Below are 57,671 nucleotides of genomic sequence, written 5' to 3'. Positions count from 1 at the left end.
GTAATCCCGTGGGGAGTAAATCGAAGGGCCTTTCGCAATCGCCGTAATGACGGCCGATTCCTCAAGCGTCAAATCCTTCGCAGACTTCGCGAAATAATACCTGCTTGCAGCCTCGACGCCATACATCCCATGCCCAAAATAGACCGTATTCAAATAGCCTTCCAAAATAACATCTTTCTCGTAAAAAGTCTCCATCCGGTACGCATACAATGCCTCTTTTATTTTCCGGGTCCAAGACTTTTCAAATGTTAAAAATAAATTACGGGCATACTGTTGGGTAATGGAGCTCGCGCCTTCCGCTTTTCGCATCGTTTTAATATCTTTCAAAAGCGCTCCGGCAATCCGTTTATAATCAAATCCGTTATGGCTATAAAAATTCCTGTCTTCAGTTGCGATTACCGCATCGATCAAAAACGGGGAAATCTCATCAAGGTCGACCCAATATCGACGTTCTTCAGAAAATTTATCGCCAATCTGATGTCCGTTCTTATCAAGGAACACACTTGCCTTCGGGACGCTTAAAGAAGGAGCGCCTGTAATTTGAGCATATAGACGAAGGCATAGAAACATAGTGAAAAACGCCGTCACCGCTGTAATTATGAGCATGGTAAAACGTCGTAAAAAAACGCGTCTCTTTCTCTTTTTAATATAGTCTACTCGTTTCATGCAATCCCTTCTCCCGCCGTTCTTTCCAGTCAGTATGCAACAGGAGGAAGAAGATTAAACTGAAAAAACGAGGGAAAATGATTAAATCATCATCTATTGGAATAATAGACAAAAAAACGATATAATGGATTGATATTTTGAACCTTAAGGGCGGTGCACGTGTGAAATCAAATAAAGAAGGACGAACTGTGGATGTCTTGCTCCAATCTTCCATCAGGCACGATGGCCAAACTACGGATAACCATGAATTGACAGCTTCAGGGGTATTGATTGAAAAAGCAGGGAAAACTTATTTGCAATTTGAAGAGAAGTTGAACGGCCAACAGGTAAGGACGACTGTCAAATTGGATGAACCGGATGCTTTGATCATGAGAACAGGCGCTGTTCAAATGCGTCTGCCTTTCACTGCTTGCGAAATACGGCCGGGTACATATGGCGCGGGTCCAGCGACGTTTGACTTGTTAGTGAAAACGACGAAACTCGAAGTGACGGAAAATAGATTCACGGCACATTACGAATTGCATACGGAAGACGCACTTCTTGGCATACATGAAATGACGATTTACTACACGGAGGGAAACAAATGAACGCAGTTGAAAAGATCCAACATGAAATCAAAGAAGCATTTCGCGAGGCAGTAATTACTTCAGGCATGGCAGAAAGCACTGAAATGCCGGACATTATCCTCGAAACACCTAAGAATAAGGAGAACGGGGACTACGCAACAAACATCGCGATGCAATTGACGAAAATCGCGAAAAAGCCGCCACGTGCCATTGCAGAAGCGCTTCTTGAGAAACTGGACGTGTCTAAAACGGCTATCGAATCGATAGAAATAGCTGGACCAGGATTCATCAACATTAAATTGAAAAGCGATACGTTGGGAGAGGTCATTACAGCAGTCCTTTCCCAAGCGGAAAACTACGGCCGATCCACTTACGGAAATAACGAGAAAGTGCAAGTAGAATTCGTCTCAGCAAATCCAACGGGTGACTTACATCTTGGACATGCACGCGGTGCATCAATCGGCGATTCATTGTGCAATATCCTTGATTTTGCAGGCTTCGATGTATCAAGGGAATACTACATCAATGACGCGGGCAATCAAGTGAATAATTTGGCCCTTTCAGTCGAGGCGCGATACTTCGAGGCTTTAGGTCTTGAAAAAGAAATGCCGGAAGACGGCTACCACGGCCAAGACATCATCGAAATCGGTAAGCAGCTTGCTGAGGAATTCGGAGATAAATACGTAAATATGTCCGAAAAGGAACGCCAGGAATTCTTCAGAGAGTACGGTCTTAATTTCGAATTGGCGAAATTGAAGCAGGACCTCGAGAATTTCCGCGTCCGATTCGATAACTGGTTCTCTGAAACATCCCTCTATACGGATGGGAAAATCGGCATCGCGCTCGATAAACTTCGTGCAAACGGACATGTATATGAAGAAGAAGGTGCAACATGGTTCCGTTCGACTGCGTTCGGAGATGATAAAGACCGCGTACTCATCAAAAACGACGGCTCATACACATACTTGACGCCGGATATCGCGTATCACGAAGACAAGCTTCGCCGCGGTTTCGATAAGCTCATCAACATCTGGGGCGCCGACCACCATGGCTATATCCCGCGTATGAAGGCGGCAATCGAGGCGTTGGGCTATGACCGCGACACACTTGAAGTGGAAGTTGCGCAAATGGTCCAGCTCTATAAGGACGGCGAAAAGTTCAAAATGAGCAAACGGACAGGAAAAGCTGTCACATTGCGCGAACTGGTCGAAGATGTCGGTTTGGACGCAGTCCGCTATTTCTTCGCGATGCGTTCAGGCGATTCACAAATGGATTTCGATCTCGACTTAGCCATTTCACAGTCAAATGAAAACCCTGTATACTACGCGCAATACGCGCATGCACGGATTTCATCGATCCTGCGCCAAGCGGATGAATCGAATCTTTCGGCTTCAACAGATCATTTGAATTTATTGCAATCCGAAAAGGAATCGTCATTATTAAAGAAAATCGGCGACTTCCCACGTGTAGTAAGCGACGCAGCAAGAATGCGCGCACCACACCGGATCACAATCTACATCCAAGAGTTAGCTGCGGAATTCCACAGCTTCTACAACGCAGAAAAAGTGCTTGATCCGGAAAACCGCGATCTATCCGAAGCACGTCTATCTCTAATAACAGCAACACGCACAACAATCGCAAATGCGCTGAAACTGATCGGCGTTTCCGCACCAGAAAGAATGTAACATCGAAAAAACTCCTCCGCAGAACATCCGCGGAGGAGTTTTTTTCCTAAACACGCATAAATCTCATCAAAAACGCATAAATCCCTCAAAATATGCATAAACCCTCAAATTCGCGCATAAATCCGTACAGATACGCATAAATGCAGAAATTCACGCATAAACGCCCGCATGCATTCAAAAGGCTCATAGCTTAGAAATCCCCATCCCTCGACAACCGAAAAATCTATAGTATAATAATCTCGTACACAATTACATAACCAAACATGAAGGTGCCCCGCCGTCAACGCCGGGGTTAAAAGGGAAGCCGGTTCAATGCCGGCGCGGTCCCGCCACTGTATGTGTTGAGCTTGCCGCAACAACGCCACTGGAAAAATTTCTGGGAAGGCGCGGCGAAGCGATTAAAACACGAGCCAGGAGACCTGCCTTCATGAGTCACCCGTACCCTACGAGGATAGGTTTGGTGGAAATCAGCGCGTTCGGTTTATCTACACGCCCGTATTTTTACTAAGCACATTCCTCCGTCCACAAAACGGGGGATTTTTATTTGGAACAAACAGGAGGAAATCAGAATGAAAAAGTTTTGGCAACTATGTCTAACAGCAATTTTAGCGACATTCCTGCTTGCAGCATGCGGCACGGACGACGCGAAGAAAGACGATAACCCAACAAATGGCTCGCAAACTGAACAAGCGGCTGACGCAACTTTCCCACTCAAATTGACCGACTCAGTCGGCAATGAAATCACACTTGATAAAGCACCTGAAACAATCGTATCCATGATGCCAAGCAACACTGAAATCCTATTCGCACTTGGCCTGAATGAAGAAATCGTTGGAGTTAGCGATTACGACGATTACCCTGCTGAAGCCCTTGAAAAAGAGAAAATCGGCGGAATGGAGTTCAACGTCGAGAAAATCGTGGCACTGAACCCGGACATTGTTTTTGCACATGAATCCGGCCTCGGCATGGGAGACGAAGGACTTCAACAAATCCGTGACGCAGGCATCAACGTATTCGTCGTGAAAAACGCAACCAACTTCGACGAAACATACGAAACGATCCAAACAATCGGAGAAGCGACGGGCAAGGCAGATGAAGCAGAAAAAATCATCGAAAATATGAAGGCAAAAGTGGCAGAAGTAATCGCGAAAACAGACAAAGTCAAAGCTAAGAACATGAAACGCGTATTCATTGAAACTTCCGATGCACCTGAAATCTACGCGCCAGGTAAAAACACATTCATGCAAGAAATCCTTGAAATGCTCAGTGCCGAAAACGTCATCACAGAGGAAGGCTGGGTCATGATCAGCCCTGAAGAAATCGTCAGCCAAAACCCTGACGTCATCCTTGTCATGTACAGCTATGTGCCGGATATCGTTGAAAGCGTGAAAAACCGTGCCGGATTCGCTAGTATCACGGCAGTCAAAGAAGACGCTGTCGTCCAAGTCGACGAAAACAAAACGAGCCGTACAGGCCCACGCCTCGCGGAAGGACTGGAAGAAATAGCGAAAGCGATCTATCCAGAGCTTTTCGGTGAATAAAGCAACAATAGCCTACATCGTGTCCGCCGCCACACTCATAGTGGCGGTTTGGCTCGGTGTCTCGATTGGAACCGTTAAAATTCCGATCCAAACGTTTTGGGACTCGACGGACACAACAGCTTCGAATATCCTTTGGAAAATCCGCATGCCCCGCGTCATCTTGGCCGGGCTCGTCGGCGCGTCGCTCGCAATCGCAGGAGCCGCCTTCCAAGGATTACTGAAAAATCCGCTTGCTGACCCATACACCCTCGGAGTGTCGTCCGGCGCCTCTGTCGGTGCCGTCATGACACTCTTTTTCGGTTTATCGATCCCAATCTTAGGCCCATACACACTTCCGGTATTCAGCATGGCAGGCGCCGCCTTGACAATGTTCCTCGTCATCGGCTTCGCAAAACTTGTCGACCGCTCAATGAAAATGGAAACGATCATTCTAACCGGAATCATCTTCGGTTCATTTTTAGGCTCCGTCCTGTCGCTCATGATCGCGCTCACAGGTGAAGAACTCCGTCAAATCATCGGTTGGCTCCTTGGCAGCGTATCGATGCGAAGCTGGAATTACATTCTCATGGTGTTGCCGTTCGTCGTTATCGGCTCCTTCATTCTTTGGCTCAACCGCAGGGAATTGAACGCAATGCTATTCGGGGAAGAACGCGCCCATCACTTAGGCGTCAACGTCAAACGCCGGAAATTCATGATCCTGATTGGCGGCTCCGTACTCACAGGCTCAGCGGTCGCCGTTTCCGGAACGATCGGCTTCGTCGGCCTCGTCGTACCACATATGACACGACTCATGTGGGGCTCCGATCACCGGCACTTGCTAACATTATCGTTCATGAACGGTGCTTCACTATTAATCATCTGCGACCTGATTGCACGAACGATCATCTCGCCAACGGAACTGCCGGTCGGCGTCATCACTGCATTCATCGGCGCGCCGGTGTTCGCATACATCTTCTACAGACAGAGAAGGAAAGGGGCCATGTAACATGCTGAAAGTCGACAACCTCTCAGGAGGCTACGGCAAAGAGCCAATCGTCAAAAACATCTCATTCTCTGTGGAAAAAGGGGAAGTTTTAGGGATCCTTGGACCGAACGGCAGCGGGAAATCGACACTTCTTAAAATCATTTCAGGCATCTTGCCGAAACTTGAAGGCACAGTCGAGATTGATGGGAAGGATTCCGCAGTTTATTCCCAAAAACAATTCGCAAGAAAGGTCGCGGTCCTTCCGCAACTCCATGCGCATGCGTTTTCCCATTCAGTGAAAGACACCGTCGCACTTGGCAGATACCCGCACCAATCCGGGCTTTTCTCATCTTGGTCGAATGAGGACGAGCGTGCCGTAAACGAAGCGCTTGCCTATACAGGCGTCACCCGTTACAGTGACACGCCGATCGAACTTCTTTCAGGTGGCGAGCAGCAACGCGTTTTCGTTGCGCAGGCACTCGCGCAGGAAGCACCGATCCTTCTGTTGGATGAACCGACGAACCACCTTGATATCGCGCATCAGCAACAATTATTGGACACAATCCGCAAGCAGAAAAACGAAAAAGGCGTCACCGTCGTCTCCGTCTTCCACGACATCAACCTTGCCTCGCTCTATTGCGACCGGTTGCTCCTCATGGAAAATGGCCGGATTGCGACAATCGGCGACCCGAAGGATGTCATCCAAGAAACGACAATCGGCACTGTATATAACGCTCGCGTAAAAACACAGCCACACCCTGAACTGCCAAAGCCACAGATGACACTCCTCCCTGATACAAAGGAGGAAGAAAAACCGTTCACTGTCAATAAACAGCAATTCACCGTCTCAGCGGATCATGTTTCATTCAAAGTCGATCAACCGTTGAAAACGATCTCATCCGCCGTCACGAACCCAGGAATGGGCTGGTACCGCGCATTCGTCAACCGCCACGTCGACGCCAACTACAACGCCGATGACGTCAAAGCGGAAATGGCGGACTATCTTGGAAAACGCGGCTACCACCTCACCGACACCGTCGGCATGATGACCGCCGTCACGACCGAACACGCAGAAATCGGCGAATACAAAGGCGAATTTGGATCCGTCCTTATCATGGTCACTGCCGGTGTAGGCAACGCCGTCGATGTCTCGGAATCCCTAACGCGAGACCGGGAACAGCGCATCGGCACCATCAACACATGGGTCATCGTCAACGGGCATCTGCCCGACGAAGCGTTCATCCAAGCGATGATCACCGCAACCGAGGCGAAAACGAAAGCCCTTCAAACCGAAGACATAAAAGACCCGCTCACAGGCACAATCGCGACAGGCACGTCGACCGACAGCCTGCTCATCGCAGCGACCCAGGAAGGAGAACACCTGCCGTACGCGGGACCGATCACTCCACTCGGCAAACTGATTGGCCACGGCGTTTATGACAGTACTGTACGCGCGGTTCAGGCCTATAAAAAAGCGAAAGTATGGCCCTCATAATGCAAGCTCATTTTGTTGCAATCGCGTTAGGGTTCGTCCTTGACCGCTTAATCGGAGATCCCCCGAACTGGCCACATCCTGTCCGATGGATCGGCACATTCATCTCGAAGCTCACCGCGGCCCTCAACAAAGGACGCGCCCGCGTACTAAAAGGCGCGGGAATGCTGTTCATTATAATTTTCATCGTAACAGCGATCGTGATTGCCGTAATTGGCATCGCCTACCAATTACATATCGTATTCGGAATAATCGTCGAAGCCATCTTGATCGCTATCGGCCTAGCCCAAAAAAGTTTGAAGGATGCCGCACTTGAAGTGTACGCGCCGCTTGAAGCAGGGGACATGGATGAAGCAAGGAAGAAGCTTTCGTGGATTGTCGGCCGCGACACCGATAAATTAAAAGAGCCCGGCATCGCCCGCGGTGCAATCGAAACCGTATCCGAAAACACTTCTGACGGCGTGACGGCGCCATTATTTTGGGCGTTTTTATTTGGTGCCCCTGGCTTATGGATGTATAAAGCCGTCAACACGCTCGATTCGATGATCGGCTACAAAGATGAGCGTTACCGTGATTTCGGCAAGTTTTCCGCGCTCACGGATGACGTCTTGAACTTCATTCCCGCAAGGATCACCGGATTGCTCATCTTGTTAGTGTCGCCGAACGAAGGTGGAATCCCGCTTAGAAAACGATTGGTCGGTTGGAGCAAAGACGCTCGATGTCATCCAAGCCCGAACAGCGGATTTTTGGAAGCGGCAACCGCATGGCAGTTAGGTGTCAAATTAGGCGGAAAAAGTACATACCGTGGAGTTGTCTCCGAACGCCCGGAAATCGGGCCTGGACAAAACCCATTGAAAGCTGCACATATCAAATCCGCAATAAGGCAGATGCACGCAGCATCGTTCGCATTTTGGATAATCTTTACCATCATTGGAGTGATCTTCTATGCAATTGCCTGAAAAAGGGACGAATCGTGAACCGGAATCCGGCGTGGTTACGAGCCATTTGCCTGAACACGGGGCAAACCCCCGCCGCGTCTATGAAAAGTTAGGGATGGAAGCCCCTGCCGAACTAATCGATTTCAGCGAAAACTGCAATCCCTCGGGACCTCCAGCGGCTGTCCTTGAACTCTGGCCGAAACTCATTTCACGACTAAATGGATACCCCGACCCATCCGGCGAACCGTTCCTGTCGGTAGCCGCGAATTACCACGGCATCGAGGTTTCATCAGTAATCGCAGGCAACGGTGCAGCCGAATTATTATCGCTCATCGCAGAACGCTATCGCGGCAAGCGGGCAATTGTCGTCCATCCAACATTTTCGGAATATGAAACGACATTGCAAGCGAAAGGAGTGGAAATCGTTCGGCTTATTGCTTCCGAAGAAGACGGTTTCAAGTTGCCACAGGAAGCAATTTTGGACTCACTCCCGTCCGCATCCGCCATATATTTATGCACCCCAAATAATCCAACAGGAATCCTACCCGAGCGCGCGGATTTGCTCTCGATCATACATAAGGCGGGCGAAGTAGGTTGTGAAGTCGTCCTTGATGAAGCCTTCATTGACTTCATCGATGAAGGCAAGTCGTTCATCCCTCAGGTAAAGGAATTTCCACACGTCATCGTTGTCCGCTCGATGACGAAAATGTATGCGATTCCAGGAATCCGGCTCGGTTACGCAGTGGCACATCCAGACGTGATCGCATCACTGAAATCGCAAGTGCCACATTGGAATGTCAACGGAATGGCAGCCGCAATCGGTGCAGTCTGCCTCGAACAAGAAGCCTATCGCGAAGCGGCAATTCGCCATGCCAAGGAAGAACGGGAGAAAATGACAGTATTCCTAAAACAGCATGGCTGCATAGTGATTGATTCAGTAGCCAATTTCCTTTCATTCAAGCCGCTGAACGCTGGAAAGCTATACACCGACATGCTCAAGCAAGGCATCGTCCTCCGCCACTCTGAAAACTTCCACGGAATGGACGGCCACTATCTTCGAATCGGCATGAAAAGCAGTGAGGAAATGGAAAAGCTACGTGGCAAACTTGTAGAGTGGTTTGAAAACGAACTGGATCGCGCATAAACAACTTACCAGCGCCTAAAATTGTCCTCTCGCGCTCAAGAAACCGCCCAGCGCGCTCAAGAAAGGGAATCCGCGCTCAAGAACCCGTCCCGCGCGCTCAAGAATGAGGATTCGCGCTCAAGAAACCGCCCAGCGCGCTCAAGAAAGGGAATCCGCGCTCAAGAAATCACCTTGCGCGCTCAACGAAGTCGAACGTGATAAATCAAACAGAATGGTGGTCCAAAAAACGTGTGCGGAAAACTAACATTTATCAGTGGCGGTGTCCGCAGCGGAAAAAGCGCATACGCGGAAGCCATGCTCGTCAAAGGGGCAACCACTGCGAAAGGCAGACTCATCTACATCGCATCCGGCCGACCGGTCGATGACGAGATGCAGCACCGAATAGAAAAGCATAAACAGGATCGCGCAGAACAAGCATGGATAACAATCGAGCAACCGACAAACCTGTACGAGGTTCTGCCATTCATTCAACAAAACGATTTTGTCCTATGGGATTGTCTCACGACTTGGCTTGCGAATGAATTGTACACCGAACACGACGGCCGGTTTTGTATCCAACTTGACGGATGCATGGAAAAAAAGGCAAAGCAAATGCTTGGAACAGTGGACCTAATCCGCAGTAAATCAGCTCATCTCGTCATCGTTTCGAACGAGGTACTTGACGAATTCCCATCCACTTACGATGAAACAAGGAAATACAGCGAATGGATCGGAAGGCTGCACCAAAAGCTTGTCGCCTTGAGCGATAACGCCGTCGAGATGGACTACGGTCTGCCGCAGTACTGGAAACGGGAAGGGGAAGTGGTTGTGCGATGAAAGGAATCATGGTGATGGGAACAGCGTCGGACGTAGGGAAAACGATGATCTGCACAGCATTATGCAGGCTGCTTTCAGACGAGGGAATGCGGGTGGCCCCATTCAAATCGCAAAACATGTCGCGATTCTCCGCAATAGCACTAAGTGGCGAAGAGATGAGCCGAGCGCAATACTTGCAGGCTGAAGCAGCACGTACCACGCCAATCATTGAGATGAACCCGATCCTGATCAAGCCGGTTGGAAGCATGAAATCGGACGTCCTGTTTTTCGGCGAGACATTCAACGCAGTCGACGGATTCGCCTATCGCGAACAATTTTTCTCGAAAGCAATTGAAGCAATCCGCACATCGCTCGACCGGATCTCAAAGAAATTCGAAGTTGTCGTAATTGAAGGGGCGGGAAGTCCCGCCGAAGTGAATTTGAACGACCGAGAAATCGTCAATATGCGGGTCGCCGATATGGCGGACGTGCCGGTTTTACTCGTTGCAGATATCGACCGCGGCGGCGCAATCGCTTCGATTGTCGGTACGCTTCAGTTGTTGACGACGGAGCATCGATCACGGGTGAAAGGAATTCTGATTAATAAATTCCATGGTGACGTCTCGCTGTTCCAGGAAGGCATCGATTTTATTGAAACTTACACCGGCATTCGTGTCGTCGGGGTCATTCCGCATATGATGAACCATGGGATTGAAGAGGAAGATGCAGATCGCCCGCTTCCGAACGCACCTACCGGAGTCGATATTTACGACGAGTGGGTGAAGCATGTGAAGGCGCATCTCGATTGGCCGTTTCTGCTATCGGTCATCAAGGAGTCCGACCGATGAACGGGCTCTTACTCGGGCTCCAATTTTTCACGTCAATTCCCGTACGCAAAGAGCTGCCGATGGAGACGAAAGACGTAACGAGAATGTATATCGCGCTGCCGTTCATCGGAGGGCTCATTGGCCTCGCGATGTTTGCCGTTGCGGTTTTATTCACAGATGCAATCGGGACGGGACCGTTACTTGCTGCGGTATTTGTCGTCCTGACTGGCATTGCGCTAACAGGCGGTCTCCACCTCGATGGATTCGCGGATGTGGGCGATGCGTTTTTTTCGTATCGCGACCGGGAAAAGCGACTGGAAATACTGGACGATCCGCGTATCGGCGCGTTTGGGACAATGGCAATCGTGTTGCTGATACTCGTGAAAATTGCATTATTCCATGAGCTTTTGCTACGTCATACGGAATGGCTGCCATTATTCCTTGCTGTTCCAATCCTATCGCGGGTGGGCATGAATAGTTACTTTATTACGACGCGCCCGGCGAAGGAGAAGGGAATTGCGCATTTTTTCATAGGGAAACTGTTGAAGGGAAAACTGATCGGCTGGTCGATTTTTTTAGGGACAGCAGCTTTAACGGGACTTGGATTATGGCTTGATTCAATCACCTTGCCTGTAACACTTGGCCTCGTTTTGGTAGCTGGACTGTTTTTATTCAGAAGGTGGTCATTAAATAATTTCGGTGGCGTTTCGGGTGATCTATGCGGGGCGTTCATCGAAGGGATGGAGGCGCTGTTATGGCTCGCAATCATCATTTGTATTTGATTCGCCATTTAGCGACCGCCGGGAATCGGGAGCGAAAATATATAGGATGGACGGATGAACCGATTGAAAAGGGTTCAGATGTGTTTTGGAATTTATCAAAAACCGAAATTGTGCACGGGAGCGATCTGCTCCGGGCGAAGGAAACAGCTGCATTGCTCTTTCCTGCCGCAGTCTACCAGGCAGATGAAAGATTTCGTGAATGCAATTTTGGTGATTTTGAAGGGAAAACATACGCCGACCTTGAAATGGATAGGGACTACCGCAATTGGTTGGATGATATGGAAACACGCGCACCACGCGGCGGGGAAAGCATGTCGGATGTTGAGCGGCGCGTACTTGAAGCGCTTATTGAATTGCCAAATGGCGCCGTTGTCGTCACTCACGGAGGTCCAATCCGAATTGCGATGGCAAGGTATTCGCCAATTCCATCTGATTTCTGGTCATGGCAAATTCCCCATGGATCTGCTTGGAAATTCGAGTGGGTAACGTATGACAAGATGAAGGAGGGTGGACGATGCGTGTCATTATCGGGGGTGCCCATAACGGGAAAAGGGACTACGTGAAAAGGATACTTGTGGATGTCCCGCATCATTGGGTCGATTGTTCCGTTGGTGAGTTGGAAATTCCGTCAGATGGGAAGGTGGTCGTCGATCGAATCGAGCAGTGGCTTGCGCAGACAGAACTGCCCGAAGCGGACGCGGTGGAATTCATTTTGAAATCTATCGAAGACAGGGATGTCATTTTCATCTTAACCGATGTCGGACGAGGAATCGTACCGATGGATGCTAAACAAAGGGCGCTTCGGGATGCATGCGGGCGGCTCTATCAGCAGTTGATCGCGCAAGCGGATGAAGTGACGAGGATTTGGTACGGATTGCCACAAACATTGAAGAAAATTAAAGAATAGGGGAGAAATCAGATGAAAATCTACACGAAAACGGGAGATAAAGGGAAAACGAGCCTGATCGGAGGGCGTGTCGACAAGGATAGCCTTCGCGTTGAAGCATATGGAACGATAGACGAACTGAACTCATTCATCGGCAAGGCGATGACGGAACTTGATGGTGAAAAGTTCGCAGATCTGCTTGAGGATTTGGAGGCAATCCAGAATGAATTATTCGATGGCGGCGGGGATTTGGCGAACGTCATGAAAGAGCGTCACTATAAGTTATCCGACGAGCCGATCGAGGTATTGGAAAAGCGGATCGATGCGTTGATGGAAGAAGCACCGCCGCTTGAGAAATTCATCCTCCCTGGCGGATCGCCTGCAGCTGCGACGCTACATATCGCTCGCACAGTGACACGCCGAGCAGAGCGGGTGACGGTGACATTGATGAAAGCAGAGGAGGATGTGCCGGGTACAGTCCAACGGTATTTGAACCGCTTGTCCGACTATCTATTCGTAGCTGCCCGAATCGTCAATTCGCGCCTTGGCGTTCCCGATAATGAATACGTACGCAGTGCGAAAGTGTTCCGTACAGGTAAAAAGAAAGAGGATTGAAAATGAAAGTAAGAAAGTTGACAGTAACCGCTTTATTCGCGGCGCTTTGCGCGGTAGGCGGATTCATCAAAATCCCGTCCGGCGTCGGCTCCCTGGCGCTTGATACGGTTCCGGCGCTGCTCTCAGCATCCTTTTTGCCTCCGGTTTTCGTCGGGTTCGCATCAATGACGGGGCATATCGCGTCCGCGATGTACGCGGGTTTTCCGCTCGGCCCATTCCATATCCTGATTGCACTTGAGATGTTCGTCATCCTTTATGTTTTTGCGCGCCTTCATAAAGCGGGTAGACATTCATGGAAGTGGATTTTCTTCACAATTGCGAACGGGTTGCTTGCGCCGCTGCCATTTTATTTCCTTGTATCGCCTGCGTTCTTCGTCGGCGCAGTTCCTGCGATTTTAGTAGCGACTGTTTTGAACGCAGTCGTGGCGGCGGTCGTCATGCCGGCGTTGTCGAAAGCGGCTGACGGTAGATTGGGACTCGTCCGATGAGGAATGCAATCGAGCTTGGCGATGGCTTTGTCGTGACAACCGACAACTCGGGCGGCATCGGGGAGAAAACCCATGATATAGTGGCGGTTCCGGATCGGGTGACCGCGTACTTTGCTGCCCGTGTCGTTTTGCTTGAGCAATGGGCGGTGCAGGCGAATCCAGTCTCTGTCCTCATTCATAATTTTACTGGTTCGGACAGCTGGGGCGCTTATGTAGCAGGAGTGGAGGATGTTTTCCGGGAAGCGAACATGGAAATCCCCGTCATCACAGGCAGCACGGAAACGAATATGCAGCTCATGCAATCGGCCGTAGCGGTTACGATGATCGGGAAGAAGCGGGAGGTTCCTGTTGAAACTGACTGCGCATGGTTTGTGTACGGCGCGCCGCTCGTCGGGAATGAAGTGCTTGATAGGCGTGAAGAAATCGCTTCGTTGCGGATGATCAAGGAAGCGATGGACAGCGGGTTAATTCAAAAAATCTGGCCGGTCGGATCAAAAGGGATCCTTGCGGAATATAGAAGGTTGAAAGAGGATCTGCAGGTCGAGATCGAAACCGAAACCGATGTTGATATTCATTCATCGGCAGGTCCTTCAACGTCAGTACTCCTTGGGATTAACGTCCATAACGTCGAAAAAGCCCGCCAAATGATTGGCGGACCCATTTATAAGATAAATGAAATTGACGGCTTCCGGAATGATACGTGACCGGGAGCTTTTTTATGTCGGGAGTTCTACTGCTTCAAATAGTTCTTGAATGGTATGAATGACCAGCTCGGGATTTTCCAAATGGATGGAGTGACTATTATCTGTTTGGATTTGTTTTGTGTTATTTGATAAATTGCATAGGAGTTCTTGGTGTTCAATCCAAGTGGGATCGCTATTATTTGAGCTTATTATCCTGATCGGCAAGTCCGGTCGCAGCGGTTTAGAAGTAGCAACTTGCTTTGCAGATTGCTCACTGTACAGGAATTCTTTATAAACCGCTTCGAATGCGTTTGGATGATACCCGATATAGTCAGCTTGCTTTTGAAATGAACTCGGTAAGTATTTTCTACCGACTGGTTGCTTTAATAGTCTAGGTAGCCCCACCCCGGAAGTGATGTATCCTAATCTAAATAACTTCATGTTTTTCTGATGGCCTTTTTTACGGAATTCATCCCATTCGTTGCTTAAATACCTCTTTTCATGGACTGCATCAACAAGGACTAACGCCTCCACTTGATCGGGATACTTACTTGCAAACAAACGCATGTTTAATCCGCCGAATGAATGTCCGACAAGGATATAAGGTGGTTCGATTGCCAATTTCTCTAACACGCGTAGTAAGTCATCGACGACTTCCTCGCTTGTATTCGTGCCTTTTGAAGGTGAGCTCCAGCCGTAACCTGCCCGATCAAACGAAAGTACTCTTGCAAATTTGGATAGTTCAGGTTGAATGTAGTACCAGTCAATCGAGCAGCAACTTAATCCCGCATCAAGTATGACAGTAGGTTTTGAGTCGTTGTTTCCAGAGACAATCGTATGGATATTCCTGCTGTTCACCTCAACCAATTGCCCTAATTCTTTAACCTTCTTTTTTTGATTGATAAGCCTATTTATTAATGTGAATGGAAAGCCGATGACTGACAAAGTATTTTTGACAAGACTGTCTGTATTCATTTCCAACCTCCTCTATCCTCCGTTAATTAATAATACCATGAATAATAAATGCTTTGAAAATTATCCCTAAATAAAAATATCCATTGACTGAATGCTCATTCATATCTTAGACTATAAAATAGAACATCGACATTACATCTGTTTTCTACTACACTATTCATAAAGTTTAATGTTATCGGAAGGAGAGGGAATGAATGAATGCATTATTAGTGGCTAATTGGATCTTATTCCTTGCAGTTGTTGCTTATGCGCTTGCATTATTCACGCATTTGATTACGTCACGCACGCAGTTCATTAAACTTGGGCGAAAAGAAGAGTTCGATAGTAATGTTTCGCGACGACTCCATGCGATTTGGGTCAACGTGTTTGGTCAGAAAAAACTAATGAAGGATAAGAAAAGTGGTACGATCCACGTCATGTTCTTCTATGGATTCCTACTTGTCCAATTCGGGGCGATCGACCTGATTTGGAAGGGCTTGAAGCCTGGGTCGCACTTACCGTTTGGACCGATTTATGGTGGATTTACATTCTTCCAGGAAATCGTAGTTGCAGTCATTTTGGTCGCAGTAATTTGGGCATTCCATCGCCGCTATGTTGAGAAGCTTGTCCGCTTGAAGCGCGGCTGGAAATCGGGCCTTGTCCTGATCTTCATCGGCACACTCATGCTTTCGACGCTCATCGCAAACGGGGCAAACATGGTTTGGCTTGGGCATGGAACGACTTGGACGGAGCCAATGGCATCTGCAATTGCAAGCGTTTTCAGCTTTATGAGCCCGACTGCGGCTGCAGTTGTGTTCTTCATCGCATGGTGGATTCACTTAATCACATTACTCACGTTCCTAGTGTACGTTCCTCAATCGAAGCACGCGCACTTGATCGCAGGTCCGATCAATACGTATATGATGCGTTTTGATCGTAGAGGGAAACTTTCACCAATCGACTTCGAAGCGCTTGAAGAGGCTGAAGACGAAGATGATATGCCAGCACTTGGAGTTGGCAAAATCACCGACTTTACACAAAAGCAGATGATCGACTTTTACGCTTGTGTAGAATGCGGCCGCTGTACGAATATGTGTCCAGCTACAGGGACGGGCAAAATGCTGTCACCAATGGATTTGATTACAAAACTTCGCGATAACCTGACGAATACAGGTGCGCTCGTTACGAAAAAACAACCGTGGGTCCCGGCTCCGATGTTCAAGCACACGAAAGGGAACCAAATCGCGCTTGCTGCCGGATTGGAAGGCGCGACGCTTGACGACATCTACAACCCATCCCTTATCGGTGACGTCATCACGGAAGAGGAAATCTGGGCATGTACGACTTGCCGTAACTGTGAGGACCAATGTCCAGTTATGAACGAGCACGTCGACAAAATCATCGACCTTCGCCGTTATCTTGTCATGACGGAAGGGAAGATGGACGCAGATGCACAGCGTGCGATGACAAACATCGAGCGCCAAGGGAATCCGTGGGGCCTCAACCGTAAAGAGAAGGAAAACTGGCGCGACATGCGTCCGGATCTTCATATTCCGACAGTGAAGGAAATGAAGAGAGCGGATGAAGAGTTCGAGTATCTCTTCTGGGTAGGCGCGATGGGTGCGTTCGATAACCGTTCTCAAAAAATCGCACTCGCTTTCGCACATCTAATGAACGAAGCGGGTGTCAAATTCGCAATCCTTGGGAATAAAGAGAAGAACTCCGGTGACACACCGCGTCGTCTTGGGAATGAATTCCTATTCCAAGAGCTTGCGACAGGCAACATCGATGAATTCGAAAAAGCGGGCGTCAAGAAGATTGTCACAATCGACCCGCATGCATACAATATTTTTAAGAACGAATACCCGGATTTCGGCTTCAAAGCGGAAGTCCTCCACCACACTGAAATGCTGTATGACCTTGTCATGGCAGGGAAGTTGAAACCGGTGCATCCAATCAATGAAACAATTACCTTCCATGATTCATGCTACCTCGGCCGATACAATGACGTTTACGATGCGCCGCGAGAAATCCTCAAAGCGATTCCAGGCGTCAACCTTGTCGAGATGAAACGTAACCGCCAAGACGGCATGTGCTGTGGAGCGGGCGGCGGACTTATGTGGATGGAAGAAGATACAGGCCACCGCATTAACGTAGCGCGTACTGAACAAGCAATGGAAGTAAGTCCTGGAATTATTTCTTCCGGATGTCCGTACTGCTTGACGATGCTATCCGACGGAACGAAAGCAATCGAAGTGGAAGATAAAGTCGGAACTTATGACATTGCTGAGCTTCTTGAAAAATCCATTTTCGGCGAGGACTTCCAACCTGCTGGTGTTGGGGAAGAAGAACAGCTTTTGCAGTAAACCTTCTGAATTTGGGATATTGCAACAATTAAAAATGAACGGTATAATTAAGAAAATTGAAAGCTTAGAGAATACCAAGTTACTGGAAAATGATAGGGAGTCTTCGTACTCCCTATTTTTTCGAACTAATTACCGAGCGAGCGTTCAGTCATCCTTGTTTGCTCAAAAATGAAAACGTTATCATTTGAAATGGGGGAGAAGGAAATGAATCGAACAGTCATTATTGATGGGGCACGTACTCCATTCGGGAAATTTGGCGGAGCTTTATCCAGTCAAACAGCAAGCGATCTTGGCGCAATTGCCATCAAGGAAGCATTGAAACGGGCGGATGTGAAGGCGGAAGATATCGACGAAGTGATTCTTGGAACGGTGTTGCAAGCGGGTCAAGGGCAGATCCCATCCAGACAGGCAGCGACAAAAGCAGGTATTCCTTGGTCAGTTAAAACGGAAACCATCAATAAAGTCTGTGCCTCTGGAATGCGAAGCGTCACATTAGGTGACCAGCTCATCCGACTTGGCGACGAAGAAGTGATCGTGGCGGGCGGTATGGAATCAATGTCCAATGCGCCTTACTACTTACCGAAAGGCCGCTTCGGATTGAAAATGGGCGACACGCAATTGGTCGACGGCATGATCTACGACGGTCTATCTTGTTCATTTTCCCCAGACCGTGTTCATATGGGGACGTACGGAAACAAGACGGCAGATTCATTTTCATTAACACGTGAAATGCAGGACGAATGGTCATTGAGAAGCCATGAACGCGCGATTGCAGCAATCGACGGTGGGAAACTCTCTGAAGAAATCGTAGCTGTTGAAATCCCGCAGCGTAAAGGGGATCCGGTAAAAGTGGATGCAGACGAAGCACCTCGCCGAGATACTTCGCTTGAGACGTTAGCAAAATTACGACCAGCTTTCGGAAAAGACGGCACCATTACAGCCGGCAACGCGCCTGGCGTCAATGACGGCGCATGCGCACTTGTCCTGATGAATGAAGAGCGTGCTAAGAAAGAAGGCAAAAAGCCATTAGCGACAATCCTTGGCCACGCCGAAGTCGCAATCGAGCCGGAAAACTTCCCACAAACGCCAGGACTCGTCATCAATGAATTGCTTAAGAAAACAGGAAAAGACCTGAAAGACATCGATCTCTTTGAAATAAACGAAGCATTTGCAGCAGTCGCTCTCGCAAGCGCTCAGATTGCAGAGCTTGATCCGGAAAAAGTGAATGTAAACGGAGGAGCAGTCGCACTGGGCCATCCAATCGGCGCAAGCGGAGCGCGTATTATCCTGACACTTGCCTATGAACTAAAGCGCCGTGGCGGCGGAATCGGAATCGCCGCAATCTGCTCAGGCGGCGGGCAAGGCGATGCAATTATGATCGAAGTGGCGAAAGAGTAATTTTTTCCGGAGTTTTCCGGAGTTTTCCGGAGTTTTTTCGGTACCTGTGCAACACACAATTCAACACAATTCGCGTTATCGTATAAATATGCAATAGTATGCGATTAGGTATTAATAATTCTGCATTTTTATACAATTGTAGTGAATGAACTAAATAGTGTGCTGCACAGGTACCTTCATAGAGACGGAGGTATAGATTATGGAAATCAAAAAAGTGATGGTCATCGGAGCTGGACAAATGGGTGGAGGAATCGCCCAAGTGTGTGCGCAAGCCGGCTTTGACGTCAAATTGAATGATATCAAAGAAGAATCATTCGTGAAGGGGCTTGCCGTTATTACGAAAAACCTATCCCGCAATGTCGAAAAAGGGCGCATGACGGAAGACGAAAAGAATGCAGTCCTTGGCCGCATTACGAAATCGCTCGACCTTCAAGACGCATCTGACGTCGACATCGTCATCGAAGCAGCAGTCGAAAATATGGATATAAAGAAATCGATTTTCAAACACCTTGATGGCATTGCACCAGCACATGCAATTCTTGCGACAAACACTTCATCGTTACCAATTACGGAAATCGCGGCAGTGACAAATCGCCCCGAAAGCGTAATTGGCATGCACTACATGAACCCGGTTCCTGTTATGAAGCTTGTTGAAATCATTCGCGGCCTTGCGACTTCAGACGAAGTGTACCAAGCGGTCGAAGACATGACTCGTAAACTTTCAAAAACACCAGTAGAAGTGAACGACTTCCCGGGATTCGTCGCAAACCGCGTGCTCATGCCGATGATCAACGAAGCAATCTATACTTTGTACGAGGGTGTTGCTTCAAAAGAGGCGATTGACGAGGTAATGAAGTTAGGTATGAACCATCCGATGGGACCACTTCAACTCGCAGATTTCATCGGTCTCGACACTTGCCTATACATCATGGAAACGCTTCATGAAGGATTTGGCGACTCGAAATACCGACCATGTCCATTATTAAGAAAGTATGTCAACGCAGGCTGGTTAGGTAAAAAATCCGGCCGCGGGTTCTATGATTATTCTTAAGTTGAAAAGGAGTTAATTCCAATGGATTTACATTTCACCGAAGAACAGCAGATGATGCGTACCATGGTTCGGGACTTTGCGAAATCGGAAATCGAGCCTTTCATTCCACGCATGGAAGCCGGAGAATTCCCTCGTGAAATCCTGACGAAAATGGGCGAACTTGGCCTAATGGGCATCACCGTCCCTGAAAAATACGGCGGTTCGGAAATGGACTTCGTTTCCTATATCATCGCCATCCATGAACTGTCGAAAGTGAGTGCGGTCATCGGCGTCATCCTTTCCGTCCATACATCGGTCGGCACGAGCCCGATCATCTATTTCGGAAATGAAGCGCAAAAAGACCGTTACTTACCGAAAATGGCGACCGGCGAATACCTTGGCGCTTTCTGCCTAACAGAGCCAAGCGCAGGATCGGACGCTGGATCACTCAAAACAAAAGCCGTGAAAAAAGATGATCATTACGTACTCAACGGCTCGAAAGTCTTCATCACAAACGGTGGGGAAGCTGACGTCTACATCGTCTTCGCTTCAACCGATCCATCGAAGGGGACATACGGAATCACCGCCTTCATCGTCGATAAGAACACACCTGGACTCATCATCGGTAAAGACGAGCAAAAGATGGGTCTTCATGGATCACGAACTGTGCAGCTTACATTCGAAGACATGAAAGTTCCTGTCGAAAACATTTTAGGTGCAGAGGGTGAAGGCTTCAAAATCGCTATGGCGAACCTTGATGTCGGCAGAATCGGCATCGCAGCACAAGCCCTCGGTATCGGCGAAGCAGCTCTTGAAGCGGCAACCGCCTATGCAAAGGAACGCGTCCAATTCGGAAAACCGATTGCCGCCAATCAAGGCGTCGGCTTCAAATTGGCCGACATGGCAACGGCTTCTGAAGCGGCAAGGCTTCTTGTCTACCGCGCTGCCCAACTGCAGGCAGAAGGGAAGTCGTGCGGAAAAGAGGCCTCCATGGCAAAACTCTTCGCATCCCAAACCGCGATGGATAACGCCATCGAAGCGGTTCAAATTTTCGGCGGCTACGGCTACACCGAGGACTACCCGGTAGAACGCTATTTCCGCGATGCCAAAGTAACCCAAATCTACGAAGGCACAAGCGAAATCCAGCGCATCGTTATAAACAAGCACTTGACGAAATAGTCTTTTCGGAATCTTTTTGGTGCCTGTGTGAGACGCAATCGTGACAATTCACTATTTTTGCATGAATATAGAATGAAAATCAATATTTTGATTGTTAAATGAATTTTTATACAATTGTAGTTAATAAACTGAATAGTGCCGTGCACAGGTACCTTCATAATGCACAGGTACCTTCACAAACCCAAGGAGGAAGCAAATATGGATTTTAAACTATCTGAAGAACATGAAATGATTCGTAAAATGGTACGCGATTTCGCGGTGAACGATGTAGCTCCGACTGCGGCAGAACGTGATGAAGAAGAACGCTTTGATATGGACATCTGGAACAAAATGGCTGAACTTGGCTTGACAGGTATCCCTTGGCCGGAAGAATACGGCGGTATCGGAAGCGACTACCTCGCATATTGTATCGCAGTCGAAGAACTGTCACGCGTTTGTGCGTCAACTGGCGTAACGCTTTCCGCGCACACTTCACTTGCTGGGTGGCCGGTATATAAATTCGGTACGGAAGAGCAGAAGCAGAAATACCTTCGCGCAATGGCGGAAGGGACTAAAATCGGTGCGTACGGCTTAACTGAGCCGGGTTCAGGTTCTGACGCTGGCGGCATGCGCACAACTGCGAAACTGGACGGAGATCATTATGTATTAAACGGCTCGAAGATTTTCATCACAAATGGCGGAATTGCTGACATCTACATCGTATTTGCGGTCACAGATCCGGAATCGAAACATAAAGGCACAAGCGCATTCATCGTCGAAAAAGACTTTGCGGGCTTCTCCGTAGGGAAGAAAGAGAGGAAGTTGGGGATCCGTTCATCACCTACGACTGAAATCATGTTCGACAACTGCCGCGTGCCGAAAGAAAACTTGCTTGGCGAAGAAGGCGAAGGGTTCATTATCGCAATGAAAACATTGGATGGCGGCCGTAACGGAATCGCTGCACAAGCAGTCGGAATCGCACAAGGCGCACTTGACCTATCTGTCGACTATGCGAAAGAGCGCGTCCAATTCGGCAAACCAATCGCAGCGAATCAAGGAGTCGGCTTCAAACTTGCTGATATGGCGACTGCAACGGAAGCTTCCCGTCTGCTCACTTACCAAGCTGCATGGCTCGAGTCCAATAACTTGCCGTATGGAAAAGCGTCCGCAATGGCAAAACTGATGGCCGGAGATACAGCAATGAAAGTGACGACAGAAGCTGTTCAAGTGTACGGCGGCTACGGCTATACGAAGGACTATCCGGTTGAGCGCTTCATGAGAGACGCGAAAATTACGCAAATCTATGAAGGAACGCAGGAAATCCAGCGCCTTGTCATCTCCCGCATGCTGACAAAATAATCAGGGAGGATGATGCAAGTGAAGCGCGAAGTGAAATCGTCGGTCAAAGATGAAAGTTTAATCGAAAAAAGGCGCGATCAGATCATCGACGGGGCCGTCCGACTTTTCAAGGAAAAAGGTTTCCACAGAGCAACGACGAGAGAAATCGCGAAGGCGGCGGGGTTCAGCATCGGCACACTCTACGAATACATCCGGACGAAAGAGGACGTCCTCTACCTTGTCTGCGACAGCATTTACAATGAAGTGCAAAGCCGCCTATCCGAATTGATGGATCAGGAAGGAACTGTGGAAGGGCTCCGTTCGGCGATCGACACGTATTACCATCTGATTGACGACATGTCAGACGAATTCGTCGTCATGTACCAAGAATCAAAGTCATTGCCAAAGGACGCCCTCCAGTACGTCCTGAAAAAAGAGATGGAAATGGTTGCCTTATTCAAAAACCTACTGCAGGCATGTACCCGATCAGGCGAACTACGAATCAGCGAGGAAGCCGTAGACATGGCGGCACATCACGTCGTCGTCCAAGGACAAATGTGGGCATTCCGCAGATGGGCATTACGAGGCAACTACACAATTCAAGACTTCATCAACCTTCAAACCGACCAACTATTCAACGGAATCTTGAATAGAGAAAAGGTCTCTCTATAGAAGAAAGGAAGTGCGATTAATGCAAACAACTGAAATCTACAAACCGAAGCACCATGTCCGTTTCGTCACGGCATCGAGTCTGTTTGACGGCCATGATGCGTCGATCAACATCATGCGCCGTATCCTACAATCGACCGGCGCGGAAGTGATTCACCTTGGACACAACCGTTCCGTCGAGGAAGTCGTCAACGCGGCCATCCAAGAAGACGTGCAAGGGATTGCCATCTCCTCCTACCAAGGTGGACATGTCGAATACTTCAAATACATGCATGACCTCCTCCAGGAAAAAGGTGCGCCACATATCCGCATTTACGGCGGTGGCGGGGGTGTAATTCTCCCGAAGGAAATCAAGGAACTACATGACTACGGCATCGCTTGGATCTTCTCGCCTGAAGACGGCCGCAAAATGGGCCTCCAAGGGATGATCAACCGAATGGTCGAGGAATGCGATTTTCTTACAGAAGTCGAAGACGAAATGAGTCAACTTGAAAACGTGAGCACGGACCGTCCTGAAGTGCTTGCTAACCTGATCACATATGCGGAAGAAATGTATGACAAGGAAAACCCTGACGCGATTAAATTAATTGAAAAAGCAAGGGAATTATCAAAACATACACCAGTCCTTGGAATCACAGGTACGGGCGGAGCAGGAAAGAGCTCGCTAACTGATGAATTGATCCGCAGATTCTTACGCGAATTACCAGAGAAGAAAGTTGCGATTCTATCCATCGATCCGACGAAACAAAAGACGGGTGGAGCATTGTTAGGCGACCGGATCCGTATGAACGCCATCTTCAATAAGCGCGTTTTTATGCGAAGTTTGGCGACACGCGGTTCTCGCAGCGAACTATCAGGCGCCATCAAAGACGTGCTTGACGTCGTTAAAACTGCCGGCTTTGACTTGATAATCGTTGAAACGAGCGGGATCGGTCAAGGGGACGCAGAAATCACGGAAGTATCCGATGTATCGATGTATGTCATGACAAGCGAATTCGGCGCGCCGACGCAGCTGGAAAAAATCGATATGATCGATTTCGCGGACCTAATCGTCATCAATAAATTCGAACGGAAAGGTTCCGAAGATGCACTGAGCCAAGTGCAGAAGCAATACCAACGGAGCCATCTCCTATTCGATAAAAGCCTTGATACAATGCCGGTTTACGGTACAATCGCGAGCCAATTCAACGACAAAGGAACGAACTCGCTTTTCGCAGCGTTAGTGTCGAAGTTGAATGAAAAATGCGGGCTTGACTGGGAAACGTCCTATACAGAATTTGTCAAAACTCAAAAACAAAACGTCATCATCCCGAATGACCGCACACATTATTTACGTGAAATCTCAAGCGCGATCCGCGACTACCATAAGAAATCCGCTGAGCAAGTCAATCTTGCCCGTCGTTTATTCCAACTTGAAGGTGCTATTGAAGCTGTAAATGAAAAAGCACCGGACAATGCGCTTGTCGCGTCACTTGAATCGTTGGGGGAAGGCGTGCGTGAAGAACTTTCTGCAGAATCAAAACGCATCCTATCAAACTGGAAAGCTTTGAAAGAATCCTATGCAGGTGATGAATTTATTACGAAAATCCGTGATAAAGAGATTCGTACCCTTCTCACAACGACAAGTTTGTCGGGGTTGAAGATTCCGAAAGTATCCTTGCCGAAATTTGAGGACTATGGCGAAATTCTTCGGTGGGTTTACAAAGAGAATGTCCCGGGTTCATTCCCATACACAGCTGGAGTATTCCCGTTCAAACGCGAAGGGGAAGATCCGAAACGCCAATTCGCTGGAGAAGGAACACCGGAAAGAACAAATCGTCGCTTCCACTACTTGTCGAAAGATGACGATGCGAAACGTCTGTCGACAGCATTCGACTCGGTTACATTGTACGGTGAAGATCCGGATGAGCGTCCGGACATTTACGGAAAAGTAGGGGAGTCAGGCGTAAGCATCTGTACGCTTGAAGACATGAAGAAGCTGTACGCAGGCTTCGATCTATGCGCCCCATCAACTTCAGTTTCAATGACGATCAATGGCCCGGCGCCGATCATCCTTGCGATGTTCATGAATACGGCTGTCGATCAGCAAGTGAAGCTGAAAGAGGAAGAGTTCGGCCGCGTATTGACTGTCGAGGAATTTACAGAAGTGCGCAATGCCACGCTTCAAGTCGTCCGTGGAACGGTGCAAGCGGATATTCTGAAGGAAGACCAAGGGCAGAATACATGCATCTTCTCGACAGAATTCGCGCTTCGCATGATGGGCGACATCCAACAGTATTTCATTGACAAGAAAGTGCGAAACTACTACTCTGTCTCGATTTCCGGCTACCATATCGCGGAGGCGGGGGCAAATCCGATTTCGCAGCTTGCCTTCACGTTAGCGAACGGATTCACGTATGTCGAGTATTATTTGAGCCGTGGGATGAACATCGATGATTTCGCTCCGAACTTATCGTTCTTCTTCTCAAACGGACTTGATCCGGAATATACGGTCATCGGCCGCGTGGCAAGACGCATCTGGGCAGTCGCAATGCGCGAGAAATACGGCGCAAACGAACGCAGCCAGAAGCTGAAATACCATGTCCAAACTTCCGGTCGAAGCTTGCATGCGCAGGAAATCGACTTCAATGACATCCGGACGACGTTGCAAGCGCTAATGGCATTGCAGGATAACTGCAACTCGCTTCATACGAACGCTTACGACGAAGCAATCACGACACCGACGGAAGAATCAGTCCGACGTGCGATGGCGATCCAGATGATCATCACGAAAGAGCATGGTTTATCAAAAAATGAAAACCCGGTTCAAGGCTCTTTCATCATCGAAGAACTAACGGATCTTGTCGAAGAATCAGTCCTACAGGAATTCGAGCGTCTAAACGACCGTGGTGGCGTATTGGGCTCGATGGAAACTCAATACCAACGTGGCAAAATCCAAGAAGAATCGATGCTCTACGAAATGAAGAAGCACTCGGGCGAACTGCCGATCATCGGCGTCAACACATACTTGAACCCGAATCCGCCTTCCGAAGAGGACATCGATAACATGGAAATCGCCCGTGCAACGAAGGAAGAGAAAGAAACGCAAATTACTAACTTGCGCAGCTTCCAAGCGAAGCATAGCGACAAATCCGCTGATGCCCTGCGTAAACTGCAAGAAGTTGCAGTCTCAGGCGGCAATATCTTTGCGGAACTGATGGAAACCGTCAAATTCGCAAGCCTCGGTCAAATTACAAACGCATTATATGAAGTCGGCGGACAATATCGCCGCAATATGTAAATAACGGGAAGAACGCTCCTGAAAAGGGCGTTCTTTTTGCGCCTAATAAAATTCATGAATTTTAATTGTTCAGAAAGTGGATTTTACCTCTTCCTTCCACGTATAATATAAACAAGAATTGAAAGAGGTGAGAAGATGAAACTGTATCATCATATTATGATTGTAATAGTTATCATAACTCTCATTTTCTTTCTATATGGCGCGGGTTACGGAGCGATTCCGTTCATACTCGCTTCCTTTTACCTTGGGTTCCTTAGCGTTAAAGAATTCCAACGTTTGAAGAACAGTAAAAGATGGTAGCATAATAGGAGCTCCATTGTATATAATGATGAGTATGCTTTTGTTCAGAGAAAGGACGTGCGTTTGATGAAACTAACAGAAATGACAAAGGAAGAACTCCTTGAAGAATCAATGATCGATATCGCGTTTGCCATTTTGACTGACAGACACGAGGCATTGACACTTGAACAATTAATGAATCAAATCCGTGAATTGACAGGCATGTCGGAGAAACAGATGAAGGAAAGACTCCTTCAATTCTACACTGATATGAATATCGATGGAAGATTCCTTGCCATCAACAACGGCTGGGGATTACGCGAGTGGTATCCAGTTGATCAGATCGAGGAAGAAACGGCTCCTGTCGTAAAAGTACGCAAGAAGAAGAAGAAAAAAGCGTATGACGATGATGATGAGGAAGACGAAGAAGAGGAAATCGACGAGGACGAGCTATTCGACGAAGAGTTCGATGAGCTTGACGACGAAGAGGACCTTGAAGAAGATGACGAAGAGGAAGAAGAAGAGGATATCATCGAAATCGAAGAAGATCTTATCGAAGACGATGAAGAACTTGAACTTGTTCCGGACGATGAATTGGATATCGATGATGAAGACGAAGATGACGAGTTGGACGAAGAAGAGGAAGACCTCTAACACTTTCCACTTGACTTCGAGCGTCAAAGGATTTAAGCTTCTATTTGGGCTCCTTGAAAAAGGACACATGAATCCGTGTATAAGCGCTCCTATTGTAGATAGACTACAGGGGAGCGCTTTTTTGATTTTTTTATTAAAAACCCCTTAACTAAAAGGAGGAGCTATAAATGACAAAATATATCTTCGTTACTGGTGGAGTTGTTTCATCCTTAGGCAAGGGCATCAACGCCGCATCCCTTGGTAGATTATTAAAAAGCAGAGGCCTTCAGGTGACGAACCAAAAGTTCGACCCGTACATCAACCTCGACCCACGAATGATGAGCCCTTACCAACACGGTGAAGTTTTCGTAACGGAAGACGGCGCAGAAACTGACCTTGACATCGGTCACTACGAACGGTTCATCGACATTAAATTAAACAAATACTCCAACGTCACAATGGGGAAAGTGTACTCCTCCGTTTTAAGAAAAGAGCGTCGTGGCGATTACAAAGGCGCGACAGTCCAAGTAATTCCTCATATTACGAATGAAATCAAAAGCCTGATCAAACGTGCAGGCCAAGAAACGAATGCTGACGTTGTAATTACAGAAATCGGGGGAAGCGTCGGCGACATCGAATCACTTCCATACCTTGAAGCAATCCGTCAAATGAAGACTGACCTTGGAAAAGACGATGTCATGTACATCCATAACACGCTAATTCCTTACTTGCACGCTGCTGGGGAAATGAAAACTAAACCGACACAACATAGTGTTAAAGAATTACGCAGCCTCGGCATCCAACCGAATATGATCGTCGTCCGAAGCGAATATCCTGTCCCACAGGAAATGAAAGACAAAATCGCGTTATTCTGCAACATTAAACCTGAAGAAGTCATCGAAGCACTTGATGCAGAAACATTGTACGAAGTACCGATCCGACTCCATGCGCAAAACATGGACAAGATCGTCGTAGACTTCCTTGGCCTTGAAACAAAGGAACCTGATCTGACAGAAATCGAAGCGCTTGTGAACCGCGTGAGAAATCTATCTCGTAAAGTGAAGATTGCCCTTGTCGGTAAATACGTTGAACTGCAAGACGCCTACATTTCCGCGGTCGAAGCGTTCCGCCATGCAGGCTATGAATTCGATACAGACATCGAGATCGATTGGATCAATTCTGAAGAAGTGACAGCTGAAAATGCCGCTGAAACATTGAAAGAAGTAGACGGTATTTTCGTACCAGGCGGCTTCGGAGATCGAGGAATTGACGGCAAAATCGAAGCGGTCCGCTATGCACGAGAAAACGGCATTCCATTCTTCGGAGTAGGTCTCGGCATGCAGCTTGCTGCAGTGGAATTCGCTCGAAGCATCCTTGAAATAAAAGACGCACATTCAGCAGAATTCGACAGCGAGACAGAAAATGCAATCATCGAAAACAACCGTGACTTCGAAGATCGCGCAGATATCGACCAGCCAAGCGGTGACATGCGGTTAGGCGCACATCCATGTAAGTTGAAGGAAGGAACGAAAGCGCAAGAGGCCTATAACGACGAATTAGTCTACGAACGCCACCGCCATCGTTTCGAATTCAACAACATCTATCGCGAACAATTCGAAAGAGCTGGCATGATCGTAGCAGGCGAAAGCCCAGACGGTCATCTTGTGGAAATCATCGAACTGAAGGATCATCCATTCTTCATCGGAACTCAATTCCACCCAGAATTCGCATCACGCCCAACACGCCCGCAACCGCTAATCCGCGAATTCATTCGCGCAGCACTCAAGCACCAGGAAGTATAATAAGAAGCATAATACAAAAAACAGGTGAAGGACCAAAATCCTCCACCTGTTTTCATTTACAATCAAACACGCATAAAACCACCGAAAGAAGCAAAAATCCCTCTTAAAACGCATAAATCGGAGAACTCACGCATAACGTCCCGTAGCCACGCATAAATCCACGAACTCACGCATAATCCGCCGCAAACACGCATAAATCCGCTAACTCTCACTAATCAATCCTCAAAAATCATCTCATCATAAGCCATCTTCACAGCCTCATATAAATACAACGCTGCCATCAAATGAGGCTGCACGATTCTCCCGCCATCATTGCCCGGCAAAATCCCCTTCACCACGCCAGTCGACATATACGTATACGCAAGATCCGCCAACTCATTCTCATCGCTCAATTTTTCCCCCGCCACAACAGCGAAAGGAATGAACTTCTCCGCTAACATCCTTGCCATCTCAAGCGCTCGTTCATCATTTGCAGTGCGCGCAAAAATCCAAACTCGGTCCGTAGACTCGATCTCCATCCCATCCTCATATTGAACTGCGCCCTTAAAAGGCTCAGCACCATATTGCGCATTTATTCCCATCGCCACCATTTCATCAAAGCCAAGAAAGATGACGCGGCCCTCTCCGATTGTCGCCTGAGCCAACAACCGTGCCGTCTCCTCAACGGCTTCCTCATTATTTGAACCAGCCCGCTGTATAAGCCCGCCGATCTGTGTCGTAAATATTTTCATGTTTTCCACCTCGCTTCCATTATATTTTCTTCGTGAGATAAAACCAAGCTTTCGATTTGAAAAAATATATTTACAATACTTGTTAATAAAAGAAGGACTTTTTCCGTGTTTGTTGAATAGTAAGAATTGAGATAATCAATCTAAAAGGGGTGAAGGTTATTGAAAAGTTTACTAATTGTAGATGACCAACCAGGAATACGTTTATTACTAAGTGAGGTATTTTCCAAAGAGGGATTGGAAACGAGGTTAGCTTCTAATGGGGTAGAAGCACTCAACTTGGTTGGAGAAAGAAAACCGGATTGTGTCTTGCTGGATATGAAGATGCCTGGAATGGATGGTATTGAAGTCCTGAAAAGGATAAAACAGAAAAACCCATACATACCGGTATTCATGATGACAGCTTATGGGGAAACCGAATTGACGGAACAGGCAACTCAGCATGGTGCTGAACAATACTTCACAAAACCTTTTAATATATACGAAGTGCGAGACGCGGTCATGAAAGTGATCGCGAGTCGGAAATAACGTTTGGGCAATCAGGGTCAATTACCACTTATAGAATAAATACTGTGCATTTTGGCTAAAATCCTATTTGAAATCTACAAATAGCTGATCCCATCCTTGAACAAACAAGCCCTTCAGTGAGGAATAAACACTTCTTGCAAAAAACAACTCCCATAAAATCTCACAATTTTCATCAAGTTCAAGAACTACCCGGACAGTAGTAAATACTGTCTGTTTTTGTTATGATAAAAGAGGTAAATAACGTATCATTCAATAAATTCATCCACAACTTGGAGGAGGATTCTACATGGCACTTGTTTCAATGAAAGAAATGATGATCAAAGGTAAAAAAGAAGGTTACGCAATCGGACAGTTCAACTTGAACAACCTTGAATATACACAAGCAATCTTACAAGCGGCAGAAGAAGAAAAATCACCAGTAATCCTTGGTGTATCCGAAGGTGCAGCACGCTATATGGGCGGCTTCACAACTGTCGTCAATATGGTAAAAGGCTTAATGCATGATTACAAAATCACGGTGCCTGTCGCAATTCACCTCGACCACGGCTCAAGCTTCGAAAAATGTAAGGAGGCAATTGACGCTGGATTCACATCCGTCATGATCGACGCTTCTTCTAAACCGCTTGCCGAAAACATTGAAATCACAAAACAAGTCGTAGAATACGCACACTCTAAAAATGTATCCGTAGAAGCGGAACTTGGAGTTGTCGGTGGACAAGAAGACGATGTTATCGCAGACGGCGTCATCTACGCAGATCCGGCAGAATGTAAAGAACTTGTCGACGCAACAGGTATCGACTGCCTGGCACCTGCACTTGGATCCGTCCACGGACCATACAAGGGCGAGCCGAACCTTGGATTCGAAGAAATGGAAGTCATCTCAAGCCAATCCGACCTTCCACTCGTCCTTCACGGCGGAACAGGAATCCCATTAAAAGACATCCAACGTTCCATCTCACTCGGTACAGCTAAAATCAACGTCAACACCGAGAACCAAATCGAAGGAACAAAAGCGGTCCGCGAAACCCTAAACGCCGACGCAAACGTCTACGACCCACGCAAATACCTAGCTCCAATGCGCGAAGCCATCAAAAAATCCGTAATCAGCAAAATGCGCGAATTCGGTAGCTCAGGTAAAGCTTAATATTAAATAAACAACAAATAAGTAGCATGTGTTTCTGTTGATTGGAGCGAAGGGCGGCGACTCCAGCGGGAATAGCATGAGCTGAAGACCCCGCAACGAAGCGTAGCGAAGTGAGGAGGCTGAAGCCATGCCCGCGGAAAGCGTCCGCCCGTAGCGGAAATCAACGGTTTAATTTATCAATAAAAGGAGAATCATCAACCAAGATGCATTCTCCTTCTTTTCCATTCACGAAGGAGGAACATAACCAATGCAATTTTTCATAGACACAGCAAACTTCGAAGAAATCAAAGAAGCACATAGCTGGGGAATCCTATCCGGCGTCACAACAAACCCGTCACTAGTCGCAAAAGAAAACATCTCATTCCATGACAGACTACGTGAAATCACTGCACTCGTACCAGGCTCAGTCAGCGCCGAAGTCATCGCCCTCGACGCAGAAGGAATGATCAAAGAAGGCCGCGAACTCGCAAAAATTGCACCAAATATCACAGTCAAACTACCAATGACACCGGAAGGCTTGAAGGCATGTTCCGTCTTCGCCCAAGAAGGCATAAAAACAAACGTAACCCTCATTTTCAGTGCCAACCAAGCCTTGCTTGCTGCACGCGCTGGAGCCACTTACGTATCCCCATTCCTCGGCAGACTTGACGACATCGGTCAAGAAGGAATTCAGTTAATCAGCACGATTGCGGACATCTTCACAATCCATGACATGGACACGCAAATCATTGCAGCATCCATACGCAGTCCGCAGCATATTACAGACGCAGCACTTGCTGGGGCACATATTGCAACAACCCCATTCAAAGTACTCAAACAACTATTCAACCACCCGTTGACAGACCAAGGCATTCAGCAATTCTTAAACGATTGGGAAGCAAGAAAGAACAAGTGAAACGCCAAAGGAGATTGAAATGGACGTTTATAAAATAAAAGGCGGCAAACCTTTACAAGGAACGATAAAAGTGAGCGGGGCGAAGAACAGTGCCGTTGCGTTGATTCCGGCATCCATCTTGGCGGATTCACCCGTTACGATTGAAGGACTTCCGGAAATTTCGGATGTCCTTACACTGCAAGCGCTTCTTGAAGATATCGGTGGAAAAGTCGATTTCGAAGCAGGGAAAATGAGGATTGATCCATCTGAAATGGTCGCGATGCCACTTCCGAATGGCAATGTGAAAAAGCTGAGAGCATCCTATTACATGATGGGCGCCATGTTGGGCAGATTCAAAAAAGCGGCAATTGGACTTCCGGGCGGCTGCTTTTTGGGACCTCGTCCAATCGACCAGCACATTAAAGGCTTCGAAGCACTTGGTGCAAAGGTAACGAATGAACACGGTGCCATCTACCTGCGCGCCGATGAACTGCGAGGCGCTAAAATCTATTTGGACGTCGTCAGCGTCGGCGCGACAATCAACATCATGCTTGCTGCGGTCCGTGCAAAGGGCCGAACGATTATCGAAAACGCCGCTAAAGAACCTGAAATCATTGATGTAGCAACATTACTTTCAAATATGGGCGCCAACATTAAAGGTGCCGGAACAAATGTCATCCGTATCGAAGGAGTCGAAAAGCTTCACGGTACGAATCATACGATCATCCCTGATCGTATAGAAGCTGGCACATTCATGATCATGGCCGCAGCTGTCGGAGATGGTGTCCTGATTGACAACGTCATCCCATTCCACGTCGAAGCATTGACTGCTAAACTACGTGAGATGGGGGTCAAAGTCGAGGAAAGAGAAGAACATATCTTCATACCGAAAACAAATAATTTAAACGCTGTGGACGTGAAAACACTTGTCTATCCAGGTTTTCCAACAGATCTGCAGCAACCATTTTCAGTGTTATTAACACAAGCGAATGGCACATCTGTCATAACGGACACAATCTATTCCGCACGCTTCAAACAGATAGACGAACTTCGCAGAATGAATGCCGAAGGAAAAGTGGAAGGCCAATCGGTCATCTTATCGGGTCCTACACCACTACAGGCGGCAGCTGTTAGCGCTTCAGATTTAAGGGCAGGTGCAGCTCTTGTCATCGCTGGTTTATTAGCGGACGGTGAAACCGAAATCCAGGAAATTCAACATATCGAACGCGGATACAGTTCGTTAATCGAAAAACTTCGTGGAATCGGTGCCGATATCCGGAAAGAAAATGTTCCGGAAAAAGCGGTCGTTCGTGAATAAAAATGAGAAAATCTAATTTCCAATCTATGTTATAATAAAGTGAGAAATCATACGGCTTTACAATTGAAAAGCGTATTACGGGAGGAACAATCATAATGGAACGCAGTTTATCGATGGAATTAGTACGTGTAACAGAGGCGGCGGCAGTTTCCGCGGCACGCTGGATGGGGCGCGGTTTGAAAAACGAAGCGGATGATGCAGCGACAGAAGCGATGCGCACTGTGTTCGACACGATCCCAATGCAGGGTGTCGTTGTCATCGGAGAAGGCGAAATGGATGAAGCGCCGATGCTTTATATCGGTGAAGAACTTGGAACTGGCCAAGGCCCGGAAGTTGACGTAGCAGTCGACCCGCTTGAAGGTACGAACATCGTCGCATCGGGCGGATGGAACGCGCTTGCAGTCATCGCAATCGCTGACAAAGGAAACCTTCTGAACGCACCTGATATGTACATGGACAAAATCGCAGTAGGCCCTGAAGCTGTCGGCAAAATCAGCATCGACGCAACCGTAACCGAAAACCTCCATGCCGTCGCCAAAGCGAAAAACAAATCGATCGATGAAGTTGTGGCAACTGTCCTCAACCGTGAACGTCATGCGGAAATTATTGAAGAAATCAGAGCTGCCGGAGCACGCATCAAACTCATCAACGACGGTGACGTGGCTGCTGCTATAAACACAGCATTCGATGACACTGGAGTAGACATCCTATTCGGTCTAGGCGGAGCACCTGAAGGCGTTATCGCTGCTGTCGGATTAAAATGCCTTGGAGGCGAAATCCAAGGACGTCTCGTCCCTTCAAACGATGAAGAACGTGAGCGTTGTGAAAAAATGGGCATCGACGTCAACAAAGTCCTTTACATGGACGACCTTGTAAAAGGAGATGACGCTATCTTCGCAGCAACAGGAGTTACTGACGGAGAATTATTACGCGGAGTCCAATTCAAAGGCGGCTACAGCGAAACCCACTCACTTGTAATGCGCTCCAAATCCGGAACAATCCGTTTCGTAGAAGGACGCCACAGCATGAAGAAGAAACCTAATTTGGTAATGCAAGATTAATTTATTTAAATAATAAATCAAAAATAGTAAGCCTCAAAGCCCGGCAAATAGCCGGGCACCCTTCTATTCATTGATTTCCTGCCTAATAAAGAAAGACAACCTCATAAACTAAAATCAAATAAAGAGTGGTGCTGAAATTACTATGTCGATTCTAACAATTAGCAGTTTAGAAAATATGACGTTAAAAGAGCTTTACGAGCTTGCAAGACAATACAAGATTTCCTATTACAGCAAGCTAACAAAAAAAGAACTGATCTTTTCAATTCTTAAATCCAGGGCCGAACAAGAAGGGTTCTTCTTCATGGAAGGCGTTCTTGAAATCATCCAGTCAGAAGGATACGGCTTCCTTCGCCCGATCAACTACTCACCAAGTTCCGAGGACATTTACATTTCTGCTTCCCAAATCAGACGCTTCGACTTGCGAAACGGTGATAAAGTAACCGGAAAAGTACGACCACCTAAAGAGAATGAACGTTATTATGGACTTCTTCAAGTAGAAGCCGTCAACGGAGAAGACCCAGAAGTCGCACGCGAACGCGTCCATTTCCCAGCATTGACACCTCTTTACCCTGATCGCCATATCCGCCTTGAAACGACACCACAGAAATTATCGACACGGATCATGGATCTCGTATCACCAGTCGGTTTCGGTCAACGTGGACTTATCGTTGCACCACCAAAAGCCGGTAAAACAATGTTGCTGAAGGAAATTGCAAACGCAATCACGACAAATCACCCGGATACAGAACTGATTGTCCTCCTCATCGACGAACGACCAGAAGAAGTTACCGACATCGAACGTTCCGTCAATGCCGATGTCGTCAGTTCCACATTCGATGAAGTCCCTGAAAACCACGTCAAAGTTGCCGAGCTCGTCCTTGAACGCGCCATGCGCCTTGTCGAACATAAACGAGATGTCGTCATTCTAATGGATTCAATCACAAGACTTGCACGAGCATACAACCTCGTCATTCCGCCAAGCGGCCGGACACTCTCCGGAGGGATTGACCCAGCGGCATTCCACCGCCCGAAACGCTTCTTCGGTGCGGCGCGTAACCTTGAAGAAGGCGGAAGCCTAACAATCCTTGCCACTGCCCTAATCGACACCGGCTCAAGAATGGACGAAGTCATCTACGAGGAATTCAAAGGAACCGGTAACATGGAACTCCATCTCGATCGCAGTCTCGCAGAACGCCGAATCTTCCCGGCTCTCGACATCCGTCGCTCCGGAACAAGAAAAGAAGAATTGCTCATCCCAAGCAACCAGCTTGAAAAACTATGGGCCATCCGCAAAACGTTTTCCGACGCATCCGATTTCGCAGAACGCTTCCTGAAAAAACTGCGCCAATCCAAATCCAACGAAGAATTCTTCGAAAAACTAAACGAAGAAATGAAAGCTCATCGGAATGGAAAAGGATTGCTGTAAACTAAATTATAATAAAATGCTTGCGCAGGACGAACACATTTGTTATAATCTTTAAGTGTGGTTTTACCACCATCTGCTGCATATGCGGTTGACATACACGGACCGTGTAAGGCATCAGTCTTATGCAATACCTACAATAATACTCTGTTCCAGATGGTTCAGGGCGAGAGGAGAGAGACCGATGAGAGCAGGAATTCATCCAAATTACAAACTTGCAAAAGTTACTTGTTCATGTGGCAACACATTCGAAACAGGTTCTGTAAAAGAGGACATTCGCGTAGAAGTTTGTTCAGAATGCCATCCATTCTACACTGGACGCCAAAAATTCGCTGCAGCGGACGGACGTATCGACCGCTTCAACAAGAAATACGGCTTCAAAGAAGAAGGACAAGAATAAGACTCATCCCACCCGGCGGACCACCATCCGCCGGGTTTTATATTGCATAAATCAGTCTATAACACATTCCGCCAATAAATAAAAGACGTCAATTCCATTCAAATTTAATGTATGATAGACATTCCACGATGTACATTCCAATAAAAAAAGCACTTTACATAGAGCGACCAAGTGAAAGGGGAAACAATATGTACGTAACAATGCAAGGCGGCTGGATCGAAGTAATTTGTGGGAGCATGTTCTCAGGCAAATCGGAGGAATTGATTCGCCGTGTGCGCCGCGCACAATTCGCCAAACAGAAAATCGCAGTTTTCAAGCCCGAGATAGATGATCGGTATAGCGAGGAAGCGGTAGTCAGCCATAACGGCACGACAGTAATCGCAACACCTGTCGCTGAGTCAACTCAAATCGAGCAATTCGTGAAAGACGACTACGATATCATCGCAATCGATGAAGCCCAATTTTTCGACGAAGGCATCGTTGATGTCGTCATGGATTTAGCCGATCGCGGATTCCGTGTCATCATCGCTGGTCTTGACCAAGACTTCCGCGGCGAACCATTCGGCCCGATGCCACAACTTATGGCAGTCGCTGAAAACGTCACAAAACTACAGGCTGTCTGCACCGTTTGCGGCTCACCTGCAAGCAGAACGCAACGCCTGATCAATGGCGAACCTGCTGGCTACGACGATCCTATCATCCTCGTTGCCGCATCAGAAGCATACGAAGCAAGATGCCGAAAGCACCACGAAGTGCCGAACGGCGTGACAGCACACATTGCAGCTGAATAATCCTAAAGGCAACATGGACAAACCATGTTGTCTTTTTAATTTAATTCATAAAATCAATGAAAACAAACACACTAATCCAAAGCCTTGAATAAGTTATTCAATGTGAAAGGCAGGAGATAGTTTGTGGAAAAGTGGATAACTGTAGTTATTATTCTTCTCTTTTCAATTGGCCTAACGGGCTGTCAAAATCACACAGTCGAAGAAACACCGATTGCATCAGCCGAAATGCCGCAGCCAAAAAAGACATACAGCTACACGTTTGAACGGGAGCCGGATGATGTAACGTTAATTGACCCGAACACATCTGAAATCATCCATACCATTACTCCACATGAACAAGGATATGGATTGGATAACGAAACATACAGAAAAGAAATCGAAAATCTTGCGAAAAAGCTTGCAAGGGGAACTCTGAAAGAGCCGGGATACGACCAACGGATGATTCTTGATAGATTAGATGAACAGGGTGGGGTCATAAAAGGAAGCCCTTTAATCCTTCTGAATGAAAAAGAATTGGTCGATCGGATCATGGCGGCATCCGCCGTCGGAGGCAAAGTGGAACTACCTATCACTGTGACAGAAAGCGGGTACGATTCAGCAGATCTACCCCACTTGAACGAAATCGTCATCGCAAGTTACACAACCTATTTTAAAGCGAATCCGAATCGGAGTAAAAACATCGAACTCTCCGCAGCGGCCATCAACAATACAATCGTCGGCAGTGGTGACCATTTTTCATTTAATACAGTCGTCGGCGCACGCGAAGAATCGACCGGTTACAAACCTGCCCCTGAAATCATCCAGGGCGAACTCGTCATGGGGATCGGGGGTGGAGTCTGCCAGACATCCTCAACATTATTCAATGCGTTAGACCAAATTTCCCTCAAAATCTTAGAGCGCCACCATCATTCGCGGGAAATTGGATATGTCCCGAAAGGAAAGGATGCGACCGTTTCCTACGGAGGACTGGATTTCAGATTCCAAAACACAGCTGACGCCCCTTTGCTCATCAAAGCGATCTACGGAAGCGGCGTCCTAACAATCGAACTTAGAACCGCAAAAAAATACAAAGACCACTTCACCCAATTCGATTTGAAATAAATAAAGTTTTTCTGGTACCTGTCCAGCTCCAGGCGCTAGATGCTCGGGTCATAAGTCAAAGCTGCTCTGTGGCAAAAACCGCCACGCCGCATCTTTGCCTTATGCCTGTCGCATCTGTGCAAGCGCCTTACGCTTTTCGATAGCACCAGTTTTTTACTGTATTTCAAGGCTTTTTTCCCGTACAATATACATACTAAAGACTAGAGAAATAAGAGGTGTAAACTATGTTCGAAAGGCTACAAGCCGTTGAGGATCGATATGACCGTTTGAATGAATTGCTGAGCGATCCCGATATCGTGAGTGACATGACCAAATTACGGACCTATTCGAAGGAACAATCCGACCTTCAAGATACAGTCGATGCGTACCGAGAGTACAAGGACGCAACGAAGGAATACAGTAATGCAAAACAAATGTTAGATGAACCACTTGACGATGAAATGAAAGAGCTTGTCAAAATGGAAATTGCCGAGTTAAGCGAACAAATTGAAGAACTTGAAGTCAAACTGAAACTGCTCTTAGTCCCGAAAGATCCGAATGACGACAAAAACGTCATCATGGAAATCCGCGGCGCTGCTGGCGGAGATGAAGCTGCACTTTTCGCTGGCAATCTCTACAGAATGTACAGCCGCTTCGCTGAGATGAACCATTGGAAAGTCGAAGTGATGGACTCGTCACCGACAGAACTTGGCGGCTTCAAGGAAATCATATTCATGATCAACGGTAAAGGCGCGTACTCCAAACTGAAATACGAAAACGGGGCGCATCGTGTACAACGTGTGCCTGAAACCGAATCAGGCGGTCGAATCCATACATCGACTTCAACTGTAGCAGTCCTGCCTGAAGCGGAAGAAGTCGAAATCGACATTCATGAAAAGGACATCCGAACGGACACTTTCGCATCATCCGGTCCGGGTGGACAATCCGTCAACACAACAATGTCCGCCGTCCGCCTGACGCATTTACCGACAGGCATCACAGTATCTTGCCAGGATGAAAAATCGCAGATCAAAAATAAAGAGAAGGCGATGAAAGTCCTGCGCGCCCGCATCTACGACAAATTCATGCAGGAAGCACAAGCTGAATACGATGAAAAACGGAAATCAGCCGTTGGTACAGGGGACCGGTCGGAACGGATCCGCACATACAACTTCCCGCAAAACCGTGTAACTGACCACCGAATCGGTCTAACTATCCAAAAACTTGACCAAATCATCGAAGGGAAGTTAGATGAAGTGATTGACGCCCTCATCCTTGAAGACCAGGCAAGAAGATTAGAAAGTTTGGATTCCAATGACTGAGAAAATCCATGAAGCACTTAACAAGGCGAAGTCTATGCTCGAGTCAAAGGATCTTGATGCCCACGCCGTACACCTGTTAATGGAACATGTAACAGGCAAATCGGGAGCAACATTGTTAGCCGATTTACGCGAACCTCTGACACCTAAACAGCAGACCGACTTCTATAATAAAACCGAGCAATTATTAACAGGCAAGCCCGTTCAACATATTATCGGCACAGAACAGTTCTACGGACTGTCGTTCGAAGTGAATAAAAATGTACTCATCCCGAGACCTGAAACGGAGGAGTTAGTATTCGGCGTCCTTGAACGATGCCGCGATCTATTCCCTGAAGATGGACGCGTGGCAGATATCGGTACAGGGAGTGGCGCAATCGCGATTGCCATCAAGAAAGAATGGCCCGATGCGTTTGTCGTAGCAACAGATATTAGCGAACCGGCACTTGAAGTCGCAAAGCGAAATGCGAAACACAATGATGCCAAGATTGAATTCCGGCTCGGCAATATAACTGAACCGATTGAGCATGAAAAATGGGATGTCATCATTTCAAACCCTCCGTATATCGCGATGGAAGAATCGAAAGAAATGTCGCGTACGGTTTTAGAGTTCGAACCGCATACTGCACTTTTCGCAGACGATGACGGCCTGTACTTCTATAAAAAACTCGCGAAAAGCCTTCCGCCACTTATGAACAAACCTGCATTGATCGCCGTTGAAATTGGCTATCAGCAAGGGAAGGCGGTCAGTGATTTATTCCAAAAGGCGTTCCCGAAAGATCGGGTTTCAGTGAGAAAAGATTTGAATGGAAAAGATCGAATGATATTTTGTGAGATTCGTGAATAAACCCCTCCGACCCTGGCAACAATGAGGTCAGGAGGGGATCGATATGTTGCAAGACTATGAAATTACTAAACCTACTTTTAAATCTACAAAACGGACAGATAAGATCATGGCGATTGTCGAGTTTATTCTCGTGCTTTTCCTCATCCAGTCCGCTTTGCTTCTTTTTACAGGAAAAGTGGAAGAAGAGGAGTCGTTCAGATTCCGCATTCTTTCACATTCGAACGCACCAGCGGACCAACAGTTGAAACAAGCAATCCAGCAAGAAATCGAGCCGCTTATCCACAATGCAATCTCGCAATCGGCAACGAAGGAAGAGATTGTGGATAACCTTGAGGCGATTGAAGATACAATTATCCACATCGCAAAAACGATTGCCGGTGGACAAGAAGTGAGTCTTGAAAGGAAGGCTGCGCTGTTTCCACCGAAACGTTCAGGCCTATTCATCACTCCGCAAGCCCCGTATGACGCATATATCTTAACGATCGGCAGTGGTCGTGGGGATAATTGGTGGTGTTCGTTGTTTCCGAGAGTCTGTTTTCCGGATAAGCCAGATCAGTCTGTAGAGACTGTGAAGGAAGCGGAAGAGGAAAAGGTCACTTTCTTCGTCTGGGAGTGGATAAAATCATTGTTTGCTTAATAGTTATTCACAGTTGATGTGGATAAGTAGGTTAAAATGTGTATAAACGGGGGTTTTAATTCATGGATACTGAAATAGTTTCAGTGGATAACCATGTGGGTAACTCTTTAAGTTATCAACGAGCTGTGGATATCTTGAAAAATGGGGGAGTCGTCGCCTTTCCGACCGAAACGGTTTACGGTCTCGGTGCTATTGCAACGGATGCCGACGCGGTGCAAAGGATATTTGACGCAAAGGGACGTCCCTCCGACAATCCACTCATCGTACATATTGGCAATAAGGAAGATGTTGATAAATACGTAGTCGACGTGCCGGAAAACGCCAAGAAGCTGATGGATGCGTATTGGCCAGGTCCGTTGACGCTTGTTTTCAATAAACGGCCCGGTGTGATTGCAGAAAATGTCACACCGGGCTTTGAAACGGTTGGCATACGTATGCCGGACCATCCTGTTGCACTTGAACTTTTGCGGAAATTGGACATGCCCCTCGCAGCTCCAAGTGCAAATCGAAGCGGGAAACCGAGCCCTACAGAAGCGGTTCATGTGATGACCGATTTGCAGGGACGGATTCCGTTAATCGTTGACGGAGGACGTACAGGCGTTGGCGTCGAATCGACGGTGCTTGACATGACGACGGTTCCGCCGACGATTTTACGTCCAGGTGGATTGACCCGTGAAATGATCGAGGAATTGGTCGGCCCAGTCCATGCGGAAAGCAAGGTTTCCGGGGAAGATGCACCGAAAGCTCCTGGCATGAAGTATATGCATTACGCGCCGGAATCGCCGCTTTATATCATACAGGCGGATGAAATTGCGATTCAGGAAGCGGTCCAATCTTTGCAAAATGAAGGAAAACGGGTGGCGGTCATCGGCCCGGATGAATTCAGTGTCACAGTCGATGAGGCGGATTGGTATTTTCCGGTCGGACCACTCCGTGATCAAGAGGCGATGGCAGCGAATCTATACGGCGCGATCCGCCAATGCGATTTGACGGATGCCGATGTCATTCTTGCCGCTGAGACGGAATGGACCGGCGTCGGTGCGGCTGTCATGAACCGGCTTCTAAAAGCTGCGGATGGAAAACGGTATACGGATTAATAGAAGGACTAAAACGATATGAATGACCTCTCAATGGAACGCATAAGATGGACAGATGCGGGAGTTGGGAGGTCAATTTATTGGTGGAAATATTCGCTGCATGTATTACGACAATCGATGTAGTCATCGTTTTTTCATTGTTGCGTTTACGAAAAGGAAGGCTGCCGATTGCCATTTGGACAACATTCCTGAATATGCTGCTTCCTTTCCTTGGATTTTTAGTGGGAGATTGGTCAACAGAGATTTTTTCCGTCTGGAGCAGCCTGCTATCAGGAATCCTACTTTCGATGATCGGTATCCATATGATTTTACATGATGACGATAGCAGTGATGCTGTCCGTCATGTTCATCCGGTGCTCATCGCACTTGCAGTCAGTCTCGATACATTTTCCGTCAGCGTCTCTTTCGGAATGCTTCAGTTGAATAAATTCCTATTCGTCTTCTCTTCAGGAATACTTTCATTTGTGTTTTCATGTTCTGCACTTTACTTCGGAAGATATTTAAGCATAAAAAACGGCAAAGTCCTTCGCTGGATCTGTGGCCTATCTTTACTTGCCCTCGGAATCATGTCGCTTTTTTGATGAATATTTCGGAGCCATCAGTTATTCTAATAGGTAGGTGATGAAAAATGAATATTTATTTTATTTGTACAGGAAACACATGCAGAAGCCCGATGGCAGAGGCGATTCTACGATCAAAAGCAGGTGAAGGCATTTCAGTAAAATCCGCAGGGGTGAACGCTTTTGACGGGATACCGATTTCAAGTCACGCTAAAACTTTAATCGAAGCGGAAAATATGCCATATACCCCGAGGTCAAGAGCGGTAACATCAGAAGACCTCGAGTGGGCAGACCTCGTCTTGACGATGACGACATCGCATAAGGCGTTTCTTTTGCATTCATACCCGGAAGTAGCAGCGAAGACGTTTACATTGAAAGAATACGTCATGCAAGCGACATATCCGGATGTCCAAGACCCATATGGCGGCAATTTGGAAATATATCAAGCCACATTTGACGAATTGGACGAAGTGATTGATGGATTGACAAGGAAGTTGTCCGGAATGAATTAAGTCCTTTAAATGGAAATGATTACATAACATTTCACAGCCCGAAATATCAAATCGAGGGCTGTGTTTTTTTATCGAACAATGGTAGAATGACTTGTGAGTAAATTCAAGAAAAGAGGGGACGCAATTGAAAATCGCAATCTCTTCAGATCATGGCGGTAATCGACTTCGCCATGAAATCATGGATCTTTTATCAGAATTAGGATTTGCCTACGTCGACTTCGGACCTGACTCCGATGAATCGGTCGATTATCCCGACTTCGCAGCACCAGTTGCACAAGGAGTCGCCAATGGGGAATTCGATCGTGGCATCCTGATTTGTGGAACAGGCATCGGCATGTCCATCGCTGCAAATAAAGTCAAAGGTGTTCGCTGCGCACTTGTCCACGACATCTTCAGTGCGAAAGCGACGAGAGAGCATAACGACTCGAACGTCCTTGCAATGGGAGAGCGCGTTATCGGACCTGGACTTGCAAGGGAAATCGCGTCAACTTGGCTTGGCACTTCATTCGAAGGTGGCCGCCACGAACGCCGCGTTGCGAAATTAACGGAACTTGAAGGATAAAGCGAGGTGAGCTTTTTCAATGAATGAAGTTTTGAAATTATGGAAGCTACAGCTTGATCAATTGCTAACAGAAATGGCTGAACAGACAACAATCACACCAGGAACTTTCTTCGTCATCGGCTGCTCCACATCGGAAATTGCTGGAAAGCGGATCGGAACAGGCGGCGCTCTTGAAGTCGCTGAAGCCCTATTCGAAACGTTGAATGAATTCGCCAAGCGGCATAAAGTGCATCTTGCTTTCCAAGGCTGCGAACATATCAATCGTGCCTTGACAATCGAACGCGCTGCCGCCGAAAAATTCAATCTCGACAACGTTTCCGTCATCCCGGCAATTCATGCAGGCGGATCGATGTCGACTTATGCATTCGAACATATGAATGATGCCGTCGTCGTTGAGTCCATTCGCGCCAACGCCGGAATCGACATCGGCCAAACTCTGATCGGCATGCACCTCAAACCGGTTGCCGTACCACTTCGCACATCCATCAATAAAATCGGCGATGCGATCGTAACGATTGCGACGACTCGACCGAAACTGATCGGCGGCGAACGGGCGATTTACGCGCGCCCAATGGAAGATTGATTACCGATTTGATTATCGTACAATGAAACGAACGCTTCGCCTCCATCCATTCATTCCGGATGGGAGCGGAGCGTTAAACCGGACAAGCCTTTCATCCGAATATAAATTTAACCAAAAGGGGAAATGAATCATGGATTTAAGCAATGTGAAACGTGAAGATGCAGCAGTATACGAAGCTATCATGGCCGAAAAGAACCGCCAGAACGCAAATATCGAATTGATCGCATCCGAAAACTTCGTCACAGAAGCAGTCATGGAAGCGCAAGGATCGTATTTGACAAACAAATATGCTGAAGGTTATCCGGGCAAGCGCTACTACGGCGGCTGCGAACATGTCGACGTCGTTGAAAACATCGCGCGCGACCGTTTGAAAGAAATCTTCGGCGCAGGACACGCAAACGTGCAAGCCCACTCCGGTGCGCAAGCGAATATGGCTGTTTACTTCACAGTGCTTAAGCCGGGCGACACTGTCCTCGGCATGAACCTTTCCCATGGCGGACACTTGACGCACGGTAGCCCGGTGAACTTCTCCGGAACACTTTATAACTTCGTTGAATACGGAGTGAGCGAAGAAGACCATCGGATCGACTACGAAGACGTCCGTCAAAAAGCGCTCGAGCATAAGCCGAAAATGATCGTTGCAGGTGCAAGCGCGTACCCACGTGAAATCGACTTCGCGAAATTCCGTGAAATCGCGGATGAAGTTGGCGCATACCTAATGGTAGACATGGCCCACATCGCTGGCCTCGTCGCAGTAGGCGAGCACCCGAACCCAGTACCGCACGCACACTTCGTCACATCGACGACGCATAAAACATTGCGAGGTCCACGTGGCGGCTTGATCCTTGTGAATAAAGAATTCTCTGAGGAATTCGGCCGTAAAATCGACAAAACAATCTTCCCTGGAATCCAAGGCGGTCCGTTGATGCACGTAATCGCTGCAAAAGCGGTTGCATTCGGCGAAGCATTGAAGCCAGAATTTAAATCGCATATCCAGCAAGTTAAGAAAAATGCCAAAGCCCTTGCGGAATCCTTGTTGGCTGAAGGTGTCGACATCGTTTCAGGCGGAACCGACAACCACCTATTGCTAATCAATGTGAAATCACTTGGCCTCACAGGCAAAGTCGCCGAACATGTCCTCGACGAAGTCGGCATCACAGTCAATAAAAACACAATTCCATTCGACACGGAAAGCCCATTCGTCACATCCGGCATCCGCGTCGGCACACCAGCCGTCACAACACGCGGCTTCAAAGAAGAAGAAATGAAAGAAGTCGGCTCCATCATCGCCAAGCTTCTAAAGAATCATGAAGACGAAGCAGTTAAAGCTGAAGCCGCTGAAAGAGTTAAAGCATTGACGGATAAATTCCCGTTGTATGCATAATTAATTTGATATGATTGACCCCGTTCTCCTTGGGAGCGGGGTTTTTTTATGGCTGAGAGAGGGGGCTGCGCTCAAGAAAGTGGCTTCCGCGCTCAAGAAAGCCGGTCTCGCGCTCAAGAATTCGTTCCCCGCGCTCAAGAAATTGTTTCTGCGCTCAAGAATTCGTTCCCCGCGCTCAAGAAATTGTTTCTGCGCTCAAGAATTCGTTCCCCGTGCTCAAGAACTTGTTCTCCGCGCTCAAGAAACTAATTCCGCGCTCAAGAATTCGTTCCTCGCGCTCAAGAAACGCCGCCCCGGTGATTATTAAGTCTCCTTCCAACTCAGTGGAAAACCACCTATTAACAGAACTATCGAAACAAGTCAATATAGTTGATTCGAAAAAAACTTAAATAACTCAAAACTCATTTTTGAAAGGCGTTTTCCAACCAAATTACAATTTTAAACCCCAAAAACGGCTTAAACTCGAATTTCCGCCTGTTTGGAAATATTTAGGTGTGGTGATACAATGTCGGCGAGGTGATAATTTGATATATAAAAAACGGAGTGAACCACTGTCGCTACTGGGCCTACAATCACTTGTCAACCGTCTAAACAGGAATAACATTCACTTTAAAAGTATTGAAGAAGATTTAAGGAAGAGAAGGGCAGGATATGGAGGTGAGATGAATTTTGACAAACACATTAATGAATTCCGCCCTTCATACCCATATGGTTTTTTACATGATGTGTGTCTGATGCATAATGGAATCTATTTTCAAATGGATTCAATACTTATCATGCCTGACTGTATAGTGATATTTGAAATAAAAAATCTTGGAGGAATACTAACAGTCAAGGCTAACCCTACACAAATCATTCAAGACAATAATGCGGTTCGAAAAGTTATTCAAAGTCCAATCATTGAACTGGAACGGAAAAAGATATTTATGGATAGGTGGCTAAAAGAACGAGGATTTATCATTCCGATAAAAGGAATGATTGGCCTTGCATACACTAACGAATTATTTATCGAAGGGGAAACAGGAACTGAAATCTCCTTTACGCACGAACTTCCAATAAAACTATACAATCGTTCAATCGAAAAAGAATTACTTAGCAAACAAAAAATCAGCAAAATTGCAAATGAAATAAAAAACGCACATCATGAATATAATCCCTTTCCTCTAACAAAAACCATGAAAATAGTCGCCGAGGAAATAATGCCGGGCGTGATTTGTCCAAGTTGCAATCATATGGGGATGAAGTGGACTCGGAAAAAATGGCACTGTACCAAGTGCTCATACAACGCAACGAATTGTCACCTTCCATTGTTGGATGACTGGTTCTATCTTATTGACAATAAAATAAATAACCGCCAATTCCGTGCATTTTCCCATATCGAAGATCGATCCATTGCAAAAAGGTTACTTAAAAAATCTGACCTAACAATGGTAGGGAAGCGGAGCAGTTCTTTCTATACTAAATAATCATTTTTTTTTGGAAGTACATCAAAGTATCTGGCCTTGCGATAAATTATCCCGAATCCAACCAATACCCTTGTTCAAGGCCAGTCAATGCCTGTCAATATTGCAACTTGCGTCATAGATTCCTTTTCTGGCGCTCAAGAAGTCCACTTCCGCGCCCAAGAAATCGAATCCGCGCTCAAGAAATCTACTCCCGCGCTCAAGAAATCGAATCCGCGCTCAAGAAGTCCACTCCTGCGCTCAAGAAATCAAATCCGCGCTCAAGAAATCAATTCCGTGCTCAAGAAGTCCACTTCCGCGCCCAAGAAATCGAATCCGCGCTCAAGAAATCAAATCCGCGCTCAAGATTCCACCATAGTCGAAGTGCTATTAATTGTCAAAGGCACTTGGCGCAATCCGACAAGGTCAACTAATAGAAGACTCCCGCGGAAAGCGTCCAATCGGAACGGAAATCAGTGAGGTTAACTAATAAAATCCTCAAACAATTCCCCATTCAACAACAACCACCAAATTTCTCACTCCACAATGTCTGAATCTGTAGCTTTCTGTTATAATGTACAGGACATTCCGAAAAGGAGCGAAAGCAATGGCAAAAGTACATGTATTTGATCACCCACTCATCCAGCATAAATTAACACATATTCGAGACATCAACACGGGTACGAAAGAGTTCCGTGAGCTTGTCGACGAAGTGGCGACACTGATGGCTTATGAAATTACACGTGACCTTCCTCTACAAGAAGTGGAAGTGGAAACGCCGGTCCAGACGGCTAAATCGAATGTGTTGGCAGGCAAGAAAATCGGGATTGTACCGATTCTTCGAGCGGGCATCGGCATGGTAGAGGGAATCTTGAACTTAATTCCCGCAGCGAAAGTTGGACATATCGGCTTGTTCCGTGACCCGGAAACACTACAGCCACACGAGTACTTCGTGAAACTACCATCCGACGTGTCTGAGCGTGAATTCATCGTCGTCGACCCGATGCTTGCAACAGGTGGGACGGCGGTTGAAGCTGTGAATTCATTGAAAAAACGCGGTGCGACTAACATCAAATTCATGTGTTTAATCGCAGCTCCTGAAGGTGTAAAAGTATTCACAGATGCACATCCGGACGTTGATGTATTTATTGCTGCAATGGACGAGAAGTTGAATGACCACGGATATATCGTTCCTGGGCTTGGAGATGCAGGAGACCGCCTGTTTGGAACAAAATAATAACAATGAACTAACGGGGAAGGCGTGAATGGTTTGAAACAAAAATGGAAAGTGATGACGATATTTGGTACGAGACCGGAAGCGATTAAAATGGCACCGCTTGTACTTGAGTTGCAAAAACACCCGGAGGAGATCGAATCGATCGTCACCGTGACGGCGCAACATCGTCAAATGCTCGACCAAGTTTTGAATACGTTCGGCATTACACCGGACTATGACCTCAATATCATGAAAGATCGACAAACATTGGTGGATGTCGCGACTCGCGGTCTCGAAGGCCTCGACAAGATCATGAAGGAAGCGCAGCCGGACATCGTACTTGTCCACGGCGATACTTCAACGACATTCATCGGTAGCCTCGCTGCGTTTTACAATAAAATCGCTGTCGGCCACGTCGAAGCCGGACTACGTACTTGGGATAAATTTTCCCCATACCCTGAGGAGATGAACCGCCAGCTAACAGGTGTTATTGCGGATCTACATTTCTCGCCAACGGATAAGTCGGCGCAGAACCTATTAGATGAAGGAAAGCCTGAAGACCGGATCTACATCACAGGAAATACAGCAATCGACGCACTTCAAACAACTGTGCGTGAAGACTATACGCATCCGATTTTCGAGAAAATCGGCGACGACCGTCTCATCCTTCTCACTGCACATAGACGTGAGAACTTGGGCGAGCCGATGCGCAATATGTTCCGTGCCATCAACCGGATTCTTGAAAAGCACCCGGATACGCAAGTCATTTATCCGGTCCATATGAATCCTGCTGTCCGTGAAGTTGCTGACGAACTTTTAGGCGACAACAACCGTGTTCACTTGATCGAACCGCTTGAAGTCGTTGATTTCCACAACTTCGCTGCACGTTCACACATCATCTTGACAGATTCAGGCGGCATCCAGGAAGAAGCTCCTTCCCTCGGCAAACCCGTAATCGTTCTTCGCGATACAACGGAACGTCCGGAAGGAATCGAAGCGGGTACACTGAAACTTGCCGGCACAGACGAAGAAGTTATCTTCAACTTGACGGACACACTTCTTTCTGACGAAACGGAATACAGTGCGATGGCGAAAGCATCCAACCCTTACGGCGACGGACATGCTTCCGAACGGATCGTAAGCGCGTTGAAGGAATATCTTTCTTCATTGAATTAATTTAAATAGCGACCTAAAAGGGGATTTATGCGCTTCGAAAGAATCAAAAACGCATAAATCCCCTAAAAGGCGCATAATTGCTGAAATAAACGCATAACCGCTGACAAATGCGCATAAACGCATCCAAAAACGTATAAACGCCCACAAAAACGCATAAGTCCCAAAAATTCCCGCATAAATATCAACAATCACGTATAAATCCATAAAAAAATGTATAAAATCTGTAAAATGCACATAAAAATCCGCACCATATAATTCCGTGCTATTCATCAATTAATTTCAGGGAATTCCCCTATTGAACTATTTCATTCGCAAATATGGCGATTATTTGACAAGTATATCGCTTTGTGAAGAATTTCACGGGAATCAATTGACATCAAAATGCCCCTATTGTATGCTTACAAAGGGTAAGAATGATAGGGTTTTCATACATAGGGAAAGTGTTTGGATAAACGTTTTCGACATGATTCTATCATCCTCTCACTCTACATCGTTTTGTGGCAGAGAACACTCGTGTAAACTTGTGCCTTGAAGCTGCGACGATTCACTTACAATTTTAGATTTTATTGAATCTCTACTTATGTACAAGCCCGCTTGGGGCAACGGGTGTAGTTCGTGTCCGTTTGATAACTCATTGTACACCCTTTCTGAGTATCGAAAACAGAAAAATATGAATCAGGAGAATCACCCATCATGCATACATTGCGACAAATTTTTAATAGGCAGAAGAAAGCCCTCTTTTTTTTGCTCGCATTGTTCGTCATCGGATGGGCTTTTACTGAATTCAGACCTGTTTTTGGTGGATTAATCTTAGGTTCATTGTTCGGATTGTATAATTTTTGGATACTTGTCCGTAGAATGGATAGATTTAATCAGTCAGTTTCAGAGGGGAAAGAAACAAAGGCAATCGGTGGGACCGCATTGCGATTCGGATCCGGTGTGGCTGCGGCGGCCATTGCGTTGTCGATGCCGGAAGACTTCAATCTGATCAGTACCGTGATCGGACTGATGATTCCTTACATCCTGTTATTGATTGACAGGATTGTAGTCCACGTAAAGCATTTCTAACTGACACGCATAAGGGAGGTGAACGAAACGTGAACCATAAAAATCCGGAGTTTGTTTTTCTCGGATTAAGCTTTAACCCAGCAAACATCCTAATGCTCTTTGTAACATGTCTCATTGTATTTTTAATCGCATTCTTATCTACTCGTAATTTGAAAGTCAAACCTACGGGTATGCAAAACTTCATGGAATGGGTCATGGATTTCGTCAAAGGGATCATCAAGAACAATATGGACTGGAAAACAGGTGGTCGATTCCACGTGCTTGGAATTACCTTAATCATGTTCGTTTTCGTTGCAAATATGCTCGGATTACCATTTGCGGTAATTTGGGACGATTATCTATGGTGGAAATCGCCGACTGCAGATCCTGTCATTACATTGACACTTGCGTCGATGGTTGTTGCACTAACGCATTACTACGGCGTCAAGCAACTTGGTGCGAAGGGATACTTCAAAACGTATCTTCAACCAATGCCATTCTTGGCACCACTTAAAGTCATTGAAGAATTTGCAAACACTTTGACACTCGGTCTACGTCTTTACGGTAATATTTTCGCAGGGGAGATCCTTATCGGACTTCTTGCAACACTTGGGGCTGGCAGTGCATTCGGTCTCGTCGGAGCATTGATCCCGGCACTCGCTTGGCAAGGTTTCTCAGTCTTCATCGGAGCAATCCAAGCATTCATTTTCGTTATGTTAACGATGGTCTACATGGCACATAAAGTCAACACGGACCATTAAACATATATTGCCCCTTTATAGGGTTAGTAAACAAATAATAAAAAACAAGAAATCTTAGGAGGAAAATACACTATGGGTCTTTTAGCAGCAGCACTTGCAGTAGGTTTAGGTGCACTTGGAGCAGGTATTGGTAACGGTTTGATTGTTTCTAAAACAGTAGAAGGTATTGCTCGTCAACCAGAAGCACGCGGTATGCTTCAAACAACAATGTTCATCGGGGTAGCGTTAGTTGAGGCCCTTCCGATCATCGCGACAGTTATCGCGTTCATCGTTATGAACAAATAATCTATAACTCACAACTTTAAAATGGCGAAGAAAGCGTAGATATGCCCTTCGCCATTCATTTATGTAACAATAGACGTTTGAAAAAGTAGTTTGAAGTTGAAAATTAAGAATAATGTTCTTTCTATACTATATCGAAATTGCACTATCGAAATCGAAAATTGACATAAGCTCTTGAAGGGAGTGAAACAATCGTGTTAGGAAATACCTTCATCCTATTGTCCGCAAACGGCGGAGGATTTTTGTCAGCATTGAATGGCAGATTGAATCTTGGCGACATTATCGTCACAGTACTATTTTTCTCAATCCTCATGATACTACTTAAGAAATTTGCATGGGGACCACTAATGGGTATTATGGATCAACGTGCTGAATTGATCTCGAATGAAATCGAGGCAGCTGAAAAAAGTCGCTTGGAATCACACAAACTTTTGGAAGAGCAACGTGCTCTTTTGAAAGAAGCGCGTGACAACGCACAATCGATTGTTGAAAATGCTAAAAAGCAAGGTGAAACACAACGTGAAGAGCTGATCGCAGCAGCGCGCGCAGAAGTGAACCGGATGAAAGAATCCGCTACACTTGAAATCGCGACAGAGAAGGAAAAAGCTGTTGCAGCAGTCCGCGAAGAATTCGTTTCACTTTCAATCTTGGCAGCATCCAAAGTACTTGGTAAAGAAATCTCCGAGGAAGACAACCGTGCTTTGATTGAAGAAACGATTGTGAAGGCAGGCGAAGGCCGATGAGTAATTCGGTCGTAGCAAAACGCTATGCATCCGCATTGTTCGAACTTGCACAACAACACGGACAAACCGCCACAATTCAAGAGGAACTTAACGAATTGAAAAAGGCGTTCCGCGACAATAAAGGATTGGAGCAACTACTTAGTTCTCCAAGGTTATCAGTCGCAAAAAAGAGAGAAATGATCGCTGACATCTTCAAAGGCGTAAATCCGATTGTAATGAATACATTATTCGTCCTATTGGATGCAAAGCGCATGAATGAAGCACAAAACGTCTTCGATGAATTCCACCAATTAGCGAACGACGCTGCTGGAGTTGCGGAAGCGAAAGTATACTCCACACGTCCGTTGACAGAGCTTGAAACAAATTCAATCTCTACAGCATTCGCACATAAAGTAGGCAAACAATCTTTACGCATTGAAAATATCATTGATCCAAGCCTAATCGGGGGCATCCGCCTTCAAATCGGCAATCAGATTTACGATAGCAGCTTAAGCGCGAAGCTTGAAAAACTGCAACGTAAATTGATCGGATCCTAATTTGAAATTGAGGGGTGACATACATGAGCATCAAAGCTGAAGAAATCAGCACGCTGATAAAGCAGCAGATTGAAAACTATCAATCTGAGATGGAAGTAAGCGAAGTCGGTACGGTTATCAAAATCGGTGACGGTATCGCTCTTGCTCATGGCCTCGACAACGTCATGGCCGGAGAACTTCTTGAGTTCTCTACAGGTGTCATGGGTATGGCGCAAAACTTGGAAGCGAACAACGTAGGTATCGTTATCCTTGGACCATACACGGACATCAAAGAAGGCGATGAAGTACGTCGTACTGGCCGTATTATGGAAGTTCCTGTCGGTGAGGAACTAATCGGACGCGTCGTCAATCCACTTGGCTTGCCAGTTGATGGTTTAGGCCCAATCGCAACGACAAAAACTCGTCCAATCGAAAGTCCTGCACAAGGCGTAATGGCACGTAAATCCGTTCATGAGCCACTACAAACAGGCATTAAAGCAATCGATGCACTTGTACCGATCGGCCGTGGACAGCGTGAATTGATCATCGGTGACCGTCAGACTGGTAAAACAACTGTCGCAATCGATACAATTCTTAACCAAGCTGACCAAGATATGATCTGTATCTATGTTGCAATCGGACAAAAGGAATCCACAGTACGTGGGGTTGTAGAAACACTCCGTAAAAACGGCGCGCTTGACTACACAATCGTAGTAACAGCATCCGCTTCTCAACCAGCTCCATTGCTATTCCTTGCACCATACACTGGTGTAACAATGGCTGAAGAATTCATGTTCCAAGGCAAGCACGTCCTTGTTGTCTACGATGACCTATCTAAACAAGCGGCTGCTTACCGTGAACTTTCCTTGCTACTTCGCCGTCCTCCAGGCCGTGAAGCTTACCCTGGTGACGTATTCTACTTGCACTCCCGTCTACTCGAGCGTGCAGCGAAGTTGAACGATACATTAGGCGCAGGTTCAATCACTGCACTTCCATTCGTTGAAACGCAAGCTGGAGACATCTCCGCTTACATTCCAACGAACGTAATCTCCATCACTGATGGACAAATCTTCTTGCAATCGGACCTATTCTTCTCAGGTGTACGTCCAGCGATCAACGCCGGTCTTTCCGTATCCCGTGTAGGTGGTTCAGCGCAAATCAAAGCAATGAAAAAAGTTGCCGGTACACTTCGTCTCGACCTTGCTGCATACCGTGAACTCGAAGCGTTCGCAGCATTCGGCTCAGACCTCGACGCAGTTACAAAAGCGAAACTTGACCGTGGAGCACGTACTGTTGAAGTGTTGAAACAGGACTTGAACAAGCCACTTAAAGTCGAATACCAAGTTGTCATCCTATACGCATTGACACGCGGTCTATTAGACGACGTAGCTGTCCAAGACATCCTACGTTTCGAAGCAGAAATCACAAGCTGGCTCGAATCAAACCACACTGAAGTGTTTGATCATATCCGTACAACAAAAGACCTTCCATCTGACGACGTCATGAAAGAAGCTATCAACGCATTCAAAAAGACGTTCGTCCCATCAGAAGCGTAATTAGTCTATAGGATTTTGATCTATATGTAATTTAAATGAATTGTAACGATTCTAGGGTTGGAGCGAAAGGCGGCGACTCCGAGGGGATTAGCGGGCAAGGTGAGACCCCGCAGTGTCGCGCAGCGACCGAGGAGGCTCACCGCCCGCCCCCCGGAAAGCGTCCGCCTGTAGCGCAAACCCGATCTATGCGATCTTTTAATCAACATATACAAATAAACAATAAGGTGGTGAATTGCCAGTGGTATCATTACGCGACATTGAAAACCGTATTAAATCGACAAAGAAGACAAGTCAAATCACAAAAGCAATGCAAATGGTCTCAGCTTCCAAACTTAACCGTGCCGAACAAAATGCAAAAGCATTCGTTCCATACATGGAAAAAATCCAGGAAGTCGTCGGCGCAATCGCGAGCGCAACAAGCGACGCAAGCCACCCGATGCTTGTGAACCGTCCCGTGAAAAAGACAGGCTATATCATCGTATCATCCGACCGCGGTCTCGTAGGAGGTTACAACAGTAACATCTTCCGTGCCGCAAGACGCGCAATCGAACAACGTCACACATCAAAAGATGAAGTGAAAATCGTTGCGATTGGCCGTAAAGGCTATGAATTCTTCAACCGGTTAGGATATGAAATCGTTGAACGCCAACTTGGAGTTTCCGACCACCCTTCTTTCGAGGAAATAAAATCAATCGCGAACCGAGCTGTTGGCATGTTCACAGAAGGCGTGTACGATGAAGTGTACTTGTACTACAACCACTACATCTCCGCCATCTCCCATGAAGTGACGGAAAAGAAATTGCTTCCGCTCACCGACCTTTCATCAGCGTCGGCAATGACTTCGTATGAATTTGAGCCTTCCGCAGAAGCGATTCTTGAAACGCTTCTTCCACAATACGCGGAAAGCCTTATCTACGGCGCAGTGCTTGATGGAAAAGCGAGCGAACATGCTTCCAGTATGACAGCGATGAAGACTGCTACAGATAATGCAGGCGAATTGATCGATTCTTTGAGTCTTCAATTCAACCGAGCACGCCAAGCAGCAATTACGCAGGAGATTACAGAAATCGTCGGCGGAGTTGCAGCTTTAGAATAAGCAAGACTGAACGGTAAAAGTAAGACAGGAGGGAAAAGCATGAGTAAAGGACATATCCTTCAAGTTATGGGTCCGGTCGTTGACGTTAAATTTGAAAACGGTCAGCTTCCAGCGATCTACAACTCATTGAAGGTTCAAATTGAACGTCCGGGCAATGCGCCTGAAACGTTGACTCTTGAAGTCGCACTCCACCTTGGGGACGACTCAGTACGCACAATTGCGATGTCATCCACTGACGGCTTGAAACGTGGCGCTCTTGTAGAAGATACAGGTTCTCCGATTTCAGTTCCAGTTGGTAACGTCACACTTGGCCGCGTATTCAACGTACTTGGAGAAATCATCGACCTTGGAGAGGAAATCCCTGCTTCTGAGCAACGTGATCCAATCCACCGTGAAGCTCCAAAATTCGAAAACCTTTCAACGGAAGTTGAAATTCTTGAAACAGGTATCAAAGTTGTTGACTTGCTTGCACCATACATCAAGGGTGGTAAAATCGGCCTCTTCGGTGGTGCTGGTGTAGGTAAAACAGTTCTTATTCAGGAATTGATCAACAACATCGCCCAAGAACACGGTGGTATCTCCGTATTCGCAGGCGTTGGAGAACGTACACGTGAAGGGAACGACTTGTTCCACGAAATGACGGACTCCGGTGTTATCAACAAAACAGCGATGGTATTCGGTCAAATGAACGAACCGCCTGGCGCACGTATGCGTGTTGCTTTGACTGGTTTGACAATGGCAGAATATTTCCGTGACGAACAGGGCGCGGACGTTCTTCTGTTCATCGACAATATCTTCCGCTTTACACAAGCAGGTTCTGAAGTATCCGCACTATTGGGCCGTATGCCATCTGCCGTTGGTTACCAACCGACACTTGCAACAGAGATGGGTCAGCTTCAAGAGCGTATCACTTCAACAAACGTTGGTTCTGTTACATCGATTCAAGCGATCTACGTACCAGCCGATGACTATACGGACCCGGCTCCGGCTACGACATTCGCTCACTTGGATGCAACGACAAACCTTGAGCGTAAACTATCTGAAATGGGTATCTACCCTGCGGTTGACCCACTTGCATCTACTTCACGTGCACTAAGCCCTGAAATCGTTGGCGAAGAGCACTATAGCGTAGCACGTCAAGTACAAACAACTTTACAACGTTACCGTGAACTACAAGATATTATCGCGATCCTTGGTATGGACGAATTAAGTGAAGATGACAAGCTTGTCGTTGGGCGTGCGCGTCGTATCCAATTCTTCCTATCCCAAAACTTCCACGTTGCTGAGCAGTTTACAGGACAACAAGGTTCATACGTGCCAGTTGCTGAAACTGTTAAAGGCTTCAAGGAAATTTTGGACGGTCGCTATGATCACCTTCCGGAAGATGCATTCCGTCTTGTTGGACGCATCGAAGAAGTTATCGAAAAAGCAAAAGGCATGGGCGTAGAAGTTTAATCTACAGGATCAGGAGGGAAACAAATGAAGACAATTAAAGTCAATATCGTCACTCCCGACGGCCCTGTTAGTGAAACTGAAGCGGATATGGTGATTGCTGCAACTGAGTTTGGTGAAATCGGGGTCCTTCCCGGCCATATCGCTATGGTTGCGCCACTTCAGATTGGTGCGCTTCGCCTGAAAAAGGGAAGCTCGACTGTAAATGTCGCCGTCCATGGCGGGTTCATCGAAGTTCGTCCTGATGTCGTCACCGTTTTAGCTCAAAGCGCAGAACTTGCTGAGAACATCGATATCGCTCGCGCTCAACTCGCAGCGAGACGTGCAGAAGAAGCGCTAAAAGCGAAACAGAACGATCTTGAGGCGCAGTTGGCAGAGCTCCACCTAAGACGGGCCATCACTCGTATTAAGGTTTACGAAATGAGATAATAGCTTTAACGAATCGGTGGGCAGAGGGAGCGTTTCTTCTGCCCACTTTTTCTGGTTGATGAATGAAAATTAACAATCAACAAATAACTCGTAAATCGCTTTATATACTCATAAACACGTCAAGCCGCG

Annotated in this window: 58 protein-coding genes and 1 riboswitch (1 of these 59 cut by a window edge); of the genes, 55 read left to right on the top strand and 3 right to left on the bottom strand. The window is 46.9% G+C overall.

All coding sequences use genetic code 11. The features are described 5' to 3' along the window. A protein-coding gene (locus P5G49_RS00970) for a transglycosylase domain-containing protein (RefSeq protein WP_301241593.1) crosses the window boundary here: on the bottom strand, positions 1–666 show its start. Its footprint begins 1,392 nt before the window's first position; only the first 666 of its 2,058 coding nucleotides appear in the window; its start codon is at positions 664–666; its stop codon lies beyond the left edge, outside the window. Positions 667–827: 161 nt separating this feature from the next. Here P5G49_RS00970 and P5G49_RS00965 point away from each other — a divergent pair, with 161 nt between their 5' ends. The 15 genes from P5G49_RS00965 to P5G49_RS00895 all read left to right on the top strand — a co-directional run bounded on the left by P5G49_RS00965 (position 828) and on the right by P5G49_RS00895 (position 14,093). Continuing rightward, a complete protein-coding gene (locus P5G49_RS00965) occupies positions 828–1,253 on the top strand; it encodes a YwiB family protein (RefSeq protein ID WP_301241592.1) in 426 nt (141 codons plus the stop codon). Further along, positions 1,250–2,917, top strand: a complete 1,668-nt coding sequence (gene argS, locus P5G49_RS00960; RefSeq protein ID WP_301241591.1) for an arginine--tRNA ligase — start codon at positions 1,250–1,252, stop codon at positions 2,915–2,917. Before P5G49_RS00965 ends, argS begins: the two co-directional genes overlap by 4 nt. A gap of 250 nt (positions 2,918–3,167) precedes the next feature. Further along, a riboswitch (cobalamin riboswitch) is annotated at positions 3,168–3,358 on the top strand. A gap of 128 nt (positions 3,359–3,486) precedes the next feature. Beyond that, positions 3,487–4,458 carry an ABC transporter substrate-binding protein gene (locus P5G49_RS00955; protein WP_301241590.1) on the top strand — a complete coding sequence of 324 codons (972 nt, stop codon included), beginning with the start codon at positions 3,487–3,489 and terminating at the stop codon, positions 4,456–4,458. Next, complete coding sequence (locus tag P5G49_RS00950; RefSeq protein ID WP_301241589.1) at positions 4,451–5,443, top strand: FecCD family ABC transporter permease; 993 nt, start codon at positions 4,451–4,453, stop codon at positions 5,441–5,443. The genes P5G49_RS00955 and P5G49_RS00950 overlap by 8 nt, the downstream gene beginning before the upstream one ends. Position 5,444: 1 nt before the next feature. After that, positions 5,445–6,917 carry an adenosylcobinamide amidohydrolase gene (locus tag P5G49_RS00945; protein WP_301241588.1) on the top strand — a complete coding sequence of 491 codons (1,473 nt, stop codon included), beginning with the start codon at positions 5,445–5,447 and terminating at the stop codon, positions 6,915–6,917. Further along, complete coding sequence (cbiB, locus tag P5G49_RS00940) at positions 6,917–7,873, top strand: adenosylcobinamide-phosphate synthase CbiB (protein WP_301241587.1); 957 nt, start codon at positions 6,917–6,919, stop codon at positions 7,871–7,873. Before P5G49_RS00945 ends, cbiB begins: the two co-directional genes overlap by 1 nt. After that, on the top strand, positions 7,860–8,996 hold the full coding sequence (cobD, locus tag P5G49_RS00935) for a threonine-phosphate decarboxylase CobD (RefSeq protein WP_301241586.1): 1,137 nt from the start codon (positions 7,860–7,862) through the stop codon (positions 8,994–8,996). The genes cbiB and cobD overlap by 14 nt, the downstream gene beginning before the upstream one ends. A 228-nt stretch (positions 8,997–9,224) precedes the next feature. After that, the gene (locus tag P5G49_RS00930; protein WP_301241585.1) at positions 9,225–9,812 is read left to right on the top strand and encodes a bifunctional adenosylcobinamide kinase/adenosylcobinamide-phosphate guanylyltransferase; all 588 of its coding nucleotides are present in this window, start codon (positions 9,225–9,227) and stop codon (positions 9,810–9,812) included. Next, complete coding sequence (locus P5G49_RS00925) at positions 9,809–10,639, top strand: cobyric acid synthase (RefSeq protein WP_301241584.1); 831 nt, start codon at positions 9,809–9,811, stop codon at positions 10,637–10,639. Before P5G49_RS00930 ends, P5G49_RS00925 begins: the two co-directional genes overlap by 4 nt. After that, complete coding sequence (gene cobS / locus P5G49_RS00920) at positions 10,636–11,400, top strand: adenosylcobinamide-GDP ribazoletransferase (protein WP_301241583.1); 765 nt, start codon at positions 10,636–10,638, stop codon at positions 11,398–11,400. Before P5G49_RS00925 ends, cobS begins: the two co-directional genes overlap by 4 nt. Next, positions 11,373–11,963 carry a histidine phosphatase family protein gene (locus P5G49_RS00915; RefSeq protein ID WP_301241582.1) on the top strand — a complete coding sequence of 197 codons (591 nt, stop codon included), beginning with the start codon at positions 11,373–11,375 and terminating at the stop codon, positions 11,961–11,963. The genes cobS and P5G49_RS00915 overlap by 28 nt, the downstream gene beginning before the upstream one ends. After that, complete coding sequence (locus tag P5G49_RS00910) at positions 11,915–12,307, top strand: bifunctional adenosylcobinamide kinase/adenosylcobinamide-phosphate guanylyltransferase (RefSeq protein ID WP_301241581.1); 393 nt, start codon at positions 11,915–11,917, stop codon at positions 12,305–12,307. Before P5G49_RS00915 ends, P5G49_RS00910 begins: the two co-directional genes overlap by 49 nt. A 12-nt stretch (positions 12,308–12,319) precedes the next feature. Continuing rightward, positions 12,320–12,901 carry a cob(I)yrinic acid a,c-diamide adenosyltransferase gene (locus P5G49_RS00905; RefSeq protein ID WP_301241580.1) on the top strand — a complete coding sequence of 194 codons (582 nt, stop codon included), beginning with the start codon at positions 12,320–12,322 and terminating at the stop codon, positions 12,899–12,901. Positions 12,902–12,903: 2 nt separating this feature from the next. Further along, the gene (locus P5G49_RS00900; RefSeq protein ID WP_301241579.1) at positions 12,904–13,389 is read left to right on the top strand and encodes an ECF transporter S component; all 486 of its coding nucleotides are present in this window, start codon (positions 12,904–12,906) and stop codon (positions 13,387–13,389) included. After that, positions 13,386–14,093 carry a hypothetical protein gene (locus tag P5G49_RS00895; protein ID WP_301241578.1) on the top strand — a complete coding sequence of 236 codons (708 nt, stop codon included), beginning with the start codon at positions 13,386–13,388 and terminating at the stop codon, positions 14,091–14,093. The genes P5G49_RS00900 and P5G49_RS00895 overlap by 4 nt, the downstream gene beginning before the upstream one ends. Positions 14,094–14,105: 12 nt before the next feature. Here P5G49_RS00895 and P5G49_RS00890 read toward each other — a convergent pair whose 3' ends face one another. Then, positions 14,106–15,047 (bottom strand): alpha/beta fold hydrolase, encoded by a 942-nt coding sequence (locus tag P5G49_RS00890; protein ID WP_301241577.1) that lies wholly within the window; start codon positions 15,045–15,047, stop codon positions 14,106–14,108. 194 nt (positions 15,048–15,241) lie between these two features. Between P5G49_RS00890 and P5G49_RS00885 the strand changes: the two genes are divergently transcribed. From P5G49_RS00885 to pyrG, 10 genes are all read left to right on the top strand, one after another. Next, positions 15,242–17,392: a (Fe-S)-binding protein gene (locus tag P5G49_RS00885; protein ID WP_301241576.1), complete on the top strand. Its 2,151-nt coding sequence runs from the start codon at positions 15,242–15,244 to the stop codon at positions 17,390–17,392. Between the two features lie 204 nt (positions 17,393–17,596). Continuing rightward, positions 17,597–18,790 (top strand): acetyl-CoA C-acetyltransferase, encoded by a 1,194-nt coding sequence (locus P5G49_RS00880; protein WP_301241575.1) that lies wholly within the window; start codon positions 17,597–17,599, stop codon positions 18,788–18,790. A gap of 199 nt (positions 18,791–18,989) precedes the next feature. Beyond that, positions 18,990–19,841, top strand: coding sequence for a 3-hydroxybutyryl-CoA dehydrogenase (locus P5G49_RS00875; protein WP_301241574.1), 852 nt, complete (start codon positions 18,990–18,992; stop codon positions 19,839–19,841). 21 nt (positions 19,842–19,862) lie between these two features. Then, a complete protein-coding gene (locus tag P5G49_RS00870) occupies positions 19,863–20,999 on the top strand; it encodes an acyl-CoA dehydrogenase (protein WP_301241573.1) in 1,137 nt (378 codons plus the stop codon). 198 nt (positions 21,000–21,197) lie between these two features. Next, positions 21,198–22,337 carry an acyl-CoA dehydrogenase gene (locus P5G49_RS00865; protein WP_301241572.1) on the top strand — a complete coding sequence of 380 codons (1,140 nt, stop codon included), beginning with the start codon at positions 21,198–21,200 and terminating at the stop codon, positions 22,335–22,337. 12 nt (positions 22,338–22,349) lie between these two features. After that, positions 22,350–22,988: a TetR/AcrR family transcriptional regulator gene (locus tag P5G49_RS00860; RefSeq protein ID WP_301241862.1), complete on the top strand. Its 639-nt coding sequence runs from the start codon at positions 22,350–22,352 to the stop codon at positions 22,986–22,988. 19 nt (positions 22,989–23,007) lie between these two features. Beyond that, complete coding sequence (gene icmF, locus P5G49_RS00855) at positions 23,008–26,265, top strand: fused isobutyryl-CoA mutase/GTPase IcmF (RefSeq protein ID WP_301241571.1); 3,258 nt, start codon at positions 23,008–23,010, stop codon at positions 26,263–26,265. 135 nt (positions 26,266–26,400) lie between these two features. After that, positions 26,401–26,565, top strand: coding sequence for a hypothetical protein (locus P5G49_RS00850; protein ID WP_301241570.1), 165 nt, complete (start codon positions 26,401–26,403; stop codon positions 26,563–26,565). A 66-nt stretch (positions 26,566–26,631) separates the two neighbouring features. Beyond that, positions 26,632–27,198, top strand: a complete 567-nt coding sequence (rpoE, locus tag P5G49_RS00845; protein WP_301241569.1) for a DNA-directed RNA polymerase subunit delta — start codon at positions 26,632–26,634, stop codon at positions 27,196–27,198. A 167-nt stretch (positions 27,199–27,365) separates the two neighbouring features. Continuing rightward, positions 27,366–28,979, top strand: coding sequence for a CTP synthase (gene pyrG / locus P5G49_RS00840; protein ID WP_301241568.1), 1,614 nt, complete (start codon positions 27,366–27,368; stop codon positions 28,977–28,979). A 215-nt stretch (positions 28,980–29,194) separates the two neighbouring features. Here the strand turns inward: pyrG and P5G49_RS00835 are convergent, their stop codons facing one another. Then, positions 29,195–29,710 carry a DUF2529 family protein gene (locus P5G49_RS00835; protein WP_301241567.1) on the bottom strand — a complete coding sequence of 172 codons (516 nt, stop codon included), beginning with the start codon at positions 29,708–29,710 and terminating at the stop codon, positions 29,195–29,197. A gap of 159 nt (positions 29,711–29,869) precedes the next feature. On the opposite strand from P5G49_RS00835, the gene P5G49_RS00830 reads away from it, so the two are divergent. From P5G49_RS00830 to P5G49_RS00685, 30 genes are all read left to right on the top strand, one after another. After that, positions 29,870–30,235 carry a response regulator gene (locus P5G49_RS00830; protein WP_301241566.1) on the top strand — a complete coding sequence of 122 codons (366 nt, stop codon included), beginning with the start codon at positions 29,870–29,872 and terminating at the stop codon, positions 30,233–30,235. A 286-nt stretch (positions 30,236–30,521) separates the two neighbouring features. Next, the gene (locus P5G49_RS00825; RefSeq protein ID WP_301241565.1) at positions 30,522–31,379 is read left to right on the top strand and encodes a class II fructose-bisphosphate aldolase; all 858 of its coding nucleotides are present in this window, start codon (positions 30,522–30,524) and stop codon (positions 31,377–31,379) included. Between the two features lie 247 nt (positions 31,380–31,626). Beyond that, complete coding sequence (fsa, locus tag P5G49_RS00820) at positions 31,627–32,274, top strand: fructose-6-phosphate aldolase (protein ID WP_301241564.1); 648 nt, start codon at positions 31,627–31,629, stop codon at positions 32,272–32,274. A 19-nt stretch (positions 32,275–32,293) separates the two neighbouring features. Beyond that, positions 32,294–33,571 (top strand): UDP-N-acetylglucosamine 1-carboxyvinyltransferase, encoded by a 1,278-nt coding sequence (murA, locus tag P5G49_RS00815; protein WP_301241563.1) that lies wholly within the window; start codon positions 32,294–32,296, stop codon positions 33,569–33,571. Positions 33,572–33,666: 95 nt separating this feature from the next. After that, positions 33,667–34,632, top strand: coding sequence for a class II fructose-bisphosphatase (glpX, locus tag P5G49_RS00810; protein WP_301241562.1), 966 nt, complete (start codon positions 33,667–33,669; stop codon positions 34,630–34,632). 142 nt (positions 34,633–34,774) lie between these two features. Then, positions 34,775–36,058, top strand: a complete 1,284-nt coding sequence (rho, locus tag P5G49_RS00805) for a transcription termination factor Rho (RefSeq protein WP_301241561.1) — start codon at positions 34,775–34,777, stop codon at positions 36,056–36,058. Between the two features lie 181 nt (positions 36,059–36,239). Next, positions 36,240–36,455, top strand: coding sequence for a 50S ribosomal protein L31 (rpmE, locus tag P5G49_RS00800; RefSeq protein WP_147054073.1), 216 nt, complete (start codon positions 36,240–36,242; stop codon positions 36,453–36,455). A gap of 188 nt (positions 36,456–36,643) precedes the next feature. Beyond that, complete coding sequence (locus P5G49_RS00795) at positions 36,644–37,246, top strand: thymidine kinase (RefSeq protein ID WP_301241560.1); 603 nt, start codon at positions 36,644–36,646, stop codon at positions 37,244–37,246. A 123-nt stretch (positions 37,247–37,369) separates the two neighbouring features. Beyond that, positions 37,370–38,347, top strand: coding sequence for a VanW family protein (locus tag P5G49_RS00790; protein ID WP_301241559.1), 978 nt, complete (start codon positions 37,370–37,372; stop codon positions 38,345–38,347). 224 nt (positions 38,348–38,571) lie between these two features. Next, entirely contained in the window at positions 38,572–39,648 is a 1,077-nt protein-coding gene (gene prfA, locus P5G49_RS00785; RefSeq protein WP_301241558.1) for a peptide chain release factor 1, read from the top strand. Further along, positions 39,641–40,492 (top strand): peptide chain release factor N(5)-glutamine methyltransferase, encoded by an 852-nt coding sequence (gene prmC, locus P5G49_RS00780; RefSeq protein WP_301241557.1) that lies wholly within the window; start codon positions 39,641–39,643, stop codon positions 40,490–40,492. Before prfA ends, prmC begins: the two co-directional genes overlap by 8 nt. A gap of 43 nt (positions 40,493–40,535) precedes the next feature. Next, positions 40,536–41,129, top strand: coding sequence for a stage II sporulation protein R (locus P5G49_RS00775; protein WP_301241556.1), 594 nt, complete (start codon positions 40,536–40,538; stop codon positions 41,127–41,129). A 62-nt stretch (positions 41,130–41,191) separates the two neighbouring features. Then, on the top strand, positions 41,192–42,226 hold the full coding sequence (locus P5G49_RS00770; RefSeq protein ID WP_301241555.1) for an L-threonylcarbamoyladenylate synthase: 1,035 nt from the start codon (positions 41,192–41,194) through the stop codon (positions 42,224–42,226). 83 nt (positions 42,227–42,309) lie between these two features. Further along, on the top strand, positions 42,310–42,807 hold the full coding sequence (locus tag P5G49_RS00765) for a manganese efflux pump (protein ID WP_301241861.1): 498 nt from the start codon (positions 42,310–42,312) through the stop codon (positions 42,805–42,807). A gap of 47 nt (positions 42,808–42,854) precedes the next feature. Beyond that, positions 42,855–43,298, top strand: a complete 444-nt coding sequence (locus P5G49_RS00760; RefSeq protein WP_301241554.1) for a low molecular weight protein arginine phosphatase — start codon at positions 42,855–42,857, stop codon at positions 43,296–43,298. Positions 43,299–43,422: 124 nt separating this feature from the next. Beyond that, on the top strand, positions 43,423–43,860 hold the full coding sequence (gene rpiB / locus P5G49_RS00755) for a ribose 5-phosphate isomerase B (protein ID WP_301241553.1): 438 nt from the start codon (positions 43,423–43,425) through the stop codon (positions 43,858–43,860). A 19-nt stretch (positions 43,861–43,879) separates the two neighbouring features. Continuing rightward, positions 43,880–44,443: a TIGR01440 family protein gene (locus P5G49_RS00750; RefSeq protein WP_301241550.1), complete on the top strand. Its 564-nt coding sequence runs from the start codon at positions 43,880–43,882 to the stop codon at positions 44,441–44,443. 130 nt (positions 44,444–44,573) lie between these two features. Continuing rightward, positions 44,574–45,827 carry a serine hydroxymethyltransferase gene (glyA, locus tag P5G49_RS00745; RefSeq protein ID WP_301241548.1) on the top strand — a complete coding sequence of 418 codons (1,254 nt, stop codon included), beginning with the start codon at positions 44,574–44,576 and terminating at the stop codon, positions 45,825–45,827. A 494-nt stretch (positions 45,828–46,321) separates the two neighbouring features. Continuing rightward, positions 46,322–47,293 (top strand): nuclease-related domain-containing protein, encoded by a 972-nt coding sequence (locus P5G49_RS00740; RefSeq protein WP_363322150.1) that lies wholly within the window; start codon positions 46,322–46,324, stop codon positions 47,291–47,293. A 583-nt stretch (positions 47,294–47,876) separates the two neighbouring features. Further along, on the top strand, positions 47,877–48,506 hold the full coding sequence (upp, locus tag P5G49_RS00735; RefSeq protein WP_301241546.1) for a uracil phosphoribosyltransferase: 630 nt from the start codon (positions 47,877–47,879) through the stop codon (positions 48,504–48,506). A 54-nt stretch (positions 48,507–48,560) separates the two neighbouring features. Next, positions 48,561–49,661, top strand: coding sequence for a non-hydrolyzing UDP-N-acetylglucosamine 2-epimerase (gene wecB, locus P5G49_RS00730; protein ID WP_435877169.1), 1,101 nt, complete (start codon positions 48,561–48,563; stop codon positions 49,659–49,661). A 693-nt stretch (positions 49,662–50,354) separates the two neighbouring features. Continuing rightward, on the top strand, positions 50,355–50,729 hold the full coding sequence (locus P5G49_RS00725; protein ID WP_301241543.1) for an ATP synthase subunit I: 375 nt from the start codon (positions 50,355–50,357) through the stop codon (positions 50,727–50,729). A gap of 29 nt (positions 50,730–50,758) precedes the next feature. Then, positions 50,759–51,469: a F0F1 ATP synthase subunit A gene (gene atpB / locus P5G49_RS00720; RefSeq protein ID WP_301241541.1), complete on the top strand. Its 711-nt coding sequence runs from the start codon at positions 50,759–50,761 to the stop codon at positions 51,467–51,469. Positions 51,470–51,541: 72 nt separating this feature from the next. Beyond that, on the top strand, positions 51,542–51,754 hold the full coding sequence (gene atpE, locus P5G49_RS00715; RefSeq protein ID WP_060209511.1) for a F0F1 ATP synthase subunit C: 213 nt from the start codon (positions 51,542–51,544) through the stop codon (positions 51,752–51,754). Positions 51,755–51,969: 215 nt separating this feature from the next. Then, a complete protein-coding gene (gene atpF / locus P5G49_RS00710) occupies positions 51,970–52,494 on the top strand; it encodes a F0F1 ATP synthase subunit B (protein ID WP_301241859.1) in 525 nt (174 codons plus the stop codon). Beyond that, positions 52,491–53,030: a F0F1 ATP synthase subunit delta gene (locus tag P5G49_RS00705; RefSeq protein ID WP_301241535.1), complete on the top strand. Its 540-nt coding sequence runs from the start codon at positions 52,491–52,493 to the stop codon at positions 53,028–53,030. Before atpF ends, P5G49_RS00705 begins: the two co-directional genes overlap by 4 nt. A 23-nt stretch (positions 53,031–53,053) precedes the next feature. Further along, positions 53,054–54,565, top strand: a complete 1,512-nt coding sequence (gene atpA, locus P5G49_RS00700; protein WP_301241533.1) for a F0F1 ATP synthase subunit alpha — start codon at positions 53,054–53,056, stop codon at positions 54,563–54,565. Between the two features lie 238 nt (positions 54,566–54,803). Next, positions 54,804–55,661 (top strand): ATP synthase F1 subunit gamma, encoded by an 858-nt coding sequence (atpG, locus tag P5G49_RS00695; RefSeq protein ID WP_301241531.1) that lies wholly within the window; start codon positions 54,804–54,806, stop codon positions 55,659–55,661. A gap of 39 nt (positions 55,662–55,700) precedes the next feature. Then, on the top strand, positions 55,701–57,116 hold the full coding sequence (gene atpD / locus P5G49_RS00690) for a F0F1 ATP synthase subunit beta (protein WP_301241530.1): 1,416 nt from the start codon (positions 55,701–55,703) through the stop codon (positions 57,114–57,116). Positions 57,117–57,140: 24 nt separating this feature from the next. Then, positions 57,141–57,542, top strand: coding sequence for a F0F1 ATP synthase subunit epsilon (locus P5G49_RS00685; RefSeq protein WP_301241529.1), 402 nt, complete (start codon positions 57,141–57,143; stop codon positions 57,540–57,542). Positions 57,543–57,671 lie beyond the last annotated feature (129 nt).

Source organism: Sporosarcina highlanderae, assembly GCF_030433715.1.
Lineage (GTDB): Bacteria > Bacillota > Bacilli > Bacillales_A > Planococcaceae > Sporosarcina > Sporosarcina highlanderae.
This window is presented reverse-complemented; position numbering and strand designations above follow the sequence as displayed.

Coding starts and splice junctions, on each gene's coding strand:
- argS (WP_301241591.1), top strand. CDS start 1,250: ATGAACGCAGTTGAAAAGATCCAACATGAAATCAAAGAAGCATTTCGC.
- P5G49_RS00955 (WP_301241590.1), top strand. CDS start 3,487: ATGAAAAAGTTTTGGCAACTATGTCTAACAGCAATTTTAGCGACATTC.
- P5G49_RS00945 (WP_301241588.1), top strand. CDS start 5,445: ATGCTGAAAGTCGACAACCTCTCAGGAGGCTACGGCAAAGAGCCAATC.
- cbiB (WP_301241587.1), top strand. CDS start 6,917: ATGCAAGCTCATTTTGTTGCAATCGCGTTAGGGTTCGTCCTTGACCGC.
- cobD (WP_301241586.1), top strand. CDS start 7,860: ATGCAATTGCCTGAAAAAGGGACGAATCGTGAACCGGAATCCGGCGTG.
- P5G49_RS00925 (WP_301241584.1), top strand. CDS start 9,809: ATGAAAGGAATCATGGTGATGGGAACAGCGTCGGACGTAGGGAAAACG.
- cobS (WP_301241583.1), top strand. CDS start 10,636: ATGAACGGGCTCTTACTCGGGCTCCAATTTTTCACGTCAATTCCCGTA.
- P5G49_RS00915 (WP_301241582.1), top strand. CDS start 11,373: ATGGCTCGCAATCATCATTTGTATTTGATTCGCCATTTAGCGACCGCC.
- P5G49_RS00910 (WP_301241581.1), top strand. CDS start 11,915: ATGCGTGTCATTATCGGGGGTGCCCATAACGGGAAAAGGGACTACGTG.
- P5G49_RS00905 (WP_301241580.1), top strand. CDS start 12,320: ATGAAAATCTACACGAAAACGGGAGATAAAGGGAAAACGAGCCTGATC.
- P5G49_RS00900 (WP_301241579.1), top strand. CDS start 12,904: ATGAAAGTAAGAAAGTTGACAGTAACCGCTTTATTCGCGGCGCTTTGC.
- P5G49_RS00895 (WP_301241578.1), top strand. CDS start 13,386: ATGAGGAATGCAATCGAGCTTGGCGATGGCTTTGTCGTGACAACCGAC.
- P5G49_RS00890 (WP_301241577.1), bottom strand. CDS start 15,047: ATGAATACAGACAGTCTTGTCAAAAATACTTTGTCAGTCATCGGCTTT.
- P5G49_RS00885 (WP_301241576.1), top strand. CDS start 15,242: ATGAATGCATTATTAGTGGCTAATTGGATCTTATTCCTTGCAGTTGTT.
- P5G49_RS00880 (WP_301241575.1), top strand. CDS start 17,597: ATGAATCGAACAGTCATTATTGATGGGGCACGTACTCCATTCGGGAAA.
- P5G49_RS00875 (WP_301241574.1), top strand. CDS start 18,990: ATGGAAATCAAAAAAGTGATGGTCATCGGAGCTGGACAAATGGGTGGA.
- P5G49_RS00870 (WP_301241573.1), top strand. CDS start 19,863: ATGGATTTACATTTCACCGAAGAACAGCAGATGATGCGTACCATGGTT.
- P5G49_RS00865 (WP_301241572.1), top strand. CDS start 21,198: ATGGATTTTAAACTATCTGAAGAACATGAAATGATTCGTAAAATGGTA.
- P5G49_RS00860 (WP_301241862.1), top strand. CDS start 22,350: ATGCAAGTGAAGCGCGAAGTGAAATCGTCGGTCAAAGATGAAAGTTTA.
- icmF (WP_301241571.1), top strand. CDS start 23,008: ATGCAAACAACTGAAATCTACAAACCGAAGCACCATGTCCGTTTCGTC.
- P5G49_RS00850 (WP_301241570.1), top strand. CDS start 26,401: ATGAAACTGTATCATCATATTATGATTGTAATAGTTATCATAACTCTC.
- rpoE (WP_301241569.1), top strand. CDS start 26,632: ATGAAACTAACAGAAATGACAAAGGAAGAACTCCTTGAAGAATCAATG.
- pyrG (WP_301241568.1), top strand. CDS start 27,366: ATGACAAAATATATCTTCGTTACTGGTGGAGTTGTTTCATCCTTAGGC.
- P5G49_RS00835 (WP_301241567.1), bottom strand. CDS start 29,710: ATGAAAATATTTACGACACAGATCGGCGGGCTTATACAGCGGGCTGGT.
- P5G49_RS00825 (WP_301241565.1), top strand. CDS start 30,522: ATGGCACTTGTTTCAATGAAAGAAATGATGATCAAAGGTAAAAAAGAA.
- fsa (WP_301241564.1), top strand. CDS start 31,627: ATGCAATTTTTCATAGACACAGCAAACTTCGAAGAAATCAAAGAAGCA.
- murA (WP_301241563.1), top strand. CDS start 32,294: ATGGACGTTTATAAAATAAAAGGCGGCAAACCTTTACAAGGAACGATA.
- glpX (WP_301241562.1), top strand. CDS start 33,667: ATGGAACGCAGTTTATCGATGGAATTAGTACGTGTAACAGAGGCGGCG.
- rho (WP_301241561.1), top strand. CDS start 34,775: ATGTCGATTCTAACAATTAGCAGTTTAGAAAATATGACGTTAAAAGAG.
- rpmE (WP_147054073.1), top strand. CDS start 36,240: ATGAGAGCAGGAATTCATCCAAATTACAAACTTGCAAAAGTTACTTGT.
- P5G49_RS00795 (WP_301241560.1), top strand. CDS start 36,644: ATGTACGTAACAATGCAAGGCGGCTGGATCGAAGTAATTTGTGGGAGC.
- prfA (WP_301241558.1), top strand. CDS start 38,572: ATGTTCGAAAGGCTACAAGCCGTTGAGGATCGATATGACCGTTTGAAT.
- prmC (WP_301241557.1), top strand. CDS start 39,641: ATGACTGAGAAAATCCATGAAGCACTTAACAAGGCGAAGTCTATGCTC.
- P5G49_RS00775 (WP_301241556.1), top strand. CDS start 40,536: ATGTTGCAAGACTATGAAATTACTAAACCTACTTTTAAATCTACAAAA.
- P5G49_RS00770 (WP_301241555.1), top strand. CDS start 41,192: ATGGATACTGAAATAGTTTCAGTGGATAACCATGTGGGTAACTCTTTA.
- P5G49_RS00760 (WP_301241554.1), top strand. CDS start 42,855: ATGAATATTTATTTTATTTGTACAGGAAACACATGCAGAAGCCCGATG.
- P5G49_RS00750 (WP_301241550.1), top strand. CDS start 43,880: ATGAATGAAGTTTTGAAATTATGGAAGCTACAGCTTGATCAATTGCTA.
- glyA (WP_301241548.1), top strand. CDS start 44,574: ATGGATTTAAGCAATGTGAAACGTGAAGATGCAGCAGTATACGAAGCT.
- upp (WP_301241546.1), top strand. CDS start 47,877: ATGGCAAAAGTACATGTATTTGATCACCCACTCATCCAGCATAAATTA.
- wecB (WP_435877169.1), top strand. CDS start 48,561: ATGACGATATTTGGTACGAGACCGGAAGCGATTAAAATGGCACCGCTT.
- P5G49_RS00725 (WP_301241543.1), top strand. CDS start 50,355: ATGCATACATTGCGACAAATTTTTAATAGGCAGAAGAAAGCCCTCTTT.
- atpE (WP_060209511.1), top strand. CDS start 51,542: ATGGGTCTTTTAGCAGCAGCACTTGCAGTAGGTTTAGGTGCACTTGGA.
- P5G49_RS00705 (WP_301241535.1), top strand. CDS start 52,491: ATGAGTAATTCGGTCGTAGCAAAACGCTATGCATCCGCATTGTTCGAA.
- atpA (WP_301241533.1), top strand. CDS start 53,054: ATGAGCATCAAAGCTGAAGAAATCAGCACGCTGATAAAGCAGCAGATT.
- atpD (WP_301241530.1), top strand. CDS start 55,701: ATGAGTAAAGGACATATCCTTCAAGTTATGGGTCCGGTCGTTGACGTT.
- P5G49_RS00685 (WP_301241529.1), top strand. CDS start 57,141: ATGAAGACAATTAAAGTCAATATCGTCACTCCCGACGGCCCTGTTAGT.